Source organism: Saccharospirillum alexandrii, from assembly GCF_043641555.1.
GTDB classification, from domain to species: Bacteria; Pseudomonadota; Gammaproteobacteria; order Pseudomonadales; family Natronospirillaceae; genus Saccharospirillum; species Saccharospirillum alexandrii_A.
Genome location: NZ_JBHZRJ010000002.1, coordinates 777,683 through 834,509 on the forward strand (window position 1 = coordinate 777,683; position 56,827 = coordinate 834,509).

Consider the following 56,827-nt stretch of genomic DNA (forward strand, 5'->3'; position numbering starts at 1 on the left):
CGACCCGATGATGAACCAGAGATCGGGCGCCTCATCGAAGAACACCCAGCCTCCCAGCAAGGCCCACAGCAAGCCGGTGTATTCCGCGCTGGTGACTTCATTGGCCGCGACCCAGCGGTAGGCCATCAGCACCGTAAAGTTGTAGCACAGGATGAAAAACGCCGAACCAAAGGCGGTGAACAGAATTGTCCAGTCGAACGGCTCGCTCTCCCACATCATTAATAAAAAGGCGGCCGGTAGCATGAGCAGGTGAGTCAGTTGCAGCGTATGCACCATCGACTGACCCCCCGGCAATTTACGAATCAACACGATGTTGATCGCCAGTGAACACGCAACCCCAATCGCGCTGAGGCTGCTCCAACTGATTGCTACCGGACGCAAGATAACCAGAATGCCAACAAAGCCGCTGATCACCGCAAACAGACTCAGCGGCGTCAGCTTTTCATTAAAAAACACCACCGCGATGACCATCACCAGAATGGGCGCTGCATAGAACAGCGCATTCGCCGTGGCGAGTGGCAGAGTACCCAGCGCCACCACCATGCAGGCAATGCCCATCAGACTGATGTGCGCGCGTATCAGATGCATGCGCCAGCCCGCAAACAACCGTTGACGATCGATCATCGACATCAGCGGCAACAGGATGGTCATGGCACAAAGGGTACGGACAAAAATGAACTGAAATATCGGGACGTCGCTACCCTGCCACTTGATCAGCGCATCGGAGACCAGCGCCAGCGCATTGCCGATGACCAGCAACCAGATTGCGCTGTTGATGGTTCTGCCCGGCATGACGATACACTCCCGATTGAAAATCCTGATTACTGAGAACGCGCCAACCGGCCCGATCCCAATCCATGCCAGGAGTCTAGTGCCACTCAAGTATTGAGAAAAATGATATTTTCTTTATGGTATTAGTATTTTAGATATTAGCCGGATCACCCGCCGATGAAGTTACCTCCCCTGAAAGCTCTGCCCGTTTTCGAAGCTGTAGCCCGGCTTAACAGCTTCAGCCGGGCGGCCGATGAACTGGCGGTTAGCCAGAGCGCCGTCAGCCATCAAATTCGCCTGCTGGAAAGCTACCTGGGCGAGGATCTGTTTACCCGCCAGGGACGTTACCTGGCGCTGACAGAGCCCGGCCGGCACTATCTGGAAGGGGTAACCAATGCCCTGCTGCAGATCGAGCGCGCCAGCGAGCAATTGCAGGGCAAGCCGGATACCCAACTGCGCATGGCCCTGTTCAGCTCGTTCGCCGTTCGCTGGCTCATCCCTAACCTGCCCTACCTGCAACGCCAGCACCCCGAGATCGACCTGCAACTGGAAATGATGAACGAGTCGCCGCAGCTGTCAGACCGGGTCGCAGACTGCTTTATCACCCTGCACGACGATCAACGCGGTTTTACCACCGACCTGCTCTACACAGAGCGGCTGTTCCCCATTTGCAGCCGGACCTACTGGCAACAGCTGTGCAGTGATCTGTATCAGGAAGGGCTGATTGACACACCGGAACCGGCCACCATAGACCCGCTATTGCTGATGCGCTGCCCGCTTCTGTCGACTTACTCCCTCTTCGGAGAGCAGAAAGACGACTGGCGACGCTGGATGGCCGAAGGCGGTTTAAGCCTGCCAGCAAACGCCCGGTATCAGCACTTCAGTCACATGCTGCTGGCTCTGGAGGCGGCCCGGCACCACCAGGGCCTGGCCCTGACCAACGACTACATGTACAACGCCAGTGAAGACCCGGACCTGATTCGCCTGCCCTGCCATACACTGATCACCGGTGACCGCTTCTACTTTGCCTACAAAACCAGCCGCCGGCAGGAAGCCGGCATTCAGAGGGTGCGCCAGTGGATTCGGCAGCGGGCTGGCAGTACCGGCTTGTTGGATGCGTTTCGGGAAGACTAATGTCGCAGACAAAAAGAAGCCCGCGAAAAGGGGAAGGAAACGCGGGCTGGGAGCAGTTGGAGCAGGGTCGACTCAGCGGGTAACCCCCGGGACTGCCCCTGCTCTCTTACTCTGAAGACTGTCTGTTCACTTACTCGGATGTCTGCTTTTCTGCCTTACCAAAACTACGAAAGAAGCTCACCACAGGATGTTTCAAAATGTTATCCAGAAACACCTGCTGACTCAGCTGACGCAAGCTATCAGCGTAAGTAGGATAAGGATGGATCACTTTCTGCAATTTGCCAAAATTTAGATTCAGGGTTTTCATGACCTGTACCTCGGCAATCAGCTCACCGGCCCGTTCGCCTATAATGTGAGCCCCGAGCACTTTGCCCCGCCTGCTGACAATCAGCTTGATCAGGCCGACATCGCCGGCTTTTGTCTTGGCGCGGTCCAACTTGGCAAAGTCGTAGCGGTAGACGCGAATGCTGTCGCCATGCAGCTCCCGGGCTTCCTGCTCTGTCAGCCCGGCCCGGGCAAATTCCGGGTCGGTAAAGGTGGCCCAGGCGACATGGCTGTAATCCACCGAGCGGTTGATCGGCAATATGGCGTTCATGGCGGCAATCTTGCCCTGAAAGTTGGCCATGTGACTGAGCAAATAAGGCCCTGCCACATCACCACAGGCGTAGATGTTTTTAACGCTGGTTTGCAAATGCTGATTGACCTTCACCCCCTTGTCGACATCAACACCGATGTCTTCCAGGCCCATGCCGTTCACATTGGGTGCCCGGCCAATGGCCACCAGCAAATTGTCCGCTTCCAGGGTACCGGTTTCGGACCCTTTCTCGGTGTTCAGCCGCACGCCAGCAGATGTTTTTTCAACACCAACCGCCTTGGTGCCCACTTCAAACCGAACCCCTTCGGCCGCCAGGCGCTGACGAATCAGTGCTGAAAATTCTGGCTCTTCCCGCGACAGTATTTCCGGCATCATCTCTACCAGCGTAACCTGCACGCCCAGCCGGTGCATTGCCTGGGCCAGCTCCATACCGATAGGCCCGCCCCCCAATACGATAACTGTTTCAGGCAGGGTCGCTTGCTGGAAAAAGTTCTCATTGGTCAGGTAATCGACCTGGTCCAGCCCCGGTATGGGTGGCACAAAAGGTGAGCTGCCCGTTGCCAGCACAAATTTCTTACCCTCGTAGGTCTTGTCACCCACCTCAATCCGCGTCGGACTGATAAAACGGGCAAAGCCATTCACATAGTCAGCCCCCGCTTTTTGCAGAACCTCGGGGGTTTCCTCTTCGTAGACATGCTCGCTAACGGCTCGTACTCGCTCAAGAATGGCGCCAGAATCAACGGTAATGGTCGCGAACTTGCGGGCAATGTGGACCTCTTTGGCCTGATTGATCAGCGCCTTGCTTGGCACACAGCCCGACCAGGTGCACTCGCCACCCGGCCGGTCTTTTTCAACAATCAGTACCCGCTTGCCAAAACCCAGGGCAGTAAAAGCCGCCGTCAGGCCACCGGCCCCGCTGCCGATTACAATCAGATCATAAGGTTTCATAACCATCCTACTGTCAGTTAGTCCTGAATTTGCTGGTACAGCGTTGTCAGTTTTTCATGGCGTTGACGATTCAGCCCCCGGTCGGAATAGCCTGCCCGGCTGGACGACCGGAAATGCACTTCCCGGGCATCGGCATCGAGGTAGAACTCGGCATCGTCGTGGAACTTCATCAGATCGGTGGTGAAGACGACATAAAGGTAATCGGCTTCCTGTTTTATGACTTCGGCCCCGCCATAGCTTTTCACCGCGGTGAGAATGGCGGCCATTGTCGCTTCCTGATCGGCCTTGAATGGCCAGGGTGCAACCCGCTTAGCGACATCATCTGCCTGGGTCGATACCGCATTCGGCTTCGATGACAAGGGTTTCAGCCGCCCCTGACTATGGCCCAGAACCGGTGTCCGGCTGTTCTGCACATAAATCATGATAAAAGCCAGCACGATCAGGACGGCCAGAATGATAAAAAAGGTTTTCATGGTTACTTCCCTTGTTTGCAGTGAGTTTGTCGGAGCATCGGGCCAAAACTTACAAAGCCAGTGCTTTATCTTGCACGCAACTATCTTGTGCACAAAATAATAGAGGGTATGCCTTGACCCGTCAATACCTTGTGCGCAAACTATAAGCCTAATGACCACGACCGGATGCCTAAGTGACTGACAACACCGACGCCCTGCCCCAATTGAAGCTGACAAATCAGATTTGTCACGCACTCTACTCTGCGACCAACGCTCTGATTCGCGCCTACCGGCCGCTACTGGAACCACTGGACCTGACCTATCCGCAATATCTGGTCATGCTGTCGCTCTGGGAAGAGGACGGCGTTCCCATTCGCACCCTGGTACACCAGACCCGGCTCGACTCGGGCACCCTAACCCCTATTCTGAAACGGCTGGAGCAGAAAGGTCTGCTGATTCGCGGTCGCGCAGCGACCGATGAACGGAGCAAGACCATCACGCTGACCGATGCTGGGTTGGCCTTGAAAAAGCAAGCGGCGGATGTGCCAGCCGCACTGGTATGCCAGACCGACATGACCGCCGACCAGGCGCTGGAACTGAAAGCGCTGGCTGAAACGCTCTACCAGCAGTTGCAGAAAACACCAAGATAGATAACGGTATAAATAATGAAATTCAGAGTAGCGGTAATATTGAGAGCTCTGGTTTCCAGAGTTGGCCGGCCGGCCTGTGTTCAGGCCACTGCTTGCCGGGCGCGACGGTGCGCTTGCCACAGACCGGCCATAAAGAAACCCATGGCGATCCAGATCAGCACGAAGGTCAGCAGTCTCTGCGGTGGGTAGGCTTCGTCGAGAATGAACACCGCAGAGAGAAATTGCAGCGTCGGGTTCAGGTACATGATGAATCCGACCACAATCAGATCCAGCCGACGGGCAGCGGCGGCAAATAACAGCAGTGGCACGGCCGTTACCGCGCCAGCCGCAATCAACAGAAGGGTATCGCTCAGCGATTGCGCAAACATCATCTGGCCCGCCGACCAAAGCCAGAGGAGGTACAACAGTGCAACCGGCACGACCACCATGGTTTCAACCTGTAAGCCGTTCAGGCTGTCGACAGGTTGCATCTTACGCACCAGCCCATACAACCCGAAACTGCTCGCCAGCACCAGGGAAACCCAAGGCAAACGACCAATGGCAATCAGTTCGAACAGCACGGCAATCAAAGCCACCACCCCGGCGACTACCTGCCACCGGTTCATGGATTCTTTCAGTAACAGGCGGCCCAGAAACAAACTGACCAGAGGCGTAATGAAATAACCCAGGCTCGATTCCAGTACCCGCCCCGCCGACACCGCCCAGATAAACACCAGCCAGTTAATGGTAATCAGCGCGGCCGACAACGACAGCCAGGCCAATGCACGGCGATTGGCAATCAGGGCAGCCAGTTGCTTGCGTCTACCCAGGGCCAGAATGACCAGCCCCGTAAACACATAGGCCCATACGATCCGGTGCGCCAGCACTTCAAACGCTGACACATTGGCCAGCAAACTGAAAAACAAAGGAAAGCAGCCCCAGATACCGTAAGCACTGATGGCCAGCAACAAGCCCCGCATGTTCACCCTCCAAAATCGACGAGCGGACAGTGTACGGGGTTTGTCAGTAGCCTGCCTTAGCGGAGCACAATAAAACGCAGTGTTTCAGCCCAGGTTGCCCAGCAACCCACGGTAAAGCTGATCGTCACCAATCACCTTGAGTGAACGGTCGTCGCACTCTACCAGCACGACAAACCCCGTCCGGTGGCGAATTTCCAGCGCCTCATGAAAGCTGGCACTGGCACTGACGAAGGTTGGAGCCTTTTTCAAGTCAGCCATCGAGTCTCCATCCTGCCAGCGTTGAACTGTTATGGCTTGGTTCTGACACCGTGCTGCACCGGTGTCAGCATTGAACCAGCAATCCTGTTTTGTATCGATACAATAATGGTCGTCTTTTGCTGGCAGCGCCGTTAGCGGGTCGGCAATATCGCCACACAATAGAACGTGCAAGGGGTTGGTGTGCGCCACAAAATCTTCAACGTACTGAGTCGCCGGGTTCAGCACAATATCCTGCGGGTTGCCCTGTTGCACAATGCACCCATCTTTCATGATGGCAATGGTATTGCCGAGCTTGAGTGCTTCATCCAGATCGTGGCTGACGAACACAATGGTTTTTTGCAAGCGCGATTGCAGTTGCAGCAGCTCTTCCTGCAATTGCTGGCGAATCAGCGGGTCAAGCGCAGAAAAAGGCTCATCCATCAGCAGAATATCGGACTCGGTCGCCAGTGCCCGGGCCAAACCGACCCGCTGTTGCATACCGCCGGACAACGCACTGGGTTTATGGTTACGCCACTCGGTCAGCCCAACCAGTTCCAGCTGTGCATCAACCCGGCGGGCAATTTCTTCTTTTGACAACCCCTGAATATCGAGGGCGAAGCCAATGTTTTCAGCGACCGTCAACCAGGGCATCAGCGCAAATTTCTGAAACACCATGGATATGCGTTTCATGCGAATTTCGCGCTGGGTCTGATGATCGGCATCGAAGAAATTCAACACCTCACCTTTATGCTCAATCAGCACTTCACCCCGGGTAACCGGGTTCAAACCGTTGACACAACGCAGCAGGCTTGATTTTCCGGAACCGGAAAGGCCCATCAATACACAAATCTCGCCTTTGTTTACTTTCAGATTCGCCTGGCTGACCCCCAGCACCAACCCGGTTTCACTCTGCAACCGATCGCGATCGTAACCCTGGTCGAGCAAGGGCAACGCCCGCTCCGGGTTCTTGCCAAACACCAGGTCGACGTTTTTAAATTCAATCATCAGCTCACCTCGTGTTTTTGTTTCAGCAGACGGTCCAGCACAATGGCCAGCAAGACAATGGCAAGGCCCGCTTCGAACCCGCTGGCAATGTCTACGGTGTTGAGCGCCCGTACCACAGGTCTGCCCAGGCCATTGGCACCCACCAGTGCGGAAATGACTACCATCGACAACGACAACATAATGCACTGGGTAATGCCGGCGGCGATGCTGGAAGCCGCTGCAGGCAGTTCAATGCGCCACAGCAGCTGGCGATTGGAACACCCGAAGGATTTACCGGCTTCCACCAGTTCTTTGGGTACCTGAAAAATGCCCAGATAGGTCAACCGAATCGGCGCAGCGATGGAAAATACAATGGTGGCAATCAGCCCGGGGACCACACCCAATCCAAACAGCGTCAGCGTTGGTATCAAATAAACAAAGGTAGGTACGGTCTGCATCAGATCCAGAACCGGGCGCAACAGGGTATACAGCAAAGGCCGGTGTGCCGCGGCAATGCCAATCGGAACACCAATCAACACACAGAGGCTGGTGGCGCACACTACCATCACCAGCGTTTCAATCGTCGCTTCCCAGTAACCCAGATTCCAGATCAGTAAGAAAGATAAAACAGTAAAGACCGTGAGCCCGGTGTTGCGACGCAACCACTGGGCCATCACACCCGTAATCGCGATGAACAGCCAGGGTGGCAGCAAAAGCAGGTTGTCGGTTGCGCCGTCTATTAACCATTCCAGAGCAATCGCCAGGCTATCAAAAAACCAGGCACCGGAATCGACCAGCCAATCGACAAAGCGCTCCATGGTTCTACCCAGGGGCAGTTTATAAGCTTCCATAGTCAGTCTCAGTCTCGTTGAAAGGAGCGGCCACAAAGGGCCGCTCGGTCATCGGGAGGGAAATTACTGCAGCGCGGCTTTTGCCACTGGTGCAGCGGCTTCACCGTCCAGGGTGGTGACACCGTCGAGCCAGACGTCGAGCACATCGGAATTGGCAGAAAGCCACTGGGTGGCGGCATCATTCGGGCGCATGCCTTCATCCAGAATCAGTGCCATTACTTCGTTTTCCATGGCCAGCGTAAAAGTCTGGTTGGAGAGCAGGCGACCAACATTGGCACACTCTTCAGCGTACCCTTTACGAACGTTGGTGTGGACGGTAGCGCCACCGTAGTTCGGGCCGAAGAAGTCGTCGCCACCGTCGAGGTAGGCCAGATCAAAATTGGCGTTCATCGGGTGCGGTTCCCAGCCGAGGAACACGATCCAGTTGTCGCGACGATCGGCGCGGCCAACCTGAGACAACATGCCCGATTCACTCGATTCAACCACTTCAAAATCACCCAGGCCGAACGCATCCTGATCAATCATGCTCTGGATCAGGCGGTTACCATCGTTGCCGGGCTCGATACCGTAGATCTGGTTATCAAATTCATCGGCGTATTCGGCAATATCTGCGAAGGATTGTACGCCAGCGTCATACACATACTGTGGCACGGCCAGGGTGTACTTGGCGCCTTCCAGGTTGGTGCCCAGAATGTCGATGGTGCCGGCATCCCGATAAGGTGCGATGTCTGCTTCCATGGTGGGCATCCAGTTGCCCAGAAATACGTCGATGTCACCGTTTTCCAGAGAGCGATAGGTAACGGGTACTGACAGCAACTGGCTTTCAGTTTCATAGCCAATGCTTTCCAGTACAACGGAGGTCAGCGCTGTGGTTGCGGTAATATCCGTCCAGCCTACGTCGGCAAAACGCACTTCTTCACAGCTATTGGCCATGGCAATGCCAGCAGTGCCCGTTAGGGCAATGGCAACGGTGAGTTTCTTTGCGATTGAAACAGTCATCTTTTCTATCCTCTTTTTACTCGGTTAATGTCTTCTATGACGATCCTGAGGGTCAGGCTCCCTTTTAGCGTTGTGCCGTTTTCCAGTTAGGGTGTTCCCATACCGCCGCCGTTGACGGGGTGATTGGCGTACGGCCACGAATATGGTCTGCACATTTTTCGGCCAGCATAATGGTCGGTGCGTTCAGGTTACCGCTGACGACACTTGGCATGATGGACGCATCGACAACGCGCAGATTTTTAACCCCATAAACACGCGCCTCGCTGTCCACCACCGCCATCGGGTCATCGGCTGCGCCCATTTTGCAGGTACAGGACGGGTGATAGGCGCTGTCGGCTTTCTCGCGAACAAAGGCATCAATTTCCTCATCGCTTTGCACAGCGGGACCCGGTTGCAATTCTTCACCGCGAAATGGCTCGAACGCCGGTTGCGCCAGAATTTCCCGGGTCAGTTTTACCGCCTGACGCATTTCCCAGCGATCACGTTCAGTGCTGAGCAAGTTGGGCTGAATAATCGGGTGATCGGCCGGGTTCGCAGTTTTCAGTTTCAAGTAGCCGCGACTGGTCTGGCGCATTGGGCCGACATGGCACTGGTAAGCATGCACCTGAGGATCTACCCGGCCATGATCAATGACCTGGGAAGGCAGAAAATGAAACTGAAGGTCCGGGTGACGAACACCGGCTTCGGACCGAATAAAGCCACCGGCCTCAAGGTGAGCTGTACGGCAGGCGCCTTTGTCGTTGTTGATAAACCAGGTCACACCGGCGATGGTCTTATGAGGCTGATGCGTGTACTTATACAGCGTCAGCGGTTGCGTGCAGGCTTGCTGCACATACAATTCCAGATGGTCCTGCAGGTTTTGTCCGACGCCCGGGCGGTGTGCTACCACATCTATGCCAAGCGCTTTAAGATCGGTTTCATCGCCAATGCCGGAGAGCATTAACAATTGCGGAGAGTTAATGGCGCCGCCGCTGAGAATGACTTCCCGCTTTGCTTTGACGCGCACGGTTTTATTATTCTGAACGTACTCAACGCCAACGGCGGTATCCCCTTCAAACAGAATTCGCTGCACCATGGCACCGGTTTCCGCACGCAGATTGGAGCGGTCGAGAACCGGGCGTAAATAGGCCTGAGCGGTATTCCAGCGTTTGCCCTGTTTGATGGTCATGTCCATGACCCCGAAGCCTTCCTGCTGATAACCGTTCATGTCGCTGGTGTGTGGGTACCCGGCTTGCTGGCCGGCTTCGATGAAAGCACCAAACAGGGGGTTTGGCTGATCCCCGGTGTGAACGTTCAGGGGGCCGTCGCTACCGCGGTAATCGTCGGCGCCCACTTCCCGGGTTTCGGCCTTGCGAAAATAAGGCAGCACATCGGCGTAAGACCAGCCTTCGGCGCCCTCCTCCTGCCAGCGATCGTAATCGTAAGCGTGGCCGCGAATATAAACCATGGCATTCAATGAGGAACCGCCACCCCAAACCTTGCCGCGCGGCCAGTACAGTTTGCGGTTGTTCATGTGGGCTTGCGGTTCGGTGTGGTAATACCAGTTGTATTTTTCATCGCCGAGGTTGTAGGTCAGCGCCGCAGGCATGTGTATTTTCCAGGTGTCGTCCTTGCGGCCGGCCTCCAGCACCAGAACGTCGACATCGCTGTCTTCCGACAGTCGATTGGCCAGCACGCAACCCGCCGAGCCCGTGCCCACAATGATGTAATCCGTTGTCTGATCGAACGAAACAGTCATATCCAATAAATACCCACTCAATTCATATCATGCAGCGCGCTGGCGCGGTGCTGTTTAAAACGGCGACTCAACCGGCCCCATACCCACGTAAACCGATTTGATCTGGGTATAGTGGTTCAGCGTTGCCAGGCCATTCTCGCGGCCAATGCCCGAATGCTTGTAACCGCCCACCGGCATCTCGGCCGGGGAATTACCGTAGGCATTGATCCAGCAAATACCCGCCTGCAATTGGCCAACAACCCGATGCGCGCATTGAATATTGCTGGTGAAGACTCCGGCCGCCAGGCCGTAGTCGGTCTTGTTGGCGCGCGCGATCACCTCGGCTTCGTCCTCAAATTTCATAACAGACATCACCGGGCCAAATATCTCATCGCGCACCTGAGGCATGTCATCGGTGCAGTCGGCAAACACCGTCGGGCGTACGAAATAGCCCTGTTCAAAGCCTTCGGGATGAACGGCATCACCGCCAGTCACCAGGCGAGCACCGGACTCGACACCTGCCTTGATGGCGGCCAGTACCTTGGCCTGATGGTCTGCGGAAATCAGCGCACCCATGTTGGTGTCCGGATGCAGGGGGTCGCCAAAGACGACATTGCGCTCAGTCCGGTCTTTGACCTTTTCAAGAAACGCATCGTAAATATCGGCATGCACGAAGACGCGAGTACCGTTGGTACAGACTTCGCCCTGGGTGTAGAAGTTCGCGAGCAATGCCGCGCCCACAGCGTTGTCGAGATCGGCATCGGGGAAGATGATCAGCGGTGATTTGCCACCCAGTTCCATGGTGACGCCCTTTAGCGTACTCGCTGAATCGGCCATGACTTTTTTGCCCGTGCCGACTTCACCGGTGAAGGAGACTTTGGCAATGTCCGGGTGAGCCGTCAGTGCCTGGCCGACACGATGATCGCCCTGCACCACATTGAATACACCGGCCGGCACGCCCGCCTCAATGAAGATTTCAGCCAGTTTGGCAGCGCCCATCGGCGTTTCTTCTGAAGGCTTGAACACCATAGCGTTACCGCAGGCCAGTGCAGGGGCGGCTTTCCAGCAGGCGATCTGCAAGGGGTAATTCCAGGCGCCAATACCCGCACACACGCCCAGCGGTTCACGCCGGGTATAGAAAAAATCGCCGCCCAGGTCGTGATGCGTCCCCTCAATAGCGGACGTTAATCCGGCGTAATATTCAATGGCATCGGCTCCGGTGACGACATCAACCACACTGGCTTCCTGCCAGGGTTTGCCGGTATCGAGTACTTCAATGCGTGCCAGTTCATCATTGCGTTCGCGTAACAGAGCTACGGCTTTATTCAGAATACGGGTACGCTCCATGGCACTCATGGCCGACCAGGTTGCAAAGCCGCGTTGCGCTGATTGCACAGCGGCATCCACCAGAGCGGCATCGGCCTGCTCAACCTGATACAACACGGCACCGGTGGCCGGGTTGATGACCGGAAAGGTTTCACCAGACTGGCTGGGGCGATAGGCACCATCGATAAAAGACTGCAACAAGGCAGACGTGGCCGGGGCTGTCATTTCAGGCAGACTCCTTCAATACATTGGGTTTGGACGGAATCGAGGCGATCATCTGGTTTACATGATGACGGCACACCGCGATGCACTGCTCGGCGTCGATGCCTTCCTGTGTAAGGGCGCCGCGCAACCACAAGCCGTCAATCAGAGCCGCCAGCGAGGTGGCTGCCAGATGCGGATTGTCGTGACCGAGCGCCTTGAAACTGACTCGCAGATTGCTGTGCAAACGCGATTTGTTGATTTGCTGCAACCGGGCAAAGGCCGGTTCATGCATGGCACTGCTCCAGAACGCCAGCCAGGTTTTGGCCGAGAGGCTGTCGGTCTGTGTTTTTGAAAAGTTGGTGGCAATGATCGCCGCCAAACGATCTTGAGGGGTCGGGTTCTCTGGCAAGCGGGTCAGCAGGTCCACTTTGAGCTGCTGCAGCAATTCCAGCATAGTGGCTTCCAGCAAGCCCAGTTTGTTCCCGAAATAATGCGCGATGATGCCAGCCGATACGCCGGCCCGGCGAGCAATGCTCTGCACCGTTGTTGCGCTATAGCCCACCTCACCGATCGACTCAAGCGTTGCGTCGATCAGTTGCTTGCGCCTTATGGGTTCCATTCCGACCTTTGGCATAACGTTTCACTCGTCCTGTCTCAATGAAAAGAATCTCAATTGACCGGATTTTACCACCAAATGATCACCGTTCTTTTTTGATTGGTCGTTCAATATAAAACAAGGTAATGCATCGACCCCTAAAGTTCAAGGACGAAGTTGACACTTTCTTTAATGTTGAAAGAGGTTGTTCGGCGGGAAACAGAGACTCAACCGGCTCGAACATCGTTTCGTGATCGAAACGAATAGTTGAGCCGGAGCACTAGAAGACTGTCAAAGTCAGGAGGATAGTGGGATGAGGATCAGTCTTCTTCCAGATTCAGCGACGCTGAGTTAATGCAGTAGCGCAATCCGGTTGGGGTCGGGCCATCCGGGAACACATGGCCCAGGTGGGCTTCGCACTGGGCACAGAGCACCTCAATACGGGTCATGCCATGCGAACGGTCTTCCCGCTCGATGATGGCATCCCGGTTCAGCGATTCGTAAAAGCTGGGCCAGCCGCAGCCGGCATCAAATTTGGTATCGGAACGGAACAGTTCGGCGCCACAGCACACGCAGCGATACAAACCCGGGGTTGTGGTGTCCCAGTAGGTGCCGGTAAAGGGACGTTCGGTACCGGCATGCCGCGTTACCCGGTATTGCTCCGGCGTCAGTTCCGCACGCCATTGGTCGTCAGTCTTCACAATTTTATCAGTCATGCGGGTCTCCCATAGGAAAGTGTCTGGCGTCGCCTTATACTCAGCGCAATAAAACAGGCTTTGAACCCTAAGGGTGGCCTTCGCCGCCCGGGCATTACAGCAAAGCCCAGTGTACGCTATTCATTCTATTCCGGCTTTCATCCCCGGTTCGATTCAACGCATCCTCAGGAGTGCCATGAAAACGCTGCATAAATCTCACAAGCTGGCCAATGTGTTTTACGACATTCGCGGGCCCGTTCTCGACGAAGCGCGGCGTATGGAGGATGAAGGCCACCGTATTTTAAAGCTGAACATCGGCAATCCCAAACCCTTCGGCTTTGATGCGCCGGACGAGATCATCACCGATGTTATCCGCAACTTGCCTCAGGGCGAGGGCTACAGCGATTCAAAAGGCCTCTACTCAGCGCGCAAGGCGGTGATGCAATACTACCAGCAGCGCGATGTTCAGGGCGTCGAGATAGACGACATTTACCTCGGCAACGGGGTCAGCGAACTGATCCAGCTCGCCTGCATGGGCTTGCTCAATACCGACGACGAAGTACTGGTGCCAGCACCCGATTACCCGCTGTGGACCGGCGCCGTTACGCTTTCGGGCGGCAAAGCCGTGCATTACCACTGCGATGAAGGCGCTGACTGGTTTCCGGATCTGGACGACATTCGCAGCAAGATCACCGAGCGCACCAAGGCGATCGTGCTGATTAACCCGAACAACCCAACCGGAGCGGTCTACTCCAAACAGCTGTTGCTGGATGTTGTGGAACTGGCACGCCAGCACAGCCTGGTGATTCTGGCCGATGAGATCTACGACAAAATTCTGTACGACGGCATCGAACACCACTGCCTCGCAGCCCTGTCTCAGGATGTGCTGACGCTGACCTTCAACGGCCTGTCCAAGTCATACCGGCTGGCCGGGTTTCGCTCCGGCTGGCTGGTTGTCAGCGGCCCGAAGCACAAAGCCAGCGACTTTATTGAAGGGCTGAACATGCTCGCCAGTATGCGGCTCTGTGCCAACGTTCCGGCTCAGCATGCCATTCAGACGGCTCTGGGCGGTTACCAGAGCATTAACGATCTGATCATTCCTGGTGGGCGCATGCGCGATCAGCGCGACCTGTGCTTCGAGCGCATCGAGGCCATTCCCGGCCTCAGCTGTGTGCAGCCCAAAGGTGCGCTTTATATGTTTGTTAAAATGGACAAACAGAAATTCAAGCTGACCGACGATGAACGCCTGGTGCTTGACCTGGTGCGTCAGGAAAAAATGCTGGTGGTGCACGGCCGGGGCTTCAACTGGCCTGATGTCGATCACTTCCGGCTGGTGTTCCTGCCGCCGCGCGAAGTACTGAACGACGCCATGAACCGGCTTGAACGCTTTTTCAGCCACTACACTCAGGCCTGACGCATAAACTCAGGCCTCTTGGATTTGAGCCAGGGGAAGTCCGATGCTGGATATTCACATCACGGAATTCTACAACGACATGGCGCGCATTCTGGCGACGCTGTATCGCCATTTCCCGCGACAGGTGTCGATTTACATAGAAGACATCAGCGGCCCGGACACCCCGGATGAGTACGGTCTGCACAGCGACCGCCATATAGCCTGCTTCAATACCGTACTGTGGCTGACCGAAGAAGGCCTGATGCGCTTCAGCGATCACGAACGAACGCTGGCGGTGAACCATTGTGTACTGACGCTCGATGGCTTTCGATTGCTCAGCCACATCGACCCGGTCGAAGGCGGCGTGTCGCGCATCGACGAATTGCGCGTTGCGTTGCAGGAAGGCTCATCCGACATGACCGAAGCCATCTTACGCCAGTTGTTATTGGAGCACCGGCCCAATCGGTAATTCAGGGTTCTTTTAGCCAGCGCTTTCGGTAGGAACCGTTGGCATCAAACTGGCTAACCTGTTTTTCAAGATTGAACACCCGGCCACCGCGAGGGTCGGCCCCCACCCCGGCAATGTACTGCCAGTTGCCATAGTTGCTGGCGACATCGTAATCCACCAAAAAGTGTTCAAACCAGGTGGCACCCAGTCGCCAGTTAAAATGACCTTCATAGACACAGGCGCTGGCGATGATCTGTCGCATCCGGTTCGACAAATATCCGGTGGTTTCCAGTTGCACCCGGCCAGCGCGCACCAGTGAATGGGTGGCAGAATCCTTCAGCCAGCGCCTGAATTCACCCGAATCTGTTGACCCGTTGTGCTGACCTGTATGACCCGGCGAGAGGAACAATTCTCGCCCCCTGTGTCGGCTGTACCATTGAAAATACTCTCGCCAGAGCAGCTCGAAATAAAGCCAGTAAGTTGACTCGTTACGGTCAACCTCACTTTCGAACCGGTCAATCTCAGCCGCTAACCGCCGGGCCGATAAGGCACCGGCGGATAACCAGGGCGACACCTTGCTGGAGGCAGACGCGTCATCCAGCGCATTGCGGGTAACCTTGTAGGTCAGGATGGACTGGTCTTTCCAGAGATAGCGTTCCAAGTGCTCAACACCACTGGCCTCACCGCCCGCAAACGGGGTTTCGGACTGGTCGGGCATAGGGCCAGCTAGTCGCTGATCGGCATGAAGTAAGGTTGCTGCAGCGGGCAAAGCGGCGGGCTTGTCGAGTGGCGCTAATGATGTGAGACCCGGTTTTTCGATAGAACGCCGGAACTGGGAGAAGGTATCAGGTAAAGCGTCGAGCCTGAATGGCAGATCTGCTTCATCGAAGAGCGTCAGCGTTTCGACCAGGTCGCAGCGAACAAATGGCAAGGCAGCCTCTATAGCCTGCCACTGTTGCACTTCATCAAAAGCAGCGGGCCGGCTGGCCACCAGTCGCTGAGCGCCAAGGGTGTTTACCACCTCCGGCACGCCTTCTTCAGGCCGTTGCCAGCGAATCACGAGTTGTTGCCCCAGGGTGTTCAGCGCAGCGTCCAGCGCCATCAAGCTGCGCCAGGTAAACGCCCAGCGGTGCGGCCCCATAGGCGACCATCCGCAGGGCCCGGGCTCGAACCAGCGCGGGTCGATCATGTACACACACACCAGTGCCGCACCCTTGGCGGCTTCTTGCAACGCTGGGTTATCATCAAGACGCAGGTCACGCGTCAGCCAGTAAACGGTGGTCATGCCAGTGCCTTTGGAGAGAGCTTTACGAGTAATACGATGGCAGGGCGAATCAGGATGGATGCGAGTTCAATGAGAGCGACGTGACCGCATCGCAGAACCCGCACTCAAACACCAAGGTCACTTTTTATATTTAAGGTACAGGTCGTCGATCGAATAATCGAACAATTGCTTCACATAGGTTTTTGCCTCTGCGAGTGTCACTTCGTCGACAGTTTTAGTAACTGACTTACGCCCAATAATCCCCAGAAACCCTTTTTTGGCAATAATGCTGAGTTCCAGAAACCCATTGTCCACCTCAATCGGCACCAGTTGAAGGCTGACTTGCGCGTCATTTTCACCCTTTCGTGAAAAGAACAACCCACCGCCTTCACCGAGTTCTTCGGTCAGCGCGATTTCCGAAGCCCAGGGGTACTGATCGATGAGCTCACGTGCGTCACCCGCTCCTTTCAGCAGCCGGTGGTGTTCGACCAGCTCAGGGCCTTCGATCCGATGAGAGTAAAATGCTTCGACCATGCGCAGTCCCTGTTGCTTGGGCTTATCGACCCGGTTAGTAAATCCTTCATTGAGTGCTAATTATGACATGCAGGGCTTCAAGTTGAAGCCCTGCCCTCGAAACGATCTATGCAAAACCGGCTCTTATTTCAGTTCAAATTCGAACTCGAGGCCAACGGCATCGCGCTGTTTAAAACCCTTCCAAGTGGTGCCTGCTTCCTCGTCACCGTCCTGTGCCAGAGGGATCAGGTCGAAGTAAGCACTGCGATCTTCACCTTTCAGGTACTGCTCAAAAAACGCCGTGGCGAAATGCTGCGTGATGTTGTTCATACGGGTATTGTCCCAGACGGCATCGGCATAGTGGTCAAACCCGTCTCCGGTGGCATACACCTCCTGAGGAGCAGCCATGGGGGCCGCCGCGTTGTGGTTCGCGTTCTGGAAGGTCAGCAGGTATTTGTCGATACCCGACAAGCCCTGATAAAGCGGTTTTATGCCGCCTTCGTAATTGGATACATCGTCGACACTGCCACCGATCACCATCACCGGCACATCGATATTGGCCAAACCAGCTGCATCCCACATTCCCACCTGATTACCCCAGGGGCCGATCGCTATGGCTGCTTTGAAGCGCGCATCGACCGAAGCCTGATACTCCGGGTCACTCAGTTGACGCTGGCTTAACTGGCCCATTTGCGTCGCGGTGCCGAATGGCAGCGCCGTAGCACCCTCACTTAAACCGCCACCGACGGTATTGATGGCGCCATAGCCGCCCATCGAATAGCCAATGATGCCTGCATTATTGGTATCGATAAGGCCACTGAACTTGCTTGCGTTATCGTTGCTCAGTTGAGCCATTTCCCCGAGTACAAAATTCTGATCGAGCGAGCGGTTAAGCAGCGTGCTTGCAAAAACCGTCTGGTCTGAGTAAGTGCTTTCCATGTGATCAATGGCCACCACCACAAACCCCTTGGAGGAAAGGTTCTCGCCGAAATGCGACATTAGATACCGGTTGCCGGGATAGCCATGTGAAACCAGTATCAGCGGAAAGGGGCCTTCGGAATACAAAGGCGTGGCATCCCTGGCGGCCCGGCCGCGCAGTGTGGCAAGTGTTTCAGCATCCCGGGTTATGGCTGTCGAAGTACGATCGGCCACCTCGTCACTGACGGCTTCAGCCGGGTACCAGACCTCCAGTGTCAATGAACGATCATAGGTAGCAAGGTCGTCTTCAGAGGAGCTGGCCAGGTCTATCTGGTTTTCATTAACCACGGTCAGGGTAGTCACCCCGGTTTCATGGCTACCAAGTGCTGCAAGCTCCGGCGCATCGCCGCGAACCACATCCGTCGGGTTGATGCGCGGCTCAAAGCTCATGGGTGCACTGTCACCCTCTGAACTGCTGGTATTACAGCCGGTAAGCATCAGCGTTGCGACCGCAAGCGGAAGGAAGAGTGTCTTCATAATTTTCCCTTTTGTTTGGTTTTGTTCTTATTGGAGCCAGAAATCTAGATAACGCTTTCAGGCTTTACAATAATTTCGTGTTATTTGTGCCTTTTTTGAACTAATTGGCAACCTATAGCAGAAGTATGACAATTTAACGAAAGAAAACGTTTTCATATAAACGTCATACTTTGTCTTAAAAAGAAAAAATAAGAACACACCAACACAATATTACGATCACTGCGTTCAGCCAGGAAAGCGACTGGCAACCCCCTTTTCAGACGATTTTCCATTATCATCAGAACGCTCACTCACCGATTAAACCGATCGCCAAACTGAACAACCGGGAACCTGAATGGCCTCTTACTCTGCACGCGGCCTTTGGCTGAAAGCGACACCCATCCTGTTTGTGGTGCTCTGGAGCACCGGCTTTATCGGCGCCAAATACGGGCTGCCCTACGCCGAGCCATACACCTTTCTGTTTGTAAGATTTATCGGCGTACTCGTCGTCTTATTTGTACTGATACAATTTCTGAACGAACGCTGGCCACGGGCACCCTGGCTCTGGGTGCACATTGGCGTTGCTGGCATGCTCGTTCACGGGCTCTATCTCGGTGCTGTGTTTACCGCTATTGGTCTTGGCATGCCCGCCGGGGTCACAGCGCTGATCGTCGGATTGCAGCCACTGGTTACCGCTGTCCTGGCTCGTTTCTGGCTGAATGAGACCATTCGACGCCGACAATGGCTGGGCATATTGCTGGGGCTTATTGGCATTATTCTGGTGTTATCCGAACAACTGGATTGGGATAATCCCGGAGACTTCTTTATCGGTTTTGGCTGGGTCGCCGTGCTGAGCGCCTTGTCAGCCCTACTGGGTATCTCGGTTGGAACCCTCTATCAGAAGCGATACTGCACCGGCATGCCGCTGGTAACCGGCACCTTTATCCAGTATCTCGGGGCTTGTTTCATACTCGGCCTTGGTGCCTGGTTGTTTGAAACGCGCATCATCGACTGGACGCCCACCTTCACTCTGGCACTGCTCTGGTTGATCTTCGGGCTGTCGATCGCGGCCATTCTGTTATTAATGACACTGATTCGGCGCGGGGCAGCCTCCCGCGTTGCCAGTTTGTTTTACCTGGTTCCACCCGTCACCGCCATAGAAGCCTGGGTCCTGTTTGGCGAAACCCTGGGGGTCATTGCGCTGGCCGGTATTGCAATAGCGGTCGCAGGCGTTGCCCTGGCAGTGAAGCCACCCAATTAGAGACGATGAGCTTACGCGAACACCGAAGGGAAGTTATACTCGCTCGAACAGAGTTTTATCTGGAGGATCCCATCCTCTACAGGGAGGTAAAATGCGGAGTAAATGTAGCAGGCGAGGCTCGGCCCTTACCCGTTGTACCGCCGCGCTGATTTGGGCATTCACTGTATTCACTGGCATGGCAACCGCCGCCGTTATTCCAGCCAACGATCTGCCCGGAGATCTGGTGGGCTGGGTGGAGCTGCTTCAGGAACCCGCTGACGCGTCGGAGTGGAACCTGAACACCGCCCTCAACGCACCCGAATCACAGTGGGTTCCAATCTCCAATTCCGTTTTAAACTTCAGTTTCGATGCTTCTGCCTACTGGGTTCGGTTCACCCTCAACAACCCGACTGACACCAATATTCGACTGATATTTGATGTCGCGCAGCCACTGCAAGATTACATTGGTGCCTGGCTGGTGGATGAAAACAACATGCCCGTCCGAACCTGGCAAACCGGTGACCGCCGCCCAACCTCAGGCCGCCCTTTCGCCTACCGGGCATTCGCGTTTCCAATCAGCATTGCACCCGGTCAGCAGATCCAGTTCATCGCCCGGCTCGACACCCACGACGGCCTCTATGACGCCCTGCCCCTGTCGCTGGTTAGCCAGGGCACCTTCTTCATGCAAAAAGACAGGGAAGCACTCTGGTTTGGGTTTTACTACGGCGCAATAACGATACTGCTGCTGTACAACCTGCTCGTCGGCGTGGCCACTCGCGAACGGGATTTTTTGTTGTACAGCCTGTATCTGGGGTGCTTCTTGCTCTGGAATCTGGCCTTCCGAGGCTACCTTGCACTGGGCCCTCTGGCGAATGCGCCCATCCTGAACAACATGGCGACCGCGGTGTTTGGCGGCTCCATCTTTATCTCGCTGATTATATTCACACGCCGGTTTCTATCGTTGAACACGCGCATGCCACGCACCGACATCACGTTGATGATACTGGCAGCGGCTATGACGATACCGATTCTGCTGGCGATGCTGGACTACTACGCCCCGGTGTTCCAACTGATCATTCCGCTGGCACTGATCATCATGCTGAGCGTACTGGCCGTCGCGACCTACCTTTCATTTAAACGTATTCGCACAGCACGCATCTACCTGCTCGCCTGGGTATTTCTGATCGCCTCTGCATTTGCCTATTACGGGCGCGTGCTGTCACTGGTGCCTTCTACCTGGCTTACCGAAAATGCTTTGAATATCGGGTCATTGATTGAACTGCTGGTCCTGTCTCTCGCCATGGCCGACCGCATTCGGGTACTCAAACAGGAAAGGCTGGAAAACCAGACTTACCTGATTGACCGGGAACGGGAAATGAATCAGGAATTGAAAGAGCAGGTAGCATTAAAAACCAGGGAGTTAAAGCAACTTGCCGATCGCTTTGAACAGGAATCGATTACCGACCCACTCACTGGCCTGAAAAATCGCAGAACGTTTGAGTCGACTCTGGAGCAGTCAGTGCGCCAGCAAGACCGGGATAACCCGTGGCTTTGCCTGGCTCTGATCGATCTTGACTACTTCAAGAACTTCAACGATCAATACGGTCACCCTCAAGGCGATAAACTGCTGGAACAACTAGGCCAAGTGTTATTGCACACTTTTCAACGAGGTGATGACTGTGTTTTCCGAATGGGTGGAGAAGAGTTTGGGGTTGTGTTCCGAACCGATTCGACTCAGGCGGTAACCGCCATGTTGCAAGAATTCCAGACGAAATTGGCTGCCATTCCTTCCCAGGCCAGTGCCGAACCGGTAACGGCCTCCGTTGGCGTTGCCTGTGTGCTGAACGGCAATAGCATTTCCCCAAGCGAGCTCTATGTTCGTGCTGATGAGTTACTGTATCAATGCAAATCAGAGGGGCGTAACCAATTCCGTATCGGGCATCTTGACGAACCTGCCACAGGCAAAGACCTTGCCCGCCGTTAATCCATGGCCAGTGGGTATACGGCCTTATGAAATTTTAAACATCGCCCTGAACCCCGCCAAACCCAATCAGGAGAGCATCCATGGAGACGATTAAACGATTGCTGCTGAATGTGCTGTCAGATGACCTGGAAGCCAGCAAGGCGTTTTACACGACCCTGTTCGATTTCGAGGTGGACTATGACAGCGACTGGTTTGTGCACCTGATTTCAACCAGCCACCAGCTTGAGCTCGGTATCATGAGTGTCAATAGCGACATTCTGCCTACGGGCATTCAGCCGCAGCCCCGTGGGTTCTACACAACCCTGGTCGTGAGTGACGTTGATGCGGTGTTCGAGATGGCGAAGAGCACAGGATTAACCGTGCTCAGCGAACCGGAAGATACCTTCTACGGCCAGCGTCGTCTGGTGCTTGAAAGCCCCGAAGGCAGCATCATCGACGTATCGGCGCTCATTCCGAATTTTTCACCTGAACACCTTCAGTGAAATGGACCTATTGGTGGACTGGAAGAAATACTGGAAAGGCTGACCAATAGCAGTGATGCCACCCGGCTAAAGCGCAAACCCCAATTGACTTAGCCAGAGCCGCGACGCTTCAGGCACGTTAGCAAGCCTGGCCGCTGCCAGCTCGCGGCGTTTTGGGTAATGTTTGCGCAGACTGTCGAAAGTAGCAGGCTGAACAAGGCCGTTATCCAGGGCGTAGTGCATTGCGACCGTGTCGCGAGCCGGGTCGTGCAGGGCCTGAATCAGTTCACTGCCCAGTTGCTCGGGGGTTTCGGCATCAAAGAAATGGGCGTCGAGCATGGGGCCTTCCGGCAAATCCGGCCCTGACGGCAAAGGCTGGCTGGCCCACGGATACAGCGCCTCTGCCAACATGCGAGTACCGGTCCATTTGCCTTCCTGGCTGTAGCCAGCCACATGGGGGCTGGCCTGATAGACCGCACTGAGTAAGGCTTCACTTACCCGGGGTTCGTCTGGCCATACGTCGAGCACCGCCTTTATCTTGCCGGTATCCAGCACGGCTTGCAGTGGGGCTTCCTGGATCACCGGGCCACGACCAGCGTTGATCAGCCAGGCACCCGGCTTTAGCCAGGCAAGCTGTTCTTCACCGATCATGCCTTCGGTTGCGTGATCACCCTCTCGAGTCAGCGGGGCGTGCATGCAGACTATGTCGGAGGCTTGCAACACCGTGCGCAAGTCTACAAAGCTGCCCTGCCCGACCTGTTCAGCCCGCGGTGGATCACACACCAGGGTGCGAACGCCCAGAGACTGCAAACGCTCAACCAGCTTGCCGCCGACGTTACCTGCGCCTACTACGCCAATGGTCTGTTGCCACCAGGGTAATTCCAAATCGAGATGCAGACGGGAAAATACAGACAACACCCAATCGACGACAGACTGAGCGTTGCAGCCGGGGGCATGGTGAAATGCGATACCCTGCTCGGCTAACCAGTCCTGATCGATATGATCGGTACCAATGGTGGCACTGCCCACAAACCGGACGGGCGTACCCTCGAGTAACTCGGCGTTAACTCTGGTAACGGAACGCACCAGCAAAACGTCGGCGTTCATCAGATCGGATCGGGAGAGTGTGCGACCCGGCAGCCGGATCAGGGAAGCAGCGAGCCCTGAGAACCAGGGCTCGACGTGGGGCATGTTCTCGTCAGCGACGATGCGCAGCCCCGGTCGGTCTTGAGTCACTTACGCAGAACCGTCTTTACGGTTACCCCGGTTATCGTCTTCTTCAACCGGATCGGAATCGTCGGCGTCTGCCGGTGCGGCCGCTTCAGTTGCCTGGGCCTCAGCGGTTTCTGTCGTAGGTTCTGCGTCGGTATCGTCGGCATCTGTTGTTAGCTGATCAGTTGCCTGGGCAGCGTCGTCTTTCGCCTGTTCAGCGTCTTCGTCGGCTTTCGACAAGGGAGTCGTTTCACCAATTTCAGCCAACCACTCTACTGGTGGCTGTTCCAGCTCGATCTTGCGCTTGATGTAGTCTTCAATCGCCGGAATCTGGAAGGAGTCGTCTTCACAGGCAAAGCTGATCGAAACACCCTTGGCGCCAGCACGGCCGGTACGGCCAATGCGGTGCACGTAATCTTCGGCATCTTCCGGCAGGGTGTAGTTGACCACGTGCGAGACGCCTTCAACATGAATGCCCCGGCCGGCGACATCGGTCGCGACCAGCACGGGCACCTTGCCTTCCTTGAAATTATCGAGCGTTTTGATGCGCTTGGCCTGGGGTACTTCGCCCGACAACACTTCGCACTGAATGCCGTCCTTGCCAAGGCGCTCGCTCAGGTCTCGAACGATGTCACGACGGTTGGCGAACACCATCACCCGGTCAGCGTTCGGCTGACGCAGGACGTGCCGCAACAGGGGGTATTTTTCAGCAGTGGTCACCAGATAGACATGCTGCTCGACGTCTTCAGCGGTTTTCACCGTTGGCTCAACTTCAACCCGTACCGGCTCGCGCGTCCAGCGCTCGGCCAGATTGAGGATGTCGTACGAGAAGGTCGCCGAGAACAGCAATGTCTGGCGCTCTTCGGTTTTCGGGGTTGCCCGCACAATGGTCTTGATGTCGGGAATAAAGCCCATGTCGAGCATGCGGTCAGCTTCATCGATGACCAGGGTTTCCACCTGATCCAGAAAGACCTGTTTGCGGTTCATGAAGTCGATCAGTCGGCCCGGCGTGGCAACCAGAATGTCCAACCGGCTTTCTTCCAGCTGCTTGCGCTGCTTGTCCATGTCCATACCACCGACCAGAGCAGCCACTTTCAGGCGGCTGTGCTTGGTCAGGGCTTTGGCATCTTCAGCGATCTGCAGTGCCAGTTCACGCGTCGGTGCGAGAATGAGCGCGCGGGGTTCACCGGCGTACTGCTCCGGCAAACGATGCTCCATCAGGTCGGTAATGACGGTGATCAGGAAGGCCGCGGTTTTACCGGTACCGGTTTGCGCCTTGCCGATGCAATCATGGCCCGCCAGAGTGTAAGGCAACGTCATCGCCTGGATGGGGCTGCAATACTGGTAGTTCATTTCATGAATGGCGCGCATCAGGGCGATGGGCAAAAACAGATCGTGGAAACGAACTTTGCCGGGTTCTTCGGGGACTTTGAATTGAGAGATGTGCCAACGGGGTTTACGAGGTTTTCTAGCTTGACTTGTCACAGATTCACACAGACCAATATAGTTGGAGGCACTCGGCGATTCACCGGCCGGGCACCTGTTGGTTTTACGGCAACTGACCCGTCCGTCCTGTCAGGACCGGCAATATGGATCGTTACCCTTCGTTTTCCGAAGACCACCCGGTTCTAACGCGTCGGGGGTGGCAAACTTCGGCGGTAAAGCCTTACTAAAGAACGCAACAAGGGCCACGGGCTCACTTGTTGTTTACACACTTGCCAGCAACAATCGGGTTTGCCACCCCGTCGCGGCGACCGGCTTCATAAGCCTGTCATACACGACACCGATGGCAGGGGCTGGGCCCGTGACACCGATTTCAGACAGGGTGTCACTCCCGCGGCTGCGCAAGCGGTGCCGATTGTAGCGCACTTTTTATGCACTCTCGACTTTTTCAGCACTGCCGGCCCGTTTCTGCGGAATCACCTGGCCAACGGACGGACGGCCCGCTTATTTCGAGGCCCAGTCCGGCGCAAGCCGGCGAATGAGCACCGAGGTATCGCACCGGTTCATGCCTGCATCCTGCAATTGTTGATAGTAGCCATTCACTTCGGTCGCCATCGGCAGATCCAGGCCCAGGCGACCCGCTTCAGCCAGGGCATAGTTCAGGTCTTTGCGCATCCAGTCGATGGCAAAGCCAAAATCGAATTTGTCTTCAGCCATGGTCAGTGCCCGGTTGTTCAATTGCCAGCTCTGCGCTGCACCACCGCCCAGCACCTGCTGCACATCCTCGATATTAAGCCCGGCCGCTTTGGCAAGCGTAACGCCTTCCGCAAGGCCCTGCAAAATGCCGGCAATACACACCTGGTTAACCATTTTGCACAGCTGGCCACTGCCTGCCGGCCCCAGCAACCGGGATTGCTTGCCCGTGGCATCAAACAAGAGTTGAGCCCGTTCAAAAGCCTCAGGCTCGCCACCGCACATAATGCTCAACTGACCGTTTTCAGCCCCTGCCTGACCACCCGACACCGGCGCATCGATAAAGGAAAGGCCTTTATCACGACAGGCGGCATCCAGCTCACGCGCCAAATCAGCAGAGGTGGTGGTATGGTCGATGACCAGTGCGCCTGGCCTGGCCTGGGCGAGCGCTCCGTCATCGCCCAGCAGTACCGACCGAACATCTTCATCGTTACCAACGCAGACTAAAATAGCATCGGCGTCTTTGGACGCTGCAGCGGGCGTCTCAGCCCGGCGACCACCGTACGTATCCACCCACAGCGCCGCCTTGCTTTCGGTTCGATTGTAGACACAGACGTCAAACCCGGCTTGCTGCAGATGCCCGGCCATGGGAAACCCCATGACCCCCAGACCCAAAAAGCTGATGCGCTCAATTGCAGCCATTTATTCGCCCTCATTCTCTGTTCAGAATTAGTCGACCATAAGCGACGCCTTGTGCGCGCGTCCAGTCATAGATTGGTAGGACTAGCGGGGAAGCTCAACAAAACAATGGGCTTGCGGCCAGGGCTGGCCGAACTGATCACAGAGTCGTTTCACCGCATCATGTGCCCGAGCTGGCAGCCCATCGGTCACATACCGGGCAGCCTGTCGCTGCACGGCCTGGCGAAAAGGCTGGCTGTCGGTCGGAATGCCGTTCAGGTTATCCGTACTGGTGCGGAACGGCCGGCCCGTCGCCGATGCCAGCCACCACTCAATGGCCTGGGGTTTTACCTCAACCTGCTCAAATGCCGCCTGCTGCCTGGCATCGCGCCCATCCGGACAGTACCAGTAGCCATAGTCTTCCAGCATACGGCGATTAGCTCCGGCCAGGCACCAGTGGGCCAACTCGTGCAGAGCACTGTTAAAGTAGCCGTGAGCAAAAACGATACAATTCAGATCATCGGCTGCGGCTGCCGGCAGGTAAACCGGCTCACCGGAACCGGGCACCAGGCGCGTTTGCCAGTCTCGCGCCAGCCAGGGGTTCAGACAATCGAGCAGTTCTTTAACACCCGCTTCCCATTGCGCAACCGGCAGAGCATAGACGCCACTGCATGCGCCGGGCTGGGTACTTAGAGTGTCTGACTGCATGGGTTCGCCTTCGAATCGTTCGCCGGGCAGTTTACTGTTTGCGAAACACTACGCAAGTCAGGCCTCGCCGATTAAACACCGCATGGCGAAACGCCCCAAAAGTGCGCATACTATTGCGCCTTCAAATACAGCGCCTCTTAAACAAGGTACGTCACGTCAAGGATTTCGCAGTGGACCAGAGTCATCAGCCCAAACCCATTCGTCAGGCCAGCCTGGTCAGTCGTACACTGAGCGAATGGAAGACACTGGCCTTACTGGGCGGACCCATTCTGGTGGCCCAACTGGCACAGATGGCAAATGGAGTCATCGACACCATAATGGCCGGCCATGCCAGTGCTGAAGACCTCTCAGGCGTGGCGATTGGCACCAGCCTCTGGGTTCCCCTATTCCTGTTTTTCATGGGGGCACTCAGCGCCCTGCAACCGATCATTTCCGGCTACCGGGGCAGCAATACACTGAACCGCGTCATGCCCATTACCTGGCAGGGCTTGTACATAGCCGCCGGTGCGGCTGTGCTGATCATCCTGTTTCTGGTTAATGTGCGACCCATTCTGGATGCGCTGCAACTGGAAACCAACACGGCTCGCATCACCCAGGGCTATCTGTCAGCCTTTGCCTGGGGCATACCCGCCATTCTGGTGTTCGCTGCCCTGCGTGGCCTGACTGACGGCCTCGGCCACACCAAGGCGTTTATGGCCTTTTCCCTGCTCGGCACGGGCATGAACCTGCCACTGAACTACATTCTGATCTACGGCAAGCTCGGCATGCCCGAGCTCGGTGGTATTGGTTGTGGCTGGGCGACGGCGATTTCCAACTGGGTCGCCGTTACCGGCTTCATCATTTATTTGAACCGTAGCCGGCATTACAGCCGCTTTCACCTGATCGATGACTGGGTCAAACCCCACTGGGCCGACATACAATACGTGCTGAAACTGGGCGTACCCATTGGCTTTACCATCTTCATCGAAGCCAGCGTCTTCTCGGTGATTGCGCTGTTTCTGGCGCCGCTAGGCCCCGTTGTGGTAGCCGGCCACCAGATAGCATTGAACGTCGTATCACTGGTATTCATGGTACCACTGAGTCTCGGCATGGCCCTGACCCTGCGCATCAGTTTCCTGATCGGCGCCAAAGCTACAGATGCCGCCCGACTGAATGCCCGAAGCTCCCTGGTTCTGGTCATGGCGATCGCCGCTGTCTACGCAACCCTGTTCTTCCTGGGCTCAGACCTGATCGCCCGCCTATACACCAGCGACCCGGAGGTGCGAGCTGTTGCCGGGCTCTTGCTGGCCTACGCCGCCATCTTTCAGATCGCCGACGTCATGCAGGTCACCTGCATCAGCGCCCTGCGCGGTTACCGTGATACCCGCATCCCCATGTACATCATGATGCTGTCGTTCTGGGCGATCTGCCTGCCCCTGGGCTATGTTCTGACCTTTACCGACTGGATCGTACCGGCCATGGGCGCCGCCGGTTTCTGGATCGGCCTGATTGCCGGCCTAACCAGCGCAGCGACCTTGCTCGTGATTCGCCTGTTCTGGTTCAGTCGGCAGCCACTGGCCAATCTGGACGTGCCGGCCACCGCTTAAGGGCGCTCAGCGCCCTACCTTCTGCACCCAGTACCGATACTCATCGTCCAGCTTGGAATGCTGGACCAGGGTATGATTCAGAAATTCACAAAACTGGGGAATATCGCGCTCGGTCGCCGGATCTGTAGCGACCACACACACCACCTCATCCACCGCCATCTTCCGAATCTGACGATGCAACATCATCACCGGTTCGGGACACCTCAGTCCGCGCGTATCCAGCAAGTGATCAAATTCCGGGTCTGTCATGGGGGCTCCTGGTTTATGACTGTGGCTTGGCCTCGGTTGAATTAGCCCTGTAGCTTGAGTTCGGCGGTCAATTAGCCTCTGAAAAAACTGAATACAATGTGACCACCAATATTAGTGTTGGGTACCGGGTAAGCCTGTCTGGGGAAGTCCGCAGCATGGATGCTGCGGTCTAGGCCCCATGGATGGGTTCACGCCGGCCCCAGAGAGGCTTACCCGGTGCCGAGCACGAACCCCTTAGCAGTCGTAGCCCAAGCAACCAACGACCTGGATTATAAAACCGGGCTACCGGTTTTATAATCCGCCGTTTCCAAACAACTCCGGGCAAACGCCAGTGCCCGGTACTCTGACCAGAGTGGCTGATTCAGGCGCCAGCGCATAAAGCCGACATGGCCGCCGCGCAACGGTGTTTCCAGCAGTAAATTGGGTGAGGCATTGCTGGGGCGGCGGTAACAGGGGCTGGCCAGAAACGGGTCGTCGAGTGCATTGACCACCAGGGTTGGGCGGCGCAGCCGGTCAAGCACCTTGCCGCTGGAACAGCTGTGCCAATAGTCTTCCGCGTCGCGATAGCCGTGCAATGGGCCGGTGTAGCGATCGTCGAACTGTTTGAAGTTCCGAATCTCGTCGTAGCCTGCCAGGCTGACCTGATCCGGGAAGCGCTCGGCTTTGTCGGCAATCTTCACTTTCAGATCGCCCAGAAAGCGGCGCATGTAGATACCCTGGGCGGGGCGTGCCAGTGCATGGGCACAGGCCTCCAAATCCAGCGGAACACTAAAGGTGGCGCCACCGACCACGGCTGCGGGCAGATCCGGCTCAGCCAGGGATAATACCGTCTGATTACCGCCCATACTGAAACCGACCAGGAAAATCTTGTCTGCACCCTCAGCCATGCCATGGGCAATCACCGCTTTCAGGTCTGCAATAGCCCCGCTGTGATAAAAACGCGGCAACCGATTCATTTCGCCGCTGCAACTGCGAAAGTTCCAGGCAATGACGCGCCAGCCCGCGTCATGAAAATGGCGCGCCATGCCCTGAACGTAAGCACGATGGCTGTTGCCTTCAAGACCATGACTGATGATGACCAGGGGCGCTTCGGCAGATTGTGCCGGCAGTTCATCCAGATCCAGAAAATCGCCATCCTCCAGCTCCAGTCGGGTGCGCTGGTAAGGGACGGAGACCCGACGGAAAACCGACGGCACAATGGATTGCAAATGACCGTTGGCCATGCCCCACCCAGCAACATAGGGCGGGAATTCAAGATCGTTGTGAGTCACGGAGGTTTATATCGACCCTGGCTGACGAAGTAAGGGCGGCATTCTACTGAAACAGGCCAGGCAGTGCGAGTCTGTGGGGGCTAATGTGGCCAGAAACCCAAGGGCGCAACGGCGGTCAAGTTGTGGCCTTCAGCAACCCGTAAGCCAGCAACAACATAATGACAATCACAAACCCGGAATAACGGACCTGCTGACACCGCTTGCAGGGCTTTTTGGCCATCAGGCAGCCCGGCGCGGCATATAGCGAGTACTCAGTGCGTCAAAAAAACTTTCCCGCAACTGGGCAATCTCGCGTTTGACTTCATCGAGCGTGTGCAGCTCCTCGCCACTGAACTGATGCTTGTCGGCATGGACCTGGCGGCGCAGATTCACGATCTTGGCCCCGTAGATGCGCAGGGCGCGCTCCAGTTTTTTCTCTCCCAGAAGCAACAATGTACTCTCCGCTTCGGTCAGGTCGTGAAACACCGTTACTAGCTCCTGCCCGACCCGAGTGAGTTCATCGCGGCGGCTTCTCGGCCATTGCTGGCCGTAGCGGGCAAATTCGGTGGCCAGTGAAAGGTACTGCTGATAAACGTGGTGAACACGGCCCACGTTATTGGCCACCTGCTCCATCAGTTCCCGCCGCTTGCGAAGGTCTTCAACCACTTTCTGATCCAGCGACGTATGCCGGCGCAGATACCACCAGAAGAAAAGACCACTGACCAGCATGCCGGTTGCGACTTTGACACCAGCATCGACCATTTCCAATGTGACCATGGGGTACCTCGTTAAATTTTTGACGGTTATCCAGCGATAGTCTCAAATTAGCAAGTTTCGTACCCAAACACCGGACACCCTGAAATGCGCGTTTCACCTGCCGCCAAAAGGCCACTGAATAACCGGCCCAGTTGCAAAAAACCTAAAAAAAACAACGCATTAGTGTTGACACATCAGACCGAATCACTAGAATACAACGCCGTTGCTCCTCGATAGCTCAGTTGGTAGAGCAGTAGACTGTTAATCTATTGGTCGCAGGTTCGAGTCCTGCTCGAGGAGCCAAAAATTTAACACTGGCGTCAAACAGCCCAAAGGGTTGCGGCGCTGGTTCGAGCTTATTCCTCGATAGCTCAGTTGGTAGAGCAGTAGACTGTTAATCTATTGGTCGCAGGTTCGAGTCCTGCTCGAGGAGCCATACAAAAAAGGCGTACCCTGGGGTACGCCTTTTTTTATGCCTGCCAGATAGGTTCCGGGAACCCTCGTTCTGGCTGTCAGCCGTTGCCTTCAATTATCCCGAAGACAACGGCCGCCTGAATTACATGACTTCCAGTAATTCGACTTCGAACATCAGCACAGAGCCAGCCGGAATGGTCGGGCTCGGGCTGTTGTCGCCATAGGCCAGTTCTGCCGGGATGTAGAACTTGTACTTATCACCTTCGGTCATCAGCTGAACGCCCTCTGTCCAGCCAGCGATGACGCCGCTGAGCGGGAATTCAATAGGCTCGCCACGATCAACGGAGCTGTCGAACACAGTGCCATCCATCAGCGTGCCGTGATAGTGCACGCGAACCGTGTCTTCAGCCGATGGTGATGCACCGTCGTCAGTTGAGGACATGACTTCGTACTGCAATCCGGAATCGGTTACCGTTACTTCATCACGCTCTGAGTTGTCGGCCAAAAAGGCTTCGCCAGCGGCTTTGTTTTCAGCAATCTGACCTTGTTGCTCGGCTTGCTGCTCAGCCATCGCGGCTTGCTGCTTTTCCTGCAATGCCTGGATTGCGGCATTGATCTCAGTCTGACTCAGTGCTGTTTCAGAGCCGCTCATAGCTGCTTCAATACCGGCAACCAACGCGTCGGTATCCAATTCCAGACCCTGTGTTTGCTGCATCAGGTTCGATGCAAAGCCAAAGCCAATACCATAGGACGCTTTCTGCTCATCGGTGTTCAACTCTTCGGCCATAACCGACCCTACAAAACCCAGCGCGATCGCACCGGCCAACAAACCTTTTTTCAAATGCATCAATATGCCTGCCTTTTCTTGTGTTAAGCGCCGGGTTCACCCGACTCACTATGTATTACCAGGGTGGGCCATGCCCTTCCCGTGAGTTCCTTTCGACGCCTGCCTGATATCAACACCCGTGTTAGGTACCCGGGTTTTCGTTACCCGGCCAACCGAACCCACTGGCCACAACACCCCGGGACGCACCCGGCGAGTTCGCACAGGCACCGTCGAAAGATAGCCCCCAGTCTAACTGGGGGCCGGAGCAGAAACCACAGCGTTTACCGGTAATTGACCGGAAATGGGGGCTGTTAGCACCACACCAACCACAGCGCTATCGCTACACCGGCTTGCGGATATCGGCCGCAGCTTCCTGGTGTTCCATTGCCTTGGCCGACCGTGGTCTGAGCCTCGAAGCCGCCCATAAGGGTAAGCCAATAAAAACATCGTACACGGCCTGGAAGGCCCGGTTCAAATACCACAACCAACCGGCCGCCAACCGAAACACCCAGGCCAGCAGCCGCAATGCCAGTGAAAGGGCAACCACCAGGACAATGCGCAAACTGTGCATTAGCCGTTCAAACGGTACTGCAAAAAAAATCAGGATAAAGGGCAGGACAAACGCCAGCATCATGCGTGCGCCCAACACCAACCCCTGATCCAGCAGTGGCGCCTCGTAGACGATGACGGGGTATTGTATCAGCCGCTCGAGCTCGGTAGCCGGCAAGCCTGCTCGCTGATGCAAGTACACCAGCCCGGCCTGAGTCATGGCCAGCACAACCAGCAAACCCGTCAATGCCCAGACCAGACGACGCCTGATCAGGGCATCCAGCCCATAAAGACCGTCAAATACGCGGGTAATGCGCAGTAACTCCATCAGTACCCAGCCCAGCACAACGCTTGCCCCAATCAGCATCAAGCCAGCCCAGTTTGTCATTGACAGGCCGACCAGCGGTTGGCCGGGCGCCATCAGGGTTTGCAGCGGTGCATTCATCAGGTCAAAGCTGAGCCAGGCAACACCCGCCCACAACGCAATCAGCACGGCAGACAACAACCCCTCAACCAACAGGGAAACCTGAAGGCCCCGGCTGGCCTGGTCTCCGGCGGTTACCAGGCGCTGGTATTGATCCATATGGCGGTCAATGTCGCGCGCCATGTCGAGCAAACCACGGATACCCGATCTCACCCGTTCGATGGCGTGACTGAGCTTGCGCCATTGCGGCATCATGCTGTGCAGCAGCCGATGCCGCTGACTCATGCTCTTACGATAATCATGCAGTGCCTGCTCATGCTGGCGGTTCAGGTTCGATTCGAGGTCCTTGAGCACACCGGAAAAAGCCGGATTGCCGCTCTGTGTTTCTTTCAGGCGCACAACAGCGGCAATGGAATCCAGCCAATCCGGGGCTGGCGGCGGCGTCTCCGCCGTCTTGTGATAATCCTCTTCAAGCTGGCTGATGTGCTGACTGATCTGACGCTGCCAGTGTGGGAACTGGGCAAGATCACGGTCGATAAGGTGCCATACCTGGTGGAACTCACGGTCCAGCCGTCGCTCCAGTCGCTGCTGGCCCATTTCGAGCAACACGACGCGGTTGCGGCGGTCTAGCTGATCTGCCGCGGCAACCAGCGCTTTCGCCTGGGCACGCAGTAGCAGCCGCACAGAACCGGTCAGGGCGTTTAACAGGCGCATTACCGACGCCCGCGCTACATAGCCCGCCACCATGGCAATCGCCACCCACACCATCGCTGACAGCAATGGCTGGTTCGGTATAATGATCCAACTCACATTGTTCTCACTGTTTTGATTGCGCGCTCAAGTTTGTTCGCGCAGGGTGTTGCCAGCATAGCCTTAACCCGATCATCCGCAAACTCAGGCTCAAGCGACCCAGTTTAGCGAAAAAGCGGTTTCAGGTCAGCGACCCTCAAGTTCCGGGCAGAGCGTCCGATGTATTAACGACCACCTGGTGGCTGCCTGATCCGGAGTTTTCTGTGCCCCATTACCTTACGCTGACCCTCACCGTCACCCTACTTTGCCTGGCGCTGTCCGCTTGCAGCCAGTCAGATGACGATGGCCAGGGCCGCTCAGGCAGCACCACCCAACTGTATCGGCTGACCGGAACTGTGGCGATTGGCCGGCCAGGCGCCTGGGCAGAGGTTTGTATTGAGACCGATTGCAGCCGGGCGAATCAGGAAGGCGTCTATCGGTTGTTATCGGAGCGTCAGCGCTCTGCCCTGATGCAAGCAACCATTGAAAACGCCGATCAGTCAGTCACCGAACTGACGGGCCTTTACCGCCACGAACCGGAGCAAACCGTCGCTCTGGTTAACATCAACCCGACCACCGACGCCCTGCTCGACAGCTGGAGCCAGTATCAATTGGGCCAGACGCTGGATGTTTGCACCACCAACGCCGGGTGCCGCAACGACCTGATCAGCCGTTTTACCCCGGACCGTCAGCAAGCCGCCCAGCAACAGCTGCAAACCTGGCTGGCGCCTGAGTGGCAAACCGCTCGCAACCCTTTCTCCGACCCTTATATTGCCGACCCCGACCTGGATTGGCTTGATGACCTCCACGACCATGTGCAACTGGAAGCAACGCCCTCCGGCTTGAACGCCCTGGACAACGAAGGTGACATACTCGACACGCTCAGCTACGCGACGCTGTTTGATGAAAACGCTGCGCTCATTGCCATAGGGGATGATGCACTTACCGCCGCTTTCGAGATCCCGCCAGCGGTACCGGCAAGCAACAACCCAATCACCATCGATTACCAGGCCATTCCCTCGTCGCCCTTTACCGCACCGGTTGACTGGCAAGTCGATGTCAGCGGTACTCGTTCCAACTTCCAGGGTGCGTTGTCGTTTCAGCACACCCTGGTGGGACCTACCGGACGCGTCACCATCGGCAGCGGGGCGCTGTTTGCCGCATCGCTGGCAGACCCCGGCCCTTATACCTGGGTGGTCGTAGCGACCGACAGCGAAGGCAACCAGGCAACCGATGGCCTGGCCCTGCAAGCCAGTGCCAGTGATGTGATCAGTCAGCCCAGCTTTGGCGCCGAGGGCAGTTGCGGCACCTCACCATTAACCGCCAATGCCAGCAATATCTGCATCAGCACCGTGGACGGTGGCTCTCTGGGCGCCTGTGAGGCCAGTGACAGCGGCAGCACCCAGACACAATACAGCCCGGCGCCCTGCTCTCCAGTATCGCAACAGGGCGGTGTGTTTCTGGGCACCTGCACTTCGCTACTGAACCAGGTTCGGGTATACCACTACGACAATCCACAGCGCAATACGGGCGAAACCCAAACGGAGCAGCGCACCCGTTTGCGCAACCAATGCGTCAATGACCTCGGGCGGGACTGGTCGGCCGAGCCGCCTGAATAAGAGGTAACAGGTCGGTCGCCAGCACAATACGCTGCTGGCTCGCCAGCGACTGCGCCAGGGCAGCGTGCCACCAGGTGGCCGATTGAGCCGCTTGCAGGGGTGAAAAGCCCTGAGCCATCAGCCCGCCTATCCACCCGGCCAGGGTATCGCCCATGCCCGGGGTTGCCATGGCCACTGTGCCCGGGTGACTGAACCAGAGCTGCCCTGCTTCTGCTATGACGCTTCCAGCCCCTTTCAGCACAACCACTGCCTGATAGCGTTCGCTCAGCGCCAGCGCTGCCATGCAGCGATCCGCCTGCACCTCCGCGGCAGAGAGACCCAATAGCGCACCGGCTTCGCCCGGGTGAGGTGTCAGCACCCAGCCTGGCAGGGCTTGGGGGTGTGCCGCCAGCCAGGCCAGACCATCGGCGTCCAGCACACCAAAATAGCCCCGCCCGGTCAAGGCGCTGCACCGAGCCTGCGCTTCCGAACCACGGCCCAGCCCCGGCCCCAACACAAGGACAGCTGAGTCGGATACGGCGCCGGCTTCCGGCGCTGCGGTCATCAGTTCAGGCTGTGCTACCAACACCGCCTGCGCATGCTCCGGCGTGGTATGCCAGACCACCTTTCCGGCCCCAGCCGCCAACGCTGCCCGAGCCGACAACAGTCCGGCACCGCCCATACCCACTGAACCGGCGACAACGCTGACTTGCCCAAATCGCCCTTTGTGGCCATTGGCAGCACGCGCTGGCCAGGCTGGCGCCGTTTCCAGGCGCCAATGCAACGCCAGATCCATCGACGCTGCCCGGCGGGCTGCATCGACACCGAGCGTCTCCAATCTCAAAGCACCCACACAACCAGGGCCATCGCCGGTCAATAAGCCGGGCTTGAACGCAATGAAACTCAGGGTTAGATCAGCCTGAAAAACGGCGCCCTCAGTGAGGCCGGTATCAGCGTTCAGGCCAGTGGGTACATCAACAGCCAGGCGAAAGGCAGCTTGTTGATTGATGGCGGCCACCATGCCGGCCAGCGGCTCTGCAAGAGCCCCTCGTTGACCTGAACCCAGCAGCGCATCGACAACCGCAACGGGGACAGTCACTGGCAAAGTCTCCTGTTCGCTACCTACACTGAGCCACCGCTGCCGGGCTCGCTCGGCATCCGAAGCCGGTCGCGAGGACCCCAAAGGCGCAATGACACAGACATCAAACCCGGTCTGATGAAGGTGCCAGGCGGCCACATAACCGTCACCGCCGTTATTACCCTTGCCTGCCAATACCCAGATAACGCCTTCGGATACCAGCGCTTGCACTTCACGCGCAATGGCTTTGCCAGCGGCCTCCATCAACGGCCAGGTACCTTGGTCACCGGTCTGATCCGATGCCCAGGCTTTTTCAACACTCGCCACGTCAGCTGCGGCTAAAACAGGTTTCATTGTCGACGTTCTCGGTTCATTGGCCTGCTGCACAGACTAGCCCAGTCAGGCTATAAACAAAAAAGCCTCCGGAAGGGAGGCTTTCAGGGGTTTCTTATATTCAGACTCAGGGTAAGTCAGATTAGAAGCTCAGCGCTGCACCGGCAAAGAAACCGGAATAATTCACGTCAGAGGCAAAATCTGAGGTATCGGCGCCCAGGGTTGAGTCACCAATGGTCAGGCTGTAGTTACGGTAGCCTGCTTCAACGCCCAGTTTGACCAGCATGTTGGTCGGCAGCGGCGCAAACCAGGTACCTTTCAATTCCAGATCAGTGATGTTGGTATCGCCGATCGGCAGCGTTTTCAGCTCCCCACCCAGACGAACATCGGCAACAGGGATGTCAAAGGAGCCACCCAGATACAGCATGGGGACGATGATCGGCGTGCCACCGACTTCAAAAGCGGTATCTATTGACTGATTGGTGCCGTCAACTTCTGCACTGAACCCACCGATTAAGGAACGGAAGTTGAGACCAAAATCTACTGAAGCTGAAGGCAGAGGGATGCCATAGGTCAATGACAGGTCAAAATAGCTCAGATCAAACTCTGACTCTAACTCACCGGTAAATGTTTGAGACTCCCCACCATACTCTACATTCTGAGCAACAGTGTTTGTACCTGTGCTGTACAGGTTCTGATATTTCAAACCAACATCAGGAAAAATAGGTACTGAAATTTTAGTCCAGGCATAAAGACCATTCTCAGCATCTTGATTCAACCCAACAGGCTCGCTAGTACTGTTGGTTCCTTGCAGGTCAATCGAATCATTCGCCAGAGACCCTTCATTCAGGGAGTTAAAGCTGTACCCCAACCCGCCGTCTATATCGATCAGTACCTTGGCAGATGCCAGGGGCGCAAACAAAACAGTAGCCGCAGCAGCGGTGGCCATCCAAATTTTCATAGTGATTCCTCATGTGCACGTTTCACAGACTGAGTCTGCACCAACAAGTGACGATGTAAATAACTCAAGTGTAATTACTGGCAGCCAATCAAGCGTGAGATGCCGGATGTACCTGACACGAACTCCTGGCTACTCTTCTAGCGTCAACTCAGACCATTGAGCGTAGTTCAAGACTGAAACTCGATACCAATACGGCGACCGACTTCTTCATAACTTTCGATAACATTACCCAAATTCTGGCGGAAACGGTCTTTATCCATCTTTTCGCCGGTACCGGCATCCCACAGGCGGCAGCCATCCGGTGAAAATTCGTCGCCGAGTACGATCTTGCCCTCGAAACGCCCGAACTCGAGTTTATAGTCAACCAGCACCAGACCACCACCGGCAAACAATTTCGTCAGTACCTCGTTGACCTGCAGCGTCAGCGCCTTCATGGCCTCAACTTCAGCTTCGGTCGCCCAGCCAAAGGTCGCAATGTGCGAGTCGTTGATCATCGGGTCGTGCAGAGCGTCGTTCTTCAGGAAGAACTCGAACACGGCCGGTGTCAGTTCCTGACCCTCTGTCACACCCAGCCGACGCACCAGACTGCCTGCAGCACGGTTACGCACTACACACTCTACCGGAATCATATCGAGGTTGCGTACCAGGCTTTCATTGATTGAGAGCTGGTCTACAAAATGAGTCGCAATGCCCGCCTGTTGCAGCGCTTTCATGATGAAGGCATTGAACTGGTTGTTCACCTGGCCCTTGCGCTCCAGTTGCTCCATTTTTTCACCGTCGAACGCCGATGTGTCGTTGCGAAACTCCAACACCAGCAGTGAGGGATCGTCGGTGGTATAAACGGTTTTTGCCTTGCCGGCGTAGAGCTCACCCGTTTTTTTCATTGCTTGGCCTCGTCAGTTAGGCGGGTTGTAATGGGATCCAGGGGCAGCCTTCATCCTGGGTCAGGGTATGGACTTGCAACGCTTTGTTGTTCTGCAGCACGGGGGCCAGTGCGGCCATGGCCAGATCAGGGTGGTTATTGTGCTCACTGATGTGCGAAATCATTAGATGCTGCAAGCCTCCCAGCTCGATGCTCGACAGCAACTGCGCCGCTTGCTGGTTGCTCAAATGCCCCCAATCACCCCCGACGCGACGCTTCAGGCTGGCCGGATAAGGCCCGTTTGCCAGCATCTCCGGGTCATGGTTGCATTCTAGCAGCAATGCCTGGCAACGTTGATAGCTGCGTGTGACCAGAGGGGTAATGCTGCCGAGGTCCGTTAATACGCCCATGCAGTATTGCTGAAACGTGAAAACGAACTGCACGGGCTCGCGCGCATCGTGGGGCACCGTGACCGGCTCTATTTCAACATCGCCAATACGAAACGGCCGGTGCACATTAATGGGTGTAAACAGGGGAACAGGCGTTTTGAACGACCGGGCGGTACCCGGCGTCGTGTACACCGGAACACCGTGCTTGCGGCTGAGCATCGGCGCGCCACGCAGGTGATCGCCATGTTCGTGAGTCACCATGATCGCCGTCAGTTGCGCCGGGTCGATGCCCCGGGCCTGCAAGCGCGATTCCGCTTCTTTCAGGCCAAAGCCGCAGTCTACCAGCAGCGTGGTCTCGCCTGCCTGGATCAGCGTGGCGTTGCCCTTACTGCCGCTGCCCAGAGAGGTAAACCGCATCACCGTTACTCCTGAGCAGCGGATTGACCACTGGTTGACGCCCGGCCTTCGAGCAGGGCATCGCGAAGCTCGTTCATAAGCTGACGGTTCTCTTCGGCACTCAAAACCAGATCATCCGGGTATTCGGCGGCTATGCCGGTACCGCTGACTCTGGGTACCAGAATCAAATAGACCGTCTGGCGCTCACCACTGAAAAAGGCGCCTATGCGCCCGAACAGATTGCGGCTGGCGACATCAGCATCTTCCAGCTCAAGGCGGTACTGACTGCGATTCCGGTCGGCCACCGGCCAGCCCAGCTGTGCCACTGCGCCTTCCAGCAACTCCCAGGTCAGGCTGGCGCTGCGATTCACTTGCAACGACACATTGCCAAAGCTGTCGGTATTGTCAGTGATGATCAGATCTGAGGTGGCACTGCGTTCAAACAGGGAGTCGTCGATCGTCACCGGCGGGCGGTCGACGGCCCGATCAGCGTTGGTAACGGTGCGAGGCTCTTCAACCGGTATCGGGTACCAGTCTGAGGAGGCTTCTGCTTCGGGGTTATAGTCGACGTTGATCTCGCGTTGGCCGCAAGCGGCCAGCACCAGGGTGGCACTCAGTAGAAGCAGAGGAAGTCTCACGTCAGACAACACCCGATTCCATCAGTGCCTTGCGGACGATGTCGTGCATGGGTTCAGACAGCGGCGTTAATGGCAACCGAATGCCCGCCGGAATCAGGCCCATTACATTCAGTGCCCATTTCACCGGAATCGGGTTCGCTTCAACGAACAGATTGGTGTGTAAGGGCATCAGTAAATCGTTGAGTCGAGTCGCCAGTTCCCGGTCGCCGGCCATCGCAGCAGCGCACAGGCTCGACATGGCCTTGGGAGAGACGTTGGCGGTTACTGATATATCGCCGTGGCCACCCATCAGCATCAGTTCCATGGCCGTGGCGTCATCACCACTGTAAATGGCAAAGCCCTCGGGGGCGTTGTCGATCAGGAAGCGGGCGCGCTCGAGATCACCCGTGGCTTCTTTAATACCGACAATATTGTCGACCTCGGCCAGACGCAGCGCCGTTTCAGGCAACATGTCGCAGGCCGTACGGCCGGGCACGTTGTACAGAATTTGCGGAATATCGACGTTCTCAGCAATGTAGCAATAGTGCTGATACAGGCCTTCCTGGGTGGGCTTATTGTAGTAGGGCGTTACCAGCAAGGCCGCATCGGCGCCTGCTGCTTTGGCAGCCCGCGTCAGGTGCATGGCTTCACGCGTTGAATTCCCGCCGGTACCGGCGACAACCGGTATACGACCGGCGCATTTATCCACAGTAAACCGGATCACTTCCTCGTGCTCTTTCATATCGAGCGTAGAAGCTTCACCCGTCGTGCCAACGGCGCCAATGGCGGCGGTGCCGTTGTCGATATGAAACTCGATGAGCTGCTCAAGGCTGGTCCAATCGACGGCACCGTCTGGGTGCATCGGTGTAACCATGGCGACAATACTGCCTGTGATCATGAAACTAACGTCTCCGGCTGTGCTCTTGATTCGATCGCCTCGGCTGACACGGGTCATTCCGGACGCTGGGACTGCTACCGTCTAAACCGGCAATGGTACTGGCGCGCTAGCACCGACACAAGCCCGGCCAGCGCCCTTTCAATCACCTGACCGGACGGTCAACTGGTATTGTTCAAAAAATGAGCCATACTTGATAAAGCTGCGTCCCGGCTGTGCCTGCCCATGCAGGGCTGACGGCCAGGCTGAACACCCATGCGACATACGAAGGCTCGCTTTCGCATGAATAACCGTACAAGGAGTACCAACATGACCGTCGAACCAGGTCTGCCAGTCCCCGATTTTGTGGTGCCGGCGACCAGCCACAAAAACGTTCATCTGCGCGCCCTGCGCGGATACCGGATACTGCTGTACTTCTATCCGAAAAATAACACCCCGGCGTGCACCATTGAAACCCAGGACTTCGGTGCCAACTATCACCGCTTTCGCCAGCAGAACATCCTTCTGTTCGGGGTAAGCCGGGACAGTCTGGACAGCCATGAAGCGTTCAAGCGGGCACAAAGCCTGCCGTTCGAACTGATTTCAGATTCCAACGAAGCGCTGTGCAACCTCTTTGGTGTGCTGCGGGAAAAAGAGCTACTGGGACGCACCATTACCGGCCTGGTGCGCAGCACCTTTCTGATCGACGAGCACGGCATCCTGGCGCGCGCCTGGATCGACGTTGATGCGCGCAATCATGTTCACCGCATACTCGATGAGCTGGATGCCAGGCCCCGGCGAACCGGCTAACCCTCTTATTGTTCGGGCCCCTGCTGCGCCGACTCCTGATGCTCAACTCCATCTTCGACGCTGGCTTCCTCGGCGGCCCTGGCCTCCTGGTGCTTGGGCCAGGCGTTGAAGATGGCTTTTACCAGTGTTGCCAGCGGAATCGCAAAAAAGACCCCCCAGAAGCCCCATATGCCTCCGAACAGCAAGACGGCAACAATGATCGAAACCGGGTTCAGGTTAACCGCTTCCGAGAACAGCAACGGTACCAGAACATTGCCATCCAGAATCTGAATGATCAGATAGGCGATCATGACGTAATACAATTCATTGGTGAATCCAAACTGAAAGGCACCGATGGCAAAGACCGGTATGGTCACGATGGTCGCCCCGATATAGGGAATCAGCACCGACACGCCAACCAGCACAGCAAGCAAGGCTGAATAATTCAGGCCAAACATTTCGAAAGTGACAAAGGAAATGCTGCCGATGATCAGAATTTCGATCACCTTGCCGCGAATGTAATTGGCAATCTGCTGGTTCATTTCAAGAGCAATCTGATTCATCAGGCTGCGTCGGGCGGGCAAGGTGGCTTTGAAACTGTCCCAGAGCACGACTCTGTCCTTTAACATGAAAAACACCATCAATGGCACGACGATCAGGTATATCAGAACGCCAACGGCACTGGGCAGGGTGTTTAGCGAAAAGGTGAGCACTCTGGGTAGAAAACCGGTCAGTTGCTGACTGATGCCGCGCAAATCGATGCCCAGCAGCCATTGCTGGGCGAGCTCGTTCGAAATGAGCTCCGGATAGCGTTCCGGCAATGCCTGAATCTGATCCTGCATCAGCCGGATCATCACAGGCATTTCGCTAACCAGACTGGTTATTTGCCGCAACAAGGCAGGCACGATGATCAGCATGGCGACCACCAGCAAGCCAAAAAAGGACAGGCAGACCACCGTAACCGACAATAAATGGGGAATCTTGAGGTTGTTCAGCCTATCGACAAAGGGCGACAGCAAATAAGCCAGAATAACCGCGGTGAATACCGGTGCAAGTACCTGCCCAAGGCCATAGACCAGCAAGATAGACAGCATCAGCAAGATAAAGAAAATAACCGCTTCTTCATCTGAAAAATAACGTGAAAAGAATCCCTGTACGACGCGATACAGCTTCAAATCAATCTTCTCCTCGCTGAATCAGGAACCGAAACAAGCTAGCTTCGGAATCGTCCTGTTCCAGTAACTGGTGGGGGGCTCGGCTCAGGTAGGCGGGAATATCCCGCCAGGAACCGGCATCAGTCGCCAATACTTCCAGAATCTCTCCTGACTTCATAGCAGCAAGTGCTTGTTTGGTGCGCAGCAATGGTAAAGGGCATCGCAAACCGCAGGCATCCAATTGCCGTGTCGGGGTACTTTTACAAGTCAATTACAACGCCTCACTGTCGGGACTCCCAAGAGCTCGTATTATAGGGCAACACATCTATGTTGTATGGAACTCACGTGCATTCCAGGCAAAACCGGCCCCATCGTTACTCAACCTTTTCAGAGCAATGCCCCGTGCTTAACGGGCTCCCCCGATTCAGACTGTTCATTGCCTGTATCTGTCTGTGCCTGTCTTTCGGGCTGCCCGCTCACGCCGAATTCGGCGACTCCTCCCTGGGTTGGACCCAGGAGCAGGAACGTGCCGTTGCCGGTTATCTGCAGCGCAGATTACAGCGACAGGGCAATGTCATCAATGATGTATGGCTTGAATACTGGCTGGCTGAACGCGCTGAGCGATTAAGGCAAACCTCGACCTCGAGTCTGGGGCCGGTCAGCGTGGTCCTGCTGCGGCAAAAAGCCTTCAACGCCTTCGCCTTGCCAGGCAATGTCATGGGGTTCAATCTCGGGCTTTGGGAAAATGCCCGAACCGAAGACGAATTCACCTCAGTGGTCGCGCACGAAATTGCTCACCTGAGTCTGCGTCACTTTAACCGGCTTTCCGACAACAACCGTCAGCAAGCCTGGCTGGCAATCAGCGGCGCCCTGCTCGGTGTCGCCCTGGCCAGCATGGACACCGAGATTGGCGGTGCGACGCTGATTGGCTCACAAATGGGCGCCGCTCAACAAAGCCTGTCGTTCAGCCGATCCATGGAAAGCGAAGCGGACCGCTACGCAACCGATATGCTGCGCCAGGCCGGCTACAACCCGTCGGCAGGCGCTGCGGTCTTCGCCCGGCTACAGCAATCACTGGGCGGGCGTTCGGGATCCGATTACTGGCAAACGCACCCGCGGGCCATCACCCGCGCTGCCCAACTGGAGGCACTGCAAGGCAGCGCTACCGGAGCCACTGGCCAGACCAGCAATCAATACGACACGCTGCGCTGGTACATTAACGCGCGCTATGCCGCCGATGACGACTTTGCACCCGACCCGGCCTGGCAAAGCCTGACGGCAACGCCAGACCCTCTGTTACCACAGCAGTTGCTGGAAGATCCGGACCCGAATAGCCTGCTGGGCTGGATCAGATTTCAAACGACTGCTGACGACAGCCTGACTCTGGAGCGACTGTCACTGCTGCTGACACTCTTTCCGGATTTTGACCCGGCCTGGTATCTCAGCGCCGAAGTGACGGCGCGTTCGGGCGGCGCCAACGCCTGCCGCGAGGCACTCGGTGCGCTCGACCGGATCAACGGAGAGTATCTGGATGTCTTTGAACTGCGTCACCGACTCAGTAGCGAATGCCTGCAAAGCCGGGAGGCAGAAGCGACAGCCGCCTGGTACTGGCATCGCGGTGAAGAGTCCCGCGCCCTGAGCCTGTTAAGGCGCGCCATCGAACAGCCCGGAGATGCAAGTCAGCTGGCACGCTTGCGCGCAAAAGTGTCTGACTACGAACGCCAGCTGGCATTGTTGCCCAGCTAACATTCAGGCAGAGGGCTCGATCAACCCTGTTTGAAGGCCAACATGCGGTCGAGCGGGATCCGCGCCTGGCGAATCAGTTCGGGGGAGACGTGGATTTCCTCTCCGCCATGAACCAATACCTGCCGCAGCCGCTGCAAATCGTTCATCGCCATCCACGGGCAATGGGCGCAACTGCGGCAGCTGGCGCCCTGACCAGCCGTAGGCGCTTCAATAAAGGTTTTACCAGGGGAGCGTTGCTGCATCTTGTAAAAAATGCCGCGATCGGTCGCCACAATGAACTGCTGATTGGGCAAACGCTCGGAAGCGGCGATGAGCTGGGTTGTGGACCCCACCACATCCGCCAGCGCCACAACCGACTCGGGCGATTCCGGGTGCACCAGCACAGCCGCATCAGGGTACATGGCTTTCATATCCTGAAGCCCCTTGGACCTGAATTCTTCGTGAACAATACAGGAGCCATTCCAGAGCAACATATCCGCACCGGTTTCCCGTTGAATATAGCGCCCCAGATGCTGGTCCGGTGCCCAGAGAATCTTCTCACCGGCCCGGTCGAGATGGTCAATCACGTCCAGCGCAATACTGGAGGTGACTACCCAGTCCGCCCGGGCTTTGACGGCTGCTGACGTATTGGCGTAGACAACGACGGTCCGGTCCGGGTGCTGGTCACAAAACGCGGCGAACTCATCGGCCGGGCAACCCAGGTCGAGCGAACACGTCGCTTCCAGTGTCGGCATCAGCACACGCTTGTCGGGGCTCAGGATTTTAGCGGTTTCCCCCATAAAACGAACCCCGGCGACCACCACGGTCTCGGCATCCACATCGCGCCCGTAGCGCGCCATTTCCAGCGAGTCACCAATAAACCCCCCGCTCGACTCAGCCAGCGACTGAATCAGCGGGTCGGTGTAATAGTGTGCAACCAAAACGGCATTCTGCTCGCGCAGCAGCGCTTCGATCTCAGCGCTCAGTGTCTTCACCTGATCTGGCGTCAGACTACTGGCCTGCTCGGTCACTGGTATTTCGAAATTGATTGTCAGTTCAGACAATTCAACAGCATCAGTCATGGCTACCCGGTCACTCAGTCATAGTGGATACAGTGTAACGACAAACTGCACCATCGCGAAGGACGATACTTGCCTGCCCGGGGCAATGTGGGGGTGACAGGCTCAAACAACAATGCCTCGACTCGCCCCAACCTGCCCCTCACCGGCTTGCACCCGGCTTCAGCAGCCGGGCGGGAGAACATTCAGGTATAAAAAAAGGAGAGCCTGGGCTCTCCTTTTTCGGTATTTGGTGGGTCGTGCAGGATTCGAACCTGCGACCAATTGGTTAAAAGCCAACTGCTCTACCAACTGAGCTAACGACCCTCAACTGGTTGGACTATTTTACCTATGACCTACAAAAAAAACAAATTAAAACAACGACTTAGCTTTAACTTGCTGATTTGTCTGCCTTACTCCCCCGAACGAACCGGTCCAATGAGGAAGTGGTGGGTCGTGCAGGATTCGAACCTGCGACCAATTGGTTAAAAGCCAACTGCTCTACCAACTGAGCTAACGACCCTAAGGAGGCGCATATAATATGTATTTTTCGGGTCGGCGCAACCCCGACGACCGACTTTTTTTCTCCAAGCCTTTGATCTACAAAGACTTTGAATTCACTGGGCCGCCACGTAACGGGTCGGATCGGCCACGCCAGCCTGCTCGAAACCGATTTTCCGCAACCGGCAACTGTCGCACAGACCGCAGGCCTCACCAGCAACATTCGCCTGATAACAGCTGATCGTCATGCTGTAGTCGACCCCGAGCGAGAGCCCCAGGTTAACCGTCGCGGCCTTGGTAAGGTTCAGCAAGGGTGCCTGCACCGTAATCACCTGCCCCTCCACCCCCATTCGGGTGGCCAGATTGGCCAGGCGCTCAAAGGCGGAAATAAATTCCGGGCGGCAATCCGGGTAGCCTGAATAGTCAACCGCACTGACCCCGATAAACAGCGTCTGCGCCTCGAGCACTTCAGCCCAGCCCAGCGCAATGGACAAAAACACCGTGTTTCTGGCGGGGACATAGGTCGCGGGAATGCCGTCGGTCTCGGTCGTGGGTACGTCGATGTTGTCGTCCGTTAAGGCCGAACCACCCAGTGAACGCAGATCCATGGGGATAACCTTGTGCGCTTTCACGCCCATAGCGGTCGCAATACGACGGGCCGCTTCCAGCTCCACATCATGACGCTGGCCATAATCAAAACTCAGCGCATAGACCTCGTAGCCATCAGCAATGGCCTTGGCCAGAACAGTGGTCGAGTCAAGCCCACCTGACAGCAGTACTACGGCCTTCTTGTTCAATGTTCATGCATCCTGTTCATCACTGCCCTGGCTCGGGCATTCGGGGCTTCATCACCCGCCGGCCGATCAGCGTCGACCCGCTGTGATTGGGTAAGGGGTAATAAAACAGCGTGACAACCCGTCTGGGCTCGCTTTTGGCCTTAAGGGCCCTCAGTTACTGTCAAGCCTGGCCTGTGCCAGCTTGGCACTCTGGCTGCCCGGATAATCACTGATCACCCGATTGAACAACTGGGTCGCCTGTGACCCCCGCTCTTGTTGCTGCGCAATAACACCCAGCTTGTAGAGGGAATCCGGCACCTTGGCGTGCCCTCCGAAGTCATCGACAACGGTTTCAAATGCAGCCTGAGCCTGCGTAACTTCCCGGCTGACCAGATGCACCTCGCCAAGCCAATACCAGGCATTAGGCGTCAGTTCGTGGTTCGGGTGTGCCTGGGCAAAGTCAGCCAGCGCTGTAATGGCGCCAGGGAAATCCCGGGTACGAATAAGGTCCCTCGCGGCGTTGTATTCCGCCAGGATATCTTCATCGCTGACGGCACTTTCACTGAGGGAGGTTGACACTTCACGCTCGGCAGGGGCTACGGATTGCATGTCCAACTGCTGCTGCATAGTCAACAGCCGCTGATCGAGGTCGACATAGCGCTCTTTCTGCTCTTGCTGAAGTATCTGAATCTGGTAGTTCAACTCTTCGACCAAGCCACGCTGTTCAGCCACTTGTTGTTCAAGGTCACGCACCTGAAACATCAGGTTTTCAACAAAGGCAGGATCGGGGCCGGGTGACGAGGACGGGCCTCGTGAGGAGGAGTTGGACACATGGTCGGGTTGAGACTGTATAACAACGGGCTCAGCCATGACCGGTACAACAAAACCAAAAGTGCTGCCGATCACGGCAGCACTTATTATTACCATTTTTTTAAACATGGTGTCTCGATTACGGATAGACAATCTCTACACGACGGTTTTCTGCGTAGTCGCTTTCGGTGCTACCCAGTGCCAGCGGCATTTCTTCACCGTAGCTCACGGTATCGATCTGGCTAGAAGCCACACCGCGCAGCATCAGGTAATCAGCAACGGCTTTTGCACGACGCTCACCCAGTGCCAGGTTGTACTCGCGAGTACCGCGCTCATCAGCGTGACCTTCCAGTACAACGCTCATGTTCGGGTTTGCAGCCAGGTTCATCGCATGGGCGTTCAGCACAGTGCGGAACTCTGAACGGATAGCAGACTCGTCAAAATCAAAGTAGATCAGGGTCTGGTCCAGCAGGTCCATGAATTCACTGGTCACTGCATCCGCCATTTCGTCATCGGCAGAGGTGTCCATTTGAACAGGCTCTTGCTGTTCAACTTCCAGGGTCAGGTCGCCCAGACCTTCGTCTTCCATTTCTGTGCCAGTTTCAGTTGTTTCAGCACCACTGGTTTCTTCTACGTCGTTGGACGCACAACCCGCCAGGAATACTGCGAACGTGATTGCAGCAACATGAATCAGTTTGGTTTTAGCCATTTTCCTTTTCCCATCTGTTGTCGATCATTATTATCAGGTGCTCAGCTCAGCACGAGGCCTTATTTGCATCTTGCCTTGCTTGATCACCTAGTTCAAGTACACCGTTAATAGTGTCACTAGTTCAGGTAAGGAGACCATGATGGTTCAATCACATCTCCATGAATCGAGGGCATTTCACTGGTGACCTGGCCATCCAGTGATACCCAAGCCAAAACCCCCCGACCCCTGGACTTAGTAGCATAGACCAGCATTGTGCCGTTTGGAGCAATGCTGGGCGATTCGTCCAGATTCGTCTCCGTCAGTATTCGAATTTCCCGGCTTGCCAGGTCCATCGCAGCGACGTGGAAACGCCCGTTAATCTGGTGCACAAACACCAGATACTCCCCGTCACTGCTGTACTGAGCCTTCAGGTTCTGGCTTCCTTCAAAGGTTAAGCGCTGCGCACGCTTACTGGCAAGGTCCATTTGATAAATTTGTGGACTCCCGCCCCTTTCTGAGGTGTATACGAGTGATTTTGAGTCCGGAGAGAAGCTCGGCTCCGTATCAATGTAGTTGTTCTGCGTCAGTCGGGTGCTGTCTCCACTGGAAAAGTCGTAGAGATAGAGCTCAGGATTGCCCGCCGTACTGGACACATAGGCCAGGTAACGCCCGTCGGGAGAGAATGACGGTGCCGATGTATAACCACGCGGGCCATTGATCGAATTTGACCGCCCGGTCGACAATTCCTGAACAAAGACTTTCCAGCGATCACCCACTTTGTTGGCGAAGGCAATTCGACGGCCGCTGTGCGACCAGGTCGGGGAGATTATCGGCTCGTTGGAGCGATAGACAGTACGCGCGCGCTGACCATCGGCATCGGCGACTTGCAGCCGGTACTCGAAGTTGTTGTTGGTCGTCGGCCGACGCGTTACAAAAGCGATCTTGGTCGAGAAAATACCCTTCACACCAGTAATACGCTCGTGAATCAGATCGGAGATGGAGTGAGCCAGATCTCGCAGCTGGAATACCCCTACTGTCTGGTTGCCAGCAACGACGCGCTGGCCTTCTACAACGTCATACAGCGCGAAATTGACCTTAACCCGCTCATTGCCCACAGGCTCAATCGAGCCGATCACCAGGTACTCCTGGTTCAGCAGCCGCCAGTCACGATAGAAAACCGCCTCTTCAGACGTCGGCTGTGTCAGCATGTTGCGTGGTGGCAGCGCTTCAATCCGACCGGTCCGGGTCAGGTTCTGGTCAATAATGCTGTGCACGTCTTCAGGCAGCGCCGAGCCCCCTTCCCAGTAGAAAGGCACAATGGCGATCTTGGTTTTGGTGTCGTAACCCCGGGTTACAACAATATCGAGGTCTTCTGCCTGAACCAGGCCCGAGCAAAACACGGATACCAGGGCGACCAGGCTGACAATCACTGAATCTTTTATTCTCACTACATCAGATCCTCTGGTTTGAACGTAATGGTAAAACTGCGAAAGTTCTGGTTAAACGCCTGCATGTCATCAGGCACTTCGAAACGCCGTATTCTCTGTAGAGCTCTGAGAGCCGACTGATCCAGACTGGGGATGCCACTGCTGGACACGATAACAGGTTCACCCTGCATTTCCCCGGTTGGCAACAGATTAATGCGCACAACGGTTTCCCGGTCACGCAGATCCATCACCCTTATTTCCATTGGCCGTGACCAGGCTCTTTGAATTTGCTGGCCAATACGACCTTTATAATCGTCAGTCACCGACGCTACCCGCGCCTCTGTAGCCCGGCGTTGCTCAGCCTGCTCCTGCTGCCGTTCGATAACGGCATCTTCTTCATCCAGCCCGGCCAGTAAGTTGCTGAACGCGTCCTCGCGCGTAGCCGGTTCTGGCTGTGGCGCTGGTTGCGGCTCGGGCTTGGGCGCCGGTTCAGGTTGAGGCTCTGGTTCGGGAGCTGGTTCCGGCTCAGGTTGAGGTTCCGGTTCGGGCGCTGGTTCTGGTTCCGGCTTAGGTTGAGGCTCCGGTTCGGGAGCTGGTTCCGGCTCAGGTTCCGGTGCTGGCTCTGGTTGTGGCTCGGGAGCGGGCTCGGGTTCCGGCTGAGGCTCTGGCTGAGGCTCTGGCCTAGGCGCTGGTTCAGGTTCGGGCTGAGGTGCCGCTTGCTGGCGCGGCTCAACCCGCAGACTCGCCTGCATGGCAGGAGGCAATTCAAAGCTGTCGGGCGTTGGTGTGGTGAAACTAAACCCCACCAACAACACGAAACCAATCACCGCGTGCAATACCAGAGCCGAACTGACAGGCCCTGCCAGGGATTTCCACTGATCGAACTCAGCTTTCATCCGGTGCCTCGGTGATCAGCCCGACCGAGCTGATGCCCGCCTGCTGCAAGGCCGCCATCACTTGCATGACAGAACCGTACGAAACGCGATTATCGCCCCGGATATAAACCTCCAGGCTGGGCTGTTGCTGCAATACCCGCAAGGTGTACTCACCTACCGCACCCACCTGCACCAGTTCGGGGGGTTCTTCGCCGCGCTCAATGAAAATCTGCCCTTGCTCATCCACGGCGACAATCAGGTATTCCTGTTCATCATCACGGTCCAGTGGACCAGACACCACCTGAGGAACATCCACCTCAACACCCTGCATCATCATCGGTGCGGTTACCATGAAGATGATCAGCAACACCAACATAACGTCGATGTAGGGCACGACGTTAATGTCTGACATCGGCTTGCGGCCACGGCGAACGGAAATCATGCCGGCACTTCTCGTTGCCGGGCTGGCTGGTTACCCAGCAAATGCGCCTGGCGATGCAAAATAGCCGAGAATTCCTCAGCGAATGTCTCGTAGTTGCCTACCAGTTTGTCTGCCTGGGCCGAGAAACGGTTGTAGGCGATTACGGCGGGAATAGCCGCAAACAGGCCCATGGCCGTCGCAATCAGCGCTTCGGAAATGCCAGGTGCGACCGTGGCCAGCGTAACCTGGGGCACAGAGGCCAGCCCACGGAAGGAGTTCATGATGCCCCAGACAGTGCCGAAGAGGCCGATATAAGGGCTGGTCGAACCGACCGTTGCCAGAAATGGCAAATGATGGTCCAGCTTTTCCATTTCCTTGCTGCAGGCTACGCGCATGGCGCGCTGACATCCGGCCATAATGGCGTCGGCATCGGTCATGTTTTGCTGGCGCAGCCGGTTAAACTCTTTAAAACCGACTCGAAAGATATGTTCGCCGCCATTCTGCGGATCCGGATTGGCATTCACCTGGCGGTACAATTGCGCCAGATCCATGCCGGACCAGAACCGCTCTTCAAATCCGGCGAAGCGGCGATAAGCGGCGCGCAGAACCTTGCGCCGCTCGAAAATAAAGATCCAGGTCGCGACGGACGCTGCCAGCAATGTCAACATGACCAACTGCACTAACAGCGAGGCTTCGCTGACCAATTCCCAGATTGACAATTGACTGCCCACACCCAATTCCTCTTGAAAACGATGAGCGCTAGGCTAAAGAGTTTTCAGATCAAATACTAGCAGTGTCCGAAACGGCCTTTGGGCTTTTCGATCCCTTTGCACAGCCCCGGGAACGGGTTTGCAAGGCCGTTAACCGGAGCGTTCCAGGTCAAAATGCAGGTAGGCCAAATCGGTCACCATCCGGCCTCTGGGTGTGCGAATCAGATACCCCTGCTGGATCAGATAAGGCTCGACGACGTCTTCGATGGTATCGCGTTCTTCGCTGAGCGCAGCAGCGAGGCTCTCCACCCCCACCGGCCCGCCGGCGAACTTCTCGATCAGCATGAGCAGCAGTCGCCGGTCCAGATGATCGAAGCCAGCTTTGTCGACATTGAGCATGTCCAACGCCAGATCAGCAATCTCGTGGTCGACCGAGCCGCTGTGCTTGACCTCGGCGTAATCACGAACCCGGCGCAACAAGCGGTTGGCGATACGGGGCGTACCCCGTGAACGACGTGCAATCTCGGTGGCGCCCTCTGGGTTGATGGTGACACCCAGCTTGCCAGCTGAACGCTCGATAATCTGGGTCAGTTCAGAAACACTGTAGAATTCCAGCCGTTCGACAATCCCAAAGCGATCGCGTAGCGGCGAGGTCAGCAGCCCCGCCCGGGTAGTGGCGCCAACCAGGGTAAAGGGCGGCAGATCGAGTTTGATGCTGCGTGCCGCCGGGCCTTCACCGATCATGATGTCGAGCTGGTAGTCCTCCATGGCCGGATACAGCACTTCTTCGATGTGCGGTGCCAGGCGATGAATTTCATCGATGAACAGTATGTCGCCGGATTCCAGGTTGGTCAGCATCGCCGCCAGATCACCCGCTTTTTCCAACACGGGGCCTGAGGTCGTTTTGATACTAACCCCCATTTCATGGGCGATGATATTGGCCAGCGTGGTCTTACCCAGACCCGGCGGGCCAAACACCAGGGTGTGATCCAGCGGTTCCTGGCGCATGCGCGCGGCACTGATGAAGATGTCCATCTTCTCACGCACCACCGCCTGACCAATGTATTCCGCCAGGCTGGTAGGGCGAATGGCGCGGTCATACTGCTCTTCGCGTGGGCTCTGGGGTTCTGGCGCTATAAATCGATCGGTTTCAATCATGGTCGGGTGTCCGGTTCGGGGGTGAGACCCGTTACATCATGTGTTTCAGAGCGGCACGAATCAGGCTTTGCGAGTCCATTCCGGGTTCGGTCACCCGGGCAATGGCTTTGGCGGCCTGCACCGGCTTGTAGCCCAAGGCGACCAGGGCGCTTTCGGCATCTTCCTCGGGTCGTGGCTCACCGGATTCAGGCTCACCCACAACCGGCATGGCTAACAAACGTTCGGCCCCACCAAGGTCGTTGATGCGATCGCGCATTTCGACAATCAGTCGCTCTGCGGTTTTCTTGCCAACCCCCGGAATCTTCACCAGGGTGCTCGGGTCATCATCATGAATGCACTGCACGAAGCGGTCCGGTTCCATACCGCTCAGAATGGCAAGCGCTAGCTTGGGGCCGACACCGCTGGTTTTGATCAGCGCACGAAACAGACTGCGTTCTTTCTGGCTACCAAACCCGAACAACAGATGCGCGTCTTCCCGCACCGCCAGGTGAGTATGCAACACCACGGTCTGCCCAACTGGCGGGAGTTTGAACGCGGTCGACAGCGGCGCCTGAACGTCATAGCCGACGCCGTGCACGTCGATCAGCAAATCCGGCGCGCGGTTTTCGAGCAATACACCTTGCAGTCGCCCTATCATAAATCCCTCGGGTGGTTGTCTTTTCGATACGCTACGGTACTGAGAAAGCCGGGTAACGACAATCGCCAGTGAATGGCGGCAGCCCGCACGGCCAGCACCAGGGCAAACCCGGCCACCCATATCCAGGGTGAACCGGGCCAGACCTGGTGGCCCAGCCAGACCAGAACGGCCCCGCAAAAACTGGCTGTGGCGTAGATGTCGCGCCGGAAAATCAGCGGCACTTCGTTGGCCATGATATCGCGCAGAATGCCCCCGAAAATACCGGAGGCCATGCCCATCATCACCACGATAAGCCCGGGCAGTTCGAGCGCCAGTGCCGCCTGGGTGCCGGAGACCGTGAACGCCGCCAGGCCGATGGCATCGGCATAGAGCAACACTTTGAACGGAACGGCAAAATAGCGTGCCAGAAAAAACATCAGCAGCCCGCCACCGAACGCGGTATAGGCCAGATTGACATCACCGATCCAGGCTAGCGGAGAGACATTCAACAGCAGGTCCCTGAGGGTTCCTCCGCCCAGCGCCGATACAAAAGCCAGCACCAGCACACCAAACAGGTCGAGCCGGTTGCGTGCGGCTTCCAGGGCTCCCGCCATGGCGAAAACAGCGACGCCAAACAATTCTATGGCATAGAGCACGGTCATTCGAGCCAGCGCCCCCGGCGCGAATGACGACTGCCAGCCACACGAATCAACCCGGCCTGAGTGTTGGCGTGACACAGAGCAACGGCCAGGGCATCGGCAGCATCTTCCTGCGGCAGCCCCGGCAACTTGAGCAGAAACTGAACCATATGCTGCACCTGCACCTTGTCGGCACCGCCCTTACCCACCACCGCTTGCTTGATTTTGCGTGCCGCATATTCACTGACCGGCAGCTTCGACTGTGTGGCCGCGAGCATGGCAACACCCCGGGCCTGCCCCAGTTTCAGGGCCGAACTGGCACTGCGCCCCATAAACACCTGCTCTATGGCGGCCTCCTGTGGCGACCATTGCCCGATGACCTCCATCAGAAAGGTATAAAGGTTATCGAGCCGTTCGGGAAAGGTGGGGAAGGACTCCAGGCGAATCACCCCGGAGGTTACGTATTCTTGCCGCGAACCGACCTGACTGATGATGCCAAAGCCGGTTTTGCGCGACCCCGGATCAATGCCGATGATCAGACTCACAGACCGGCTCCCGGACCCATCCGCAAGAGGTTCAAACTTCCGCTGCTTCCGGGAAAGCCGCGTTGGAATAAACAGCCTGAACATCATCCAGATCTTCCAGCATATCGATCAGGCGTTGCACTTTCTCGGCGGTATCAGGGTCGAGCTCGGTTTCTGTGCTGGGGATCATGGTGACTTCCCCTTCCACGTCATAACCGGCTTCAATGAGCGCTTCTTTGACGGTCAGAAATTCTTCGGCGCTGGTACGCACCTCGAAACTGCCGTCTTCGTGATTGATGACGTCCTCGGCGCCGGCCTCCAGCGCCGCTTCGAGCACGGCTTCTTCACTGCCCTTCTCGATAAACAGCTGACCGGCGTTGCTAAACAAATAAGCTACTGAGCCATCGGTACCGAGATTGCCACCGCACTTGGTAAAGGCGTGACGGACCTCAGAAACCGTGCGGTTACGGTTGTCGGACAGGCATTTAACATAGATCGCCACACCACCGGCACCGTACCCTTCATAGGTCATGGGCTCGTAGTCGTCGCCCTCGCCGGCACCCACACCACGGGCGATGGCCTTGTCGATGGTGTCGCGCTTCATGTTGGCAGTCAGCGCTTTATCCATCACGCTGCGCAGCGCCGGATTATCCTCCGGCGCCGGACCGCCGTTGCGAGCCGCAACGACGAGTTCACGAATCAACTTGGTGAAAATCTTGCCACGCTTGGCATCCTGGGCCGCTTTGCGGTGCTTAATGTTGGCCCACTTACTATGACCTGCCATAAGTTACCTCGTAATTTCAGCCACCGGTGCCTCGCCCCTCAGGACTCGGCAACCGGCTTGCGCACACGAATGTTCAGTTCTTTAAGCTGCTCGTTGCTCACTTCGCCCGGGGCCCGGGTCAGCAAGCAGGCGGCTGTCTGGGTCTTCGGGAAGGCGATGACTTCACGAATCGATTCAGCACCGGTCATCAGCATTACCAGCCGGTCCAGACCAAAGGCCAGACCACCGTGCGGCGGCGCACCAAAGCGCAGGGCTGACAACAGGAAGCCGAACTTCTCTTCCTGCTCTTCCGGGCTGATGCCGAGTACATCGAACACCACGTGCTGCATGGCTTCGTCGTGAATACGAATCGAACCGCCACCGAGCTCAGTACCGTTAAGCACCATGTCGTAGGCACGAGACAGGGCCTCTGCCGGGTTGGCTTTCAGTTCTTCTGCCGAACAGGACGGTGATGTGAACGGATGGTGCAACGCCGCCAAACGGCCTTCACCGGTCACTTCGAACATCGGGAAGTCAACGACCCACAGAGGAGCCCAGTCCGCCGTGAACAGATTCAGGTCTTCACCCAGCTTGCAACGTAACGCACCCAGTGCATCATTCACCACACCGGCTTTGTCGGCGCCAAAGAATATGATGTCGCCGTTTTGCGCGTCGAGGCGGCTCATCAGCTCTTTCAGAATCGGCTCTGGAATGAACTTGACGATCGGAGACTGCAGGCCGTCTGGCAATTGAGTCACGTCGTTGACCTTGATCCAGGCCAGGCCGCGAGCACCGTAAATACTGACAAACTTGGTGTAATCGTCGATTTGCTTGCGCGTCAGCTCGGCGCCCCCGGTCACCTTCAAGGCAGCAACGCGCCCTTTGGGGTCATTGGCCGGGCCGGAGAACACCTTGAAATCAACCTCGCTCATCAGATCGCTGACCGTTACCAGTTCGAGCGGGATACGCAGGTCGGGCTTATCGCTGCCATAACGCTCCATGGCTTCGGCGTAGGGCATACGCGGAAAATCGCCAAGATCAACCTTCAGCACATCGTTGAACAAGCCGCGAATCATGTTCTCGGTGATGCCCATGATGGTTTGCTCATCGGCAAACGCCAGCTCCATATCGATCTGGGTAAATTCGGGCTGACGATCGGCCCGCAGGTCTTCATCACGAAAGCATTTGGCAATTTGATAGTAGCGATCAAAGCCGGAAATCATCAGCAGTTGCTTGAACAACTGCGGAGATTGCGGCAATGCAAAGAATTCGCCCGGGTGAGTGCGGCTCGGCACCAGATAGTCGCGCGCGCCTTCGGGGGTCGCCCGCGTCAGGATCGGTGTTTCAATGTCCAGAAAGCCCTGGTCTTCCAGGTGCCGGCGGATGCTGGAAGTGATCTTGCTGCGCAGAATCAGCTTCTGCTGCATCTCTGGCCGGCGCAAATCCATAAAGCGGTACCGCAAGCGAACGTCTTCACCCACATCCGAATATTCGTCAAGCGGGAACGGCGGCGTCTTGGCGACGTTCAATACCGTAATCTCACGGCCTAGCAACTCAATTTCGCCGGTGGCCATGTTCTTGTTGATGGTGCCTTCAGGACGTGCCCGCACCAGGCCGGTCACTTCAATGACGTATTCACTGCGCACCCGGTCGGC

55 protein-coding genes, 4 tRNA genes and 1 pseudogene (2 of these 60 cut by a window edge) are annotated in these 56,827 nt (G+C 56.5%); 13 read left to right on the plus strand and 47 right to left on the minus strand.

Annotation, left to right across the window (positions count from 1 at the left end; all coding sequences use genetic code 11):
* Nucleotides 1-792: the 5' portion of a DMT family transporter gene (locus ACHUE7_RS09460; protein WP_394169745.1), read on the minus strand. It extends 90 nt beyond the left edge of the window; the window shows 792 of its 882 coding nt (coding positions 1-792); it begins with the start codon at nt 790-792; its stop codon lies off the left edge, out of view.
* Nucleotides 793-948: 156 nt separating this feature from the next.
* Here ACHUE7_RS09460 and ACHUE7_RS09465 point away from each other — a divergent pair, with 156 nt between their 5' ends.
* Nucleotides 949-1,905 carry a LysR family transcriptional regulator gene (locus ACHUE7_RS09465; RefSeq protein WP_394169746.1) on the plus strand — a complete coding sequence of 319 codons (957 nt, stop codon included), beginning with the start codon at nt 949-951 and terminating at the stop codon, nt 1,903-1,905.
* A 130-nt stretch (nt 1,906-2,035) separates the two neighbouring features.
* Here the strand turns inward: ACHUE7_RS09465 and ACHUE7_RS09470 are convergent, their stop codons facing one another.
* Nucleotides 2,036-3,448 carry a dihydrolipoyl dehydrogenase family protein gene (locus ACHUE7_RS09470; protein WP_394169747.1) on the minus strand — a complete coding sequence of 471 codons (1,413 nt, stop codon included), beginning with the start codon at nt 3,446-3,448 and terminating at the stop codon, nt 2,036-2,038.
* A 17-nt stretch (nt 3,449-3,465) separates the two neighbouring features.
* Nucleotides 3,466-3,921 (minus strand): DUF1499 domain-containing protein, encoded by a 456-nt coding sequence (locus ACHUE7_RS09475; protein ID WP_394169748.1) that lies wholly within the window; start codon nt 3,919-3,921, stop codon nt 3,466-3,468.
* Nucleotides 3,922-4,094: 173 nt separating this feature from the next.
* On the opposite strand from ACHUE7_RS09475, the gene ACHUE7_RS09480 reads away from it, so the two are divergent.
* The gene (locus tag ACHUE7_RS09480) at nt 4,095-4,550 is read left to right on the plus strand and encodes a MarR family winged helix-turn-helix transcriptional regulator (RefSeq protein ID WP_394169749.1); all 456 of its coding nucleotides are present in this window, start codon (nt 4,095-4,097) and stop codon (nt 4,548-4,550) included.
* An 80-nt stretch (nt 4,551-4,630) separates the two neighbouring features.
* On the opposite strand, the gene rarD is transcribed toward ACHUE7_RS09480, so the two are convergent.
* The 8 genes from rarD to msrB all read right to left on the minus strand — a co-directional run bounded on the left by rarD (nt 4,631) and on the right by msrB (nt 13,138).
* Nucleotides 4,631-5,509 (minus strand): EamA family transporter RarD, encoded by an 879-nt coding sequence (gene rarD / locus ACHUE7_RS09485; RefSeq protein WP_394169750.1) that lies wholly within the window; start codon nt 5,507-5,509, stop codon nt 4,631-4,633.
* 84 nt (nt 5,510-5,593) lie between these two features.
* On the minus strand, nt 5,594-6,751 hold the full coding sequence (choV, locus tag ACHUE7_RS09490) for a choline ABC transporter ATP-binding protein (protein WP_394169751.1): 1,158 nt from the start codon (nt 6,749-6,751) through the stop codon (nt 5,594-5,596).
* Nucleotides 6,751-7,581 (minus strand): choline ABC transporter permease subunit, encoded by an 831-nt coding sequence (gene choW / locus ACHUE7_RS09495; protein WP_127554926.1) that lies wholly within the window; start codon nt 7,579-7,581, stop codon nt 6,751-6,753. The genes choV and choW overlap by 1 nt, the downstream gene beginning before the upstream one ends.
* Before the next feature lie 63 nt (nt 7,582-7,644).
* Nucleotides 7,645-8,580: a choline ABC transporter substrate-binding protein gene (locus ACHUE7_RS09500; RefSeq protein WP_394169752.1), complete on the minus strand. Its 936-nt coding sequence runs from the start codon at nt 8,578-8,580 to the stop codon at nt 7,645-7,647.
* Nucleotides 8,581-8,644: 64 nt separating this feature from the next.
* Nucleotides 8,645-10,318 carry a choline dehydrogenase gene (gene betA, locus ACHUE7_RS09505; RefSeq protein ID WP_394169753.1) on the minus strand — a complete coding sequence of 558 codons (1,674 nt, stop codon included), beginning with the start codon at nt 10,316-10,318 and terminating at the stop codon, nt 8,645-8,647.
* A 54-nt stretch (nt 10,319-10,372) separates the two neighbouring features.
* Nucleotides 10,373-11,848, minus strand: coding sequence for a betaine-aldehyde dehydrogenase (gene betB, locus ACHUE7_RS09510; RefSeq protein ID WP_394169754.1), 1,476 nt, complete (start codon nt 11,846-11,848; stop codon nt 10,373-10,375).
* A 1-nt stretch (nt 11,849) separates the two neighbouring features.
* Complete coding sequence (betI, locus tag ACHUE7_RS09515) at nt 11,850-12,461, minus strand: transcriptional regulator BetI (protein WP_213678323.1); 612 nt, start codon at nt 12,459-12,461, stop codon at nt 11,850-11,852.
* 281 nt (nt 12,462-12,742) lie between these two features.
* On the minus strand, nt 12,743-13,138 hold the full coding sequence (gene msrB / locus ACHUE7_RS09520; protein WP_394169755.1) for a peptide-methionine (R)-S-oxide reductase MsrB: 396 nt from the start codon (nt 13,136-13,138) through the stop codon (nt 12,743-12,745).
* Between the two features lie 175 nt (nt 13,139-13,313).
* On the opposite strand from msrB, the gene ACHUE7_RS09525 reads away from it, so the two are divergent.
* The gene (locus ACHUE7_RS09525) at nt 13,314-14,531 is read left to right on the plus strand and encodes a pyridoxal phosphate-dependent aminotransferase (RefSeq protein ID WP_394169756.1); all 1,218 of its coding nucleotides are present in this window, start codon (nt 13,314-13,316) and stop codon (nt 14,529-14,531) included.
* A gap of 43 nt (nt 14,532-14,574) precedes the next feature.
* Complete coding sequence (locus tag ACHUE7_RS09530; protein WP_348475727.1) at nt 14,575-14,979, plus strand: hypothetical protein; 405 nt, start codon at nt 14,575-14,577, stop codon at nt 14,977-14,979.
* 1 nt (nt 14,980) lies between these two features.
* Here ACHUE7_RS09530 and ACHUE7_RS09535 read toward each other — a convergent pair whose 3' ends face one another.
* The 3 genes from ACHUE7_RS09535 to ACHUE7_RS09545 all read right to left on the minus strand — a co-directional run bounded on the left by ACHUE7_RS09535 (nt 14,981) and on the right by ACHUE7_RS09545 (nt 18,190).
* A complete protein-coding gene (locus ACHUE7_RS09535; RefSeq protein ID WP_394169757.1) occupies nt 14,981-16,243 on the minus strand; it encodes a DASH family cryptochrome in 1,263 nt (420 codons plus the stop codon).
* 117 nt (nt 16,244-16,360) lie between these two features.
* On the minus strand, nt 16,361-16,756 hold the full coding sequence (locus ACHUE7_RS09540) for a hypothetical protein (RefSeq protein WP_394169758.1): 396 nt from the start codon (nt 16,754-16,756) through the stop codon (nt 16,361-16,363).
* A 123-nt stretch (nt 16,757-16,879) separates the two neighbouring features.
* Nucleotides 16,880-18,190 (minus strand): alpha/beta hydrolase family protein, encoded by a 1,311-nt coding sequence (locus ACHUE7_RS09545; protein ID WP_394169759.1) that lies wholly within the window; start codon nt 18,188-18,190, stop codon nt 16,880-16,882.
* Between the two features lie 334 nt (nt 18,191-18,524).
* On the opposite strand from ACHUE7_RS09545, the gene ACHUE7_RS09550 reads away from it, so the two are divergent.
* From ACHUE7_RS09550 to ACHUE7_RS09560, 3 genes are all read left to right on the plus strand, one after another.
* Nucleotides 18,525-19,430 carry a DMT family transporter gene (locus ACHUE7_RS09550; RefSeq protein ID WP_394169760.1) on the plus strand — a complete coding sequence of 302 codons (906 nt, stop codon included), beginning with the start codon at nt 18,525-18,527 and terminating at the stop codon, nt 19,428-19,430.
* Between the two features lie 175 nt (nt 19,431-19,605).
* The gene (locus tag ACHUE7_RS09555; RefSeq protein WP_394169761.1) at nt 19,606-21,393 is read left to right on the plus strand and encodes a sensor domain-containing diguanylate cyclase; all 1,788 of its coding nucleotides are present in this window, start codon (nt 19,606-19,608) and stop codon (nt 21,391-21,393) included.
* Between the two features lie 80 nt (nt 21,394-21,473).
* Nucleotides 21,474-21,875, plus strand: coding sequence for a VOC family protein (locus ACHUE7_RS09560; protein WP_394169762.1), 402 nt, complete (start codon nt 21,474-21,476; stop codon nt 21,873-21,875).
* Nucleotides 21,876-21,941: 66 nt separating this feature from the next.
* On the opposite strand, the gene ACHUE7_RS09565 is transcribed toward ACHUE7_RS09560, so the two are convergent.
* The 4 genes and pseudogenes from ACHUE7_RS09565 to ACHUE7_RS09580 all read right to left on the minus strand — a co-directional run bounded on the left by ACHUE7_RS09565 (nt 21,942) and on the right by ACHUE7_RS09580 (nt 26,588).
* Nucleotides 21,942-23,090: a 4-phosphoerythronate dehydrogenase gene (locus ACHUE7_RS09565; RefSeq protein WP_394169763.1), complete on the minus strand. Its 1,149-nt coding sequence runs from the start codon at nt 23,088-23,090 to the stop codon at nt 21,942-21,944.
* A 252-nt stretch (nt 23,091-23,342) separates the two neighbouring features.
* Nucleotides 23,343-24,569, minus strand: a pseudogene (gene rhlB / locus ACHUE7_RS09570) (ATP-dependent RNA helicase RhlB); the annotation flags it as partial.
* Between the two features lie 444 nt (nt 24,570-25,013).
* Nucleotides 25,014-25,904, minus strand: a complete 891-nt coding sequence (locus ACHUE7_RS09575; RefSeq protein WP_394169764.1) for an NAD(P)-dependent oxidoreductase — start codon at nt 25,902-25,904, stop codon at nt 25,014-25,016.
* Between the two features lie 81 nt (nt 25,905-25,985).
* Nucleotides 25,986-26,588: an elongation factor P hydroxylase gene (locus ACHUE7_RS09580; RefSeq protein WP_394169765.1), complete on the minus strand. Its 603-nt coding sequence runs from the start codon at nt 26,586-26,588 to the stop codon at nt 25,986-25,988.
* 170 nt (nt 26,589-26,758) lie between these two features.
* Between ACHUE7_RS09580 and ACHUE7_RS09585 the strand changes: the two genes are divergently transcribed.
* Nucleotides 26,759-28,174 (plus strand): MATE family efflux transporter, encoded by a 1,416-nt coding sequence (locus tag ACHUE7_RS09585; protein WP_394169766.1) that lies wholly within the window; start codon nt 26,759-26,761, stop codon nt 28,172-28,174.
* Nucleotides 28,175-28,180: 6 nt separating this feature from the next.
* Here the strand turns inward: ACHUE7_RS09585 and tusA are convergent, their stop codons facing one another.
* From tusA to ACHUE7_RS09600, 3 genes are all read right to left on the minus strand, one after another.
* Nucleotides 28,181-28,423, minus strand: coding sequence for a sulfurtransferase TusA (gene tusA, locus ACHUE7_RS09590; RefSeq protein WP_394169767.1), 243 nt, complete (start codon nt 28,421-28,423; stop codon nt 28,181-28,183).
* 269 nt (nt 28,424-28,692) lie between these two features.
* Nucleotides 28,693-29,694 (minus strand): YheT family hydrolase, encoded by a 1,002-nt coding sequence (locus ACHUE7_RS09595; RefSeq protein WP_394169768.1) that lies wholly within the window; start codon nt 29,692-29,694, stop codon nt 28,693-28,695.
* Nucleotides 29,695-29,913: 219 nt separating this feature from the next.
* Nucleotides 29,914-30,450: an energy transducer TonB gene (locus ACHUE7_RS09600; protein ID WP_127554907.1), complete on the minus strand. Its 537-nt coding sequence runs from the start codon at nt 30,448-30,450 to the stop codon at nt 29,914-29,916.
* 206 nt (nt 30,451-30,656) lie between these two features.
* On the opposite strand from ACHUE7_RS09600, the gene ACHUE7_RS09605 reads away from it, so the two are divergent.
* Both ACHUE7_RS09605 and ACHUE7_RS09610 read left to right on the plus strand, forming a co-directional pair.
* Nucleotides 30,657-30,732 (plus strand) — tRNA-Asn (locus ACHUE7_RS09605).
* 57 nt (nt 30,733-30,789) lie between these two features.
* Nucleotides 30,790-30,865, plus strand: a tRNA-Asn gene (locus tag ACHUE7_RS09610).
* Nucleotides 30,866-30,985: 120 nt separating this feature from the next.
* Here the strand turns inward: ACHUE7_RS09610 and ACHUE7_RS09615 are convergent.
* The gene (locus ACHUE7_RS09615; protein ID WP_463558921.1) at nt 30,986-31,690 is read right to left on the minus strand and encodes an FKBP-type peptidyl-prolyl cis-trans isomerase; all 705 of its coding nucleotides are present in this window, start codon (nt 31,688-31,690) and stop codon (nt 30,986-30,988) included.
* A 319-nt stretch (nt 31,691-32,009) separates the two neighbouring features.
* Complete coding sequence (locus ACHUE7_RS09620; RefSeq protein WP_394169769.1) at nt 32,010-33,452, minus strand: hypothetical protein; 1,443 nt, start codon at nt 33,450-33,452, stop codon at nt 32,010-32,012.
* 203 nt (nt 33,453-33,655) lie between these two features.
* Here ACHUE7_RS09620 and ACHUE7_RS09625 point away from each other — a divergent pair, with 203 nt between their 5' ends.
* Entirely contained in the window at nt 33,656-35,050 is a 1,395-nt protein-coding gene (locus tag ACHUE7_RS09625; protein WP_394169770.1) for a hypothetical protein, read from the plus strand.
* On the opposite strand, the gene ACHUE7_RS09630 is transcribed toward ACHUE7_RS09625, so the two are convergent.
* The 6 genes from ACHUE7_RS09630 to dapA form a co-directional block, all read right to left on the minus strand.
* Nucleotides 35,007-36,461, minus strand: coding sequence for an NAD(P)H-hydrate dehydratase (locus ACHUE7_RS09630; protein WP_394169771.1), 1,455 nt, complete (start codon nt 36,459-36,461; stop codon nt 35,007-35,009). The two genes, ACHUE7_RS09625 and ACHUE7_RS09630, sit on opposite strands and share 44 nt — an antisense overlap.
* Nucleotides 36,462-36,582: 121 nt before the next feature.
* Nucleotides 36,583-37,401 carry a TIGR04219 family outer membrane beta-barrel protein gene (locus tag ACHUE7_RS09635; protein WP_394169772.1) on the minus strand — a complete coding sequence of 273 codons (819 nt, stop codon included), beginning with the start codon at nt 37,399-37,401 and terminating at the stop codon, nt 36,583-36,585.
* Between the two features lie 167 nt (nt 37,402-37,568).
* Nucleotides 37,569-38,285 (minus strand): phosphoribosylaminoimidazolesuccinocarboxamide synthase, encoded by a 717-nt coding sequence (gene purC / locus ACHUE7_RS09640; protein WP_394169774.1) that lies wholly within the window; start codon nt 38,283-38,285, stop codon nt 37,569-37,571.
* A 16-nt stretch (nt 38,286-38,301) separates the two neighbouring features.
* A complete protein-coding gene (locus ACHUE7_RS09645; RefSeq protein ID WP_348475747.1) occupies nt 38,302-39,069 on the minus strand; it encodes an MBL fold metallo-hydrolase in 768 nt (255 codons plus the stop codon).
* 5 nt (nt 39,070-39,074) lie between these two features.
* Nucleotides 39,075-39,686 (minus strand): hypothetical protein, encoded by a 612-nt coding sequence (locus tag ACHUE7_RS09650; RefSeq protein ID WP_394169775.1) that lies wholly within the window; start codon nt 39,684-39,686, stop codon nt 39,075-39,077.
* A gap of 1 nt (nt 39,687) precedes the next feature.
* Entirely contained in the window at nt 39,688-40,563 is an 876-nt protein-coding gene (gene dapA / locus ACHUE7_RS09655) for a 4-hydroxy-tetrahydrodipicolinate synthase (protein ID WP_394169776.1), read from the minus strand.
* Nucleotides 40,564-40,869: 306 nt separating this feature from the next.
* On the opposite strand from dapA, the gene ACHUE7_RS09660 reads away from it, so the two are divergent.
* The gene (locus ACHUE7_RS09660) at nt 40,870-41,349 is read left to right on the plus strand and encodes a peroxiredoxin (protein WP_394169777.1); all 480 of its coding nucleotides are present in this window, start codon (nt 40,870-40,872) and stop codon (nt 41,347-41,349) included.
* Between the two features lie 5 nt (nt 41,350-41,354).
* Here ACHUE7_RS09660 and ACHUE7_RS09665 read toward each other — a convergent pair whose 3' ends face one another.
* Both ACHUE7_RS09665 and ACHUE7_RS09670 read right to left on the minus strand, forming a co-directional pair.
* The gene (locus tag ACHUE7_RS09665) at nt 41,355-42,503 is read right to left on the minus strand and encodes an AI-2E family transporter (protein WP_394169778.1); all 1,149 of its coding nucleotides are present in this window, start codon (nt 42,501-42,503) and stop codon (nt 41,355-41,357) included.
* Between the two features lies 1 nt (nt 42,504).
* Nucleotides 42,505-42,753 (minus strand): sulfurtransferase TusA family protein, encoded by a 249-nt coding sequence (locus ACHUE7_RS09670; protein ID WP_394169779.1) that lies wholly within the window; start codon nt 42,751-42,753, stop codon nt 42,505-42,507.
* A gap of 131 nt (nt 42,754-42,884) precedes the next feature.
* Here ACHUE7_RS09670 and ACHUE7_RS09675 point away from each other — a divergent pair, with 131 nt between their 5' ends.
* Nucleotides 42,885-44,228 carry a M48 family metallopeptidase gene (locus ACHUE7_RS09675; protein ID WP_394169780.1) on the plus strand — a complete coding sequence of 448 codons (1,344 nt, stop codon included), beginning with the start codon at nt 42,885-42,887 and terminating at the stop codon, nt 44,226-44,228.
* 20 nt (nt 44,229-44,248) lie between these two features.
* Here the strand turns inward: ACHUE7_RS09675 and nadA are convergent, their stop codons facing one another.
* From nadA to aspS, 16 genes are all read right to left on the minus strand, one after another.
* The gene (gene nadA / locus ACHUE7_RS09680; RefSeq protein ID WP_394169781.1) at nt 44,249-45,289 is read right to left on the minus strand and encodes a quinolinate synthase NadA; all 1,041 of its coding nucleotides are present in this window, start codon (nt 45,287-45,289) and stop codon (nt 44,249-44,251) included.
* 227 nt (nt 45,290-45,516) lie between these two features.
* A tRNA-Lys gene (locus ACHUE7_RS09685) sits at nt 45,517-45,592 on the minus strand.
* A gap of 120 nt (nt 45,593-45,712) precedes the next feature.
* Nucleotides 45,713-45,788, minus strand: a tRNA-Lys gene (locus ACHUE7_RS09690).
* 94 nt (nt 45,789-45,882) lie between these two features.
* Nucleotides 45,883-46,563, minus strand: a complete 681-nt coding sequence (gene queC / locus ACHUE7_RS09695; RefSeq protein WP_394169782.1) for a 7-cyano-7-deazaguanine synthase QueC — start codon at nt 46,561-46,563, stop codon at nt 45,883-45,885.
* A gap of 150 nt (nt 46,564-46,713) precedes the next feature.
* A complete protein-coding gene (ybgF, locus tag ACHUE7_RS09700) occupies nt 46,714-47,448 on the minus strand; it encodes a tol-pal system protein YbgF (protein WP_394169783.1) in 735 nt (244 codons plus the stop codon).
* Nucleotides 47,449-47,491: 43 nt separating this feature from the next.
* Nucleotides 47,492-48,061 carry a peptidoglycan-associated lipoprotein Pal gene (gene pal, locus ACHUE7_RS09705; RefSeq protein ID WP_127554891.1) on the minus strand — a complete coding sequence of 190 codons (570 nt, stop codon included), beginning with the start codon at nt 48,059-48,061 and terminating at the stop codon, nt 47,492-47,494.
* 116 nt (nt 48,062-48,177) lie between these two features.
* On the minus strand, nt 48,178-49,488 hold the full coding sequence (gene tolB / locus ACHUE7_RS09710) for a Tol-Pal system beta propeller repeat protein TolB (RefSeq protein WP_394169784.1): 1,311 nt from the start codon (nt 49,486-49,488) through the stop codon (nt 48,178-48,180).
* Entirely contained in the window at nt 49,488-50,363 is an 876-nt protein-coding gene (tolA, locus tag ACHUE7_RS09715; protein ID WP_394169785.1) for a cell envelope integrity protein TolA, read from the minus strand. The genes tolB and tolA overlap by 1 nt, the downstream gene beginning before the upstream one ends.
* On the minus strand, nt 50,353-50,784 hold the full coding sequence (gene tolR, locus ACHUE7_RS09720; RefSeq protein WP_348475760.1) for a protein TolR: 432 nt from the start codon (nt 50,782-50,784) through the stop codon (nt 50,353-50,355). Before tolR ends, tolA begins: the two co-directional genes overlap by 11 nt.
* Nucleotides 50,781-51,494: a protein TolQ gene (gene tolQ, locus ACHUE7_RS09725; RefSeq protein ID WP_220432464.1), complete on the minus strand. Its 714-nt coding sequence runs from the start codon at nt 51,492-51,494 to the stop codon at nt 50,781-50,783. Before tolQ ends, tolR begins: the two co-directional genes overlap by 4 nt.
* Before the next feature lie 129 nt (nt 51,495-51,623).
* Nucleotides 51,624-52,631 carry a Holliday junction branch migration DNA helicase RuvB gene (gene ruvB / locus ACHUE7_RS09730; protein WP_127554888.1) on the minus strand — a complete coding sequence of 336 codons (1,008 nt, stop codon included), beginning with the start codon at nt 52,629-52,631 and terminating at the stop codon, nt 51,624-51,626.
* 31 nt (nt 52,632-52,662) lie between these two features.
* On the minus strand, nt 52,663-53,268 hold the full coding sequence (ruvA, locus tag ACHUE7_RS09735; RefSeq protein ID WP_213678361.1) for a Holliday junction branch migration protein RuvA: 606 nt from the start codon (nt 53,266-53,268) through the stop codon (nt 52,663-52,665).
* Nucleotides 53,265-53,909, minus strand: a complete 645-nt coding sequence (locus ACHUE7_RS09740; RefSeq protein ID WP_127554886.1) for a trimeric intracellular cation channel family protein — start codon at nt 53,907-53,909, stop codon at nt 53,265-53,267. The genes ruvA and ACHUE7_RS09740 overlap by 4 nt, the downstream gene beginning before the upstream one ends.
* Nucleotides 53,906-54,430: a crossover junction endodeoxyribonuclease RuvC gene (ruvC, locus tag ACHUE7_RS09745; protein WP_348475762.1), complete on the minus strand. Its 525-nt coding sequence runs from the start codon at nt 54,428-54,430 to the stop codon at nt 53,906-53,908. Before ruvC ends, ACHUE7_RS09740 begins: the two co-directional genes overlap by 4 nt.
* A gap of 31 nt (nt 54,431-54,461) precedes the next feature.
* A complete protein-coding gene (locus tag ACHUE7_RS09750; protein WP_394169786.1) occupies nt 54,462-55,193 on the minus strand; it encodes a YebC/PmpR family DNA-binding transcriptional regulator in 732 nt (243 codons plus the stop codon).
* 38 nt (nt 55,194-55,231) lie between these two features.
* Nucleotides 55,232-56,827, minus strand: partial view of an aspartate--tRNA ligase gene (aspS, locus tag ACHUE7_RS09755; RefSeq protein WP_394169787.1) — the 3' portion only. 177 nt of this gene lie beyond the right edge of the window; only the last 1,596 of its 1,773 coding nucleotides appear in the window; its start codon lies beyond the right edge, outside the window; its stop codon occupies nt 55,232-55,234.

What these genes read in the sequence shown, in the direction of transcription:
- purC (WP_394169774.1), bottom strand. Translation starts at nt 38,285, where the DNA reads ATGAAAAAAACGGGTGAGCTCTACGCCGGCAAGGCAAAAACCGTTTAT.
- ACHUE7_RS09615 (WP_463558921.1), bottom strand. Translation starts at nt 31,690, where the DNA reads ATGCATTTGAAAAAAGGTTTGTTGGCCGGTGCGATCGCGCTGGGTTTT.
- ACHUE7_RS09600 (WP_127554907.1), bottom strand. Translation starts at nt 30,450, where the DNA reads ATGGTCACATTGGAAATGGTCGATGCTGGTGTCAAAGTCGCAACCGGC.
- dapA (WP_394169776.1), bottom strand. Translation starts at nt 40,563, where the DNA reads ATGATCACAGGCAGTATTGTCGCCATGGTTACACCGATGCACCCAGAC.
- ruvB (WP_127554888.1), bottom strand. Translation starts at nt 52,631, where the DNA reads ATGATTGAAACCGATCGATTTATAGCGCCAGAACCCCAGAGCCCACGC.
- rarD (WP_394169750.1), bottom strand. Translation starts at nt 5,509, where the DNA reads ATGCGGGGCTTGTTGCTGGCCATCAGTGCTTACGGTATCTGGGGCTGC.
- ACHUE7_RS09635 (WP_394169772.1), bottom strand. Translation starts at nt 37,401, where the DNA reads ATGAAAATTTGGATGGCCACCGCTGCTGCGGCTACTGTTTTGTTTGCG.
- ACHUE7_RS09555 (WP_394169761.1), top strand. Translation starts at nt 19,606, where the DNA reads ATGGCAACCGCCGCCGTTATTCCAGCCAACGATCTGCCCGGAGATCTG.
- ACHUE7_RS09475 (WP_394169748.1), bottom strand. Translation starts at nt 3,921, where the DNA reads ATGAAAACCTTTTTTATCATTCTGGCCGTCCTGATCGTGCTGGCTTTT.
- ACHUE7_RS09750 (WP_394169786.1), bottom strand. Translation starts at nt 55,193, where the DNA reads ATGGCAGGTCATAGTAAGTGGGCCAACATTAAGCACCGCAAAGCGGCC.
- ACHUE7_RS09545 (WP_394169759.1), bottom strand. Translation starts at nt 18,190, where the DNA reads ATGAAGACACTCTTCCTTCCGCTTGCGGTCGCAACGCTGATGCTTACC.
- ACHUE7_RS09740 (WP_127554886.1), bottom strand. Translation starts at nt 53,909, where the DNA reads ATGACCGTGCTCTATGCCATAGAATTGTTTGGCGTCGCTGTTTTCGCC.
- ACHUE7_RS09535 (WP_394169757.1), bottom strand. Translation starts at nt 16,243, where the DNA reads ATGACCACCGTTTACTGGCTGACGCGTGACCTGCGTCTTGATGATAAC.
- msrB (WP_394169755.1), bottom strand. Translation starts at nt 13,138, where the DNA reads ATGACTGATAAAATTGTGAAGACTGACGACCAATGGCGTGCGGAACTG.
- nadA (WP_394169781.1), bottom strand. Translation starts at nt 45,289, where the DNA reads ATGACTGATGCTGTTGAATTGTCTGAACTGACAATCAATTTCGAAATA.
- ACHUE7_RS09530 (WP_348475727.1), top strand. Translation starts at nt 14,575, where the DNA reads ATGCTGGATATTCACATCACGGAATTCTACAACGACATGGCGCGCATT.
- ACHUE7_RS09645 (WP_348475747.1), bottom strand. Translation starts at nt 39,069, where the DNA reads ATGCGGTTTACCTCTCTGGGCAGCGGCAGTAAGGGCAACGCCACGCTG.
- tolR (WP_348475760.1), bottom strand. Translation starts at nt 50,784, where the DNA reads ATGATTTCCGTTCGCCGTGGCCGCAAGCCGATGTCAGACATTAACGTC.
- tusA (WP_394169767.1), bottom strand. Translation starts at nt 28,423, where the DNA reads ATGACAGACCCGGAATTTGATCACTTGCTGGATACGCGCGGACTGAGG.
- betA (WP_394169753.1), bottom strand. Translation starts at nt 10,318, where the DNA reads ATGACTGTTTCGTTCGATCAGACAACGGATTACATCATTGTGGGCACG.
- ruvA (WP_213678361.1), bottom strand. Translation starts at nt 53,268, where the DNA reads ATGATAGGGCGACTGCAAGGTGTATTGCTCGAAAACCGCGCGCCGGAT.
- tolA (WP_394169785.1), bottom strand. Translation starts at nt 50,363, where the DNA reads ATGAAAGCTGAGTTCGATCAGTGGAAATCCCTGGCAGGGCCTGTCAGT.
- ACHUE7_RS09525 (WP_394169756.1), top strand. Translation starts at nt 13,314, where the DNA reads ATGAAAACGCTGCATAAATCTCACAAGCTGGCCAATGTGTTTTACGAC.
- ACHUE7_RS09500 (WP_394169752.1), bottom strand. Translation starts at nt 8,580, where the DNA reads ATGACTGTTTCAATCGCAAAGAAACTCACCGTTGCCATTGCCCTAACG.
- ACHUE7_RS09575 (WP_394169764.1), bottom strand. Translation starts at nt 25,904, where the DNA reads ATGGCTGCAATTGAGCGCATCAGCTTTTTGGGTCTGGGGGTCATGGGG.
- betI (WP_213678323.1), bottom strand. Translation starts at nt 12,461, where the DNA reads ATGCCAAAGGTCGGAATGGAACCCATAAGGCGCAAGCAACTGATCGAC.
- choW (WP_127554926.1), bottom strand. Translation starts at nt 7,581, where the DNA reads ATGGAAGCTTATAAACTGCCCCTGGGTAGAACCATGGAGCGCTTTGTC.
- ACHUE7_RS09630 (WP_394169771.1), bottom strand. Translation starts at nt 36,461, where the DNA reads ATGAAACCTGTTTTAGCCGCAGCTGACGTGGCGAGTGTTGAAAAAGCC.
- ACHUE7_RS09540 (WP_394169758.1), bottom strand. Translation starts at nt 16,756, where the DNA reads ATGGTCGAAGCATTTTACTCTCATCGGATCGAAGGCCCTGAGCTGGTC.
- choV (WP_394169751.1), bottom strand. Translation starts at nt 6,751, where the DNA reads ATGATTGAATTTAAAAACGTCGACCTGGTGTTTGGCAAGAACCCGGAG.
- ACHUE7_RS09470 (WP_394169747.1), bottom strand. Translation starts at nt 3,448, where the DNA reads ATGAAACCTTATGATCTGATTGTAATCGGCAGCGGGGCCGGTGGCCTG.
- ACHUE7_RS09550 (WP_394169760.1), top strand. Translation starts at nt 18,525, where the DNA reads ATGGCCTCTTACTCTGCACGCGGCCTTTGGCTGAAAGCGACACCCATC.
- ACHUE7_RS09560 (WP_394169762.1), top strand. Translation starts at nt 21,474, where the DNA reads ATGGAGACGATTAAACGATTGCTGCTGAATGTGCTGTCAGATGACCTG.
- ACHUE7_RS09465 (WP_394169746.1), top strand. Translation starts at nt 949, where the DNA reads ATGAAGTTACCTCCCCTGAAAGCTCTGCCCGTTTTCGAAGCTGTAGCC.
- betB (WP_394169754.1), bottom strand. Translation starts at nt 11,848, where the DNA reads ATGACAGCCCCGGCCACGTCTGCCTTGTTGCAGTCTTTTATCGATGGT.
- pal (WP_127554891.1), bottom strand. Translation starts at nt 48,061, where the DNA reads ATGGCTAAAACCAAACTGATTCATGTTGCTGCAATCACGTTCGCAGTA.
- ACHUE7_RS09580 (WP_394169765.1), bottom strand. Translation starts at nt 26,588, where the DNA reads ATGCAGTCAGACACTCTAAGTACCCAGCCCGGCGCATGCAGTGGCGTC.
- ACHUE7_RS09660 (WP_394169777.1), top strand. Translation starts at nt 40,870, where the DNA reads ATGACCGTCGAACCAGGTCTGCCAGTCCCCGATTTTGTGGTGCCGGCG.